We start from the raw sequence: 56,501 nt of genomic DNA, 5'->3' as shown, positions 1-56,501 counted from the left end.
GCGCATGGTCACCGCGTCCAGCAGGGCCTGGGTCGGGTGCTGGTGTTTGCCGTCGCCGGCGTTAATGATGCTGGTCTCCGGCAGCCACTTCGTGAGCAGCTTCGCGGCACCGGATGCGGAGTGTCGCATGATGATGGCATCGGCGCCGACCGACTGCACCGTGAGCGCCGTGTCTTTAAGGGACTCGCCCTTCTTCACCGAGGAGCTGGAAGCGGAAATGTTGATCACGTCCGCGCTCATCCACTTACCCGCGGTCTCGAACGAGGAACGCGTGCGGGTGGAGTTCTCGTAAAACAGGGTGAAGATGGTGCGCCCACGAAGTGTGGGCAACTTCTTGATGTCGCGGCCGTCCAGGGCTTCCTTGAAACGGTCGGCCTCATCCATGATCGCGATGGCGTCGTCGCGGGTGAGATCCGCGATGTCAACGAGGTGTTTCATGCTACTTCGCCTCTCCTTCGGCGGCCGGTGCGATCCGGCTCAGCGTGACCGCGTCGCGGGCATCAATCGGCGTGAGCGTGACGGTCACGTCCTCCGTGAGCGCGGTCGGGATGTTCTTGCCCACGTAGTCGGCGCGGATGGGCAGCTGCCTGTGCCCCCGGTCCACCAGCACCGCGAGCTGGATCGCGGCCGGGCGGCCAATGTCGCGCAGCGAGTCGAGCGCTGCCCGGATGGTGCGACCGGAGTATAGGACGTCGTCCACGAGGATCACCGTCGCGCCGTCAAGCGGCGCGGGGATGCTTGTGGGGCGCAGCGCGCGGTGCGGCTTGTCGCGCAGGTCGTCCCTGTACAGGGTCACGTCGAGACTGCCAACGGGAACCTCTACGCCGGAGAATTCCTCAACGGACGCGGCGATCCGCTGCGCCAACGGCACGCCCCCGGAGGGGATGCCAAGGAGCAATACTGGCGACGCCGGTGCGTCGCCCGCCTCTGACTTCAGCGCCGAATCCAACGCCGTCTTTTCAATGATCTGGTGCGCGATGCGTGCGATTGTGCGCGCGACGTCGTCTGCCGTCAGCAGCTGTACGGTTGCGCGGTTGTCTTCACTCATCATGCCTCCTTCCCCGCCTCACAGTGCGGAATTTAAAGGATGCTTGTCTGGTGCTTGCAATATTCACAATGTGCCGTCTTCTCAAATACCCCTGGGCGCGTCAGCGCCTAGGGTGGAGACTGACACTCAGTCTAGCACCAGATCTGCAAACACAGGCACGGAGCAGCGACCATGGGAATCACCGCAGAGCACACCGTCCCCGCACCCCGCCTCGAGGTGTGGAATTGGCACGCGCGCCCGGGGGCGGTCACCCGGCTCACCCCGCCGTTTCTGCCCATGACAGTGGCGTCCGAGGCCGCATCGCTTCGCTCCGGAACCACCGTCTTTGCCCTCCCCGCAGGCCAGCGGTGGGTGGCACAGCACCAACACTCCGGGTACGAGTTCGCCCACTCGTTTGAGGATGTCGCCGCCAACCAGCCGGTGCGCGCACTGACCAAATGGCGCCACCGTCACACGTTCCGGGACTCAGTCGAGGACGCTGGAAGCACAGTGCTTCTCGACGCCGTGTCTACCCCCACCCCCGCCCCGCTGCTCACCCCGGCGTTTGCCTACCGCCAGCGGCAGCTGGTCGGCGACATCGCCTTCGCGCAATCACTGCCTGCTTCGGCGCCCCTCGTCATCGCCCTCACCGGCTCGAGCGGGCTGGTGGGTACCCACCTCCACACGCAACTGACCACCCTGGGCCACACCGTCATCCCGCTGGTCCGCCACACCGCCGGCCCCGGCGAGCGCCAGTGGGACCCGGACAACCCGCACCCCGACCTGCTCGAGGGGGTCGACGCGGTAATCCACCCGGCAGGCGAATCGATCATGGGCCGCTTCACCGATGCGAAGAAGCGCCGGATCTGGGACTCGCGCGTCGCCCCGACGCGGAAGCTCGCCGCACTCGCCGCGGAGTCGGGCGTGCGCACGTTCATCTCCGCCTCCGCCGTCGGGTACTACGGCACCGAGGCGGGCGGCTCCCCTCACACCGAGGACGCCCCCGTTGGCACCGGCTTCCTCGCCGAGGTCTGCCAGGCGTGGGAAGAGGCGGCCCGCGTAGAGGGGCTGCGCACTGTGCAGATCCGCACCGGTCTCGCACTGTCTGGAGCGGGCGGACTCCTTCCCGTGCTCAAGGCGAGCGTTTCGGCGGGGCTCGGCGCCCGATTTGGCAGCGGCGAGTTCTGGCTGTCCTGGGTGAGCCTCGACGACCTCACGGACACCTACGTTCGCGCGCTCCTGGATCACACGGTGTCTGGACCGGTGAACGCGACGGCCGCGCAGCCCGTCACAAACGCGGAGATGTCCGCCACCCTCGCGGAGGTCCTCCGGCGCCCCGACGTCCTGCCCATCCCGACCTTCGGGCCAAAACTGCTGCTCGGCTCGGAGGGAGCCGACGAGCTTGCGCTCGCGGACCAGCGGGTGGACGCGGCGGTCGCTCGCCAGCGCGGCTGGGTGCAGCGCTACCCCACGCTGCGCTCCGCGCTGGACCACGAGCTGGGACGCGAGGACCTCCTCGAGGCGTAGGCGCTACCAGGTACAGTCGTGCGTGTGACTAACAACGAACACGCACCCGACCAGACCGGCGGAGAGGCGACGATCCCGCCCACGCCGGACGAAGACACCGTTGCCAAGGTCAACGCCGACGCGCAGGCAGACCCCGCCAACCAGCTGCACCCCGTGACCATTGAAGCGGTGGAGGAGATCTTCAAGGCGGAAAACCTGGAGTACCGCGTAGAAAACGGCACCCTGCTGTCCGGATTCGTCAACGCCGCGATCGTCGTGGCGATCGACCAGGATCACCTGGTGTTCGAATCCCTGTGGCGCGGCGAGATCCCCAAGGACATGGCCTCCCACATCCTGCTCGCCACCAACGAGCACAACCAGACCCACTTCGCCCCCACGCTCCGCTTCTTCGAGCAGGGCGAGGACCACATTGCGATCAGCGCGGTGCGCTCGATGGACATTACCCACGGCGCGTCGCACAACCAGCTCGGCGCGTTCATCATGAGCTCCATCGACGTCGTGCTGCAGGCGTTCGATTTCCTGGCCACCTCGTTCCCGACCCTGGTTACATGGGAGGACCCGCACAATGAGCACTAAAGACACACAAACCTACACCTCGCTCGTAACCATTGATCGCATCGCCGATGCGATGAGCGCGCACGGTGTCACGATCGAACCCGACGCCAGCGGCCGCGCCGCGGTGGCCAACCTCAACGGGTTCAACGTCCTCTTCGTCCTGCTGGACTCCGTGGCGATCATCCGCGCGGATGCGTCGACCGAGACCCCGGCGGACAGCCCCGACCCCACGGTTTATCTCGCCGCGAACCAGGTGAACTCGACCTTCCTCGACGCACGCGCGCTCGTGGTCAACAAGGCCGACACGCTCATCGTGCGCACCGAATCGGAGACCCAGGTCGCAGCCGGCATGACCGACGAACAGCTGCAAAGCGCGCTCAAGCTGAGTATCGACGGCGTCTTGCAGGCCCAGGACGCCATGCGCGCGCTTGTCGACGAAATGACGCAGGCCCGCGAGAACCGCGACTAGGACTCGGCGAGGCGCTTGAGTTCCTCGTCCTTGTCAAAGGTGGCTTCCGGCCACGTGAGGTCGAGGGACGCGAGGGCGTCGACAAGCAAGGTTTTGACCACGGCACGGCAATACTTCTTGTTGTCGGAGGGGATGCAGTACCAGGGGGCCTCATCCGTCGAGGTCCTGGTCAGCGCGATTTGGTAGGCGGCCATGTACTGCGACCACAATCTGCGGTCATCAATATCGCCCGGGTTGTACTTCCAGTGCTTGTCCGCCCGCTCGATGCGGTCTTTCAAGTTTTCCGCCTGGAAATCGCGGGAAATGTGCGGCATCACCTTGATGATCTTGGTGCCGCGGGCGGCCGCCTCCCTTTCAAAGTCCACGATCGCGCCGTAGCGGCGCTCGATTTCCTCCGGCGGCGCCATCTGCTTCACGCGCTGCACCAGCACGTCCTCGTAGTGTGAACGGTCGAAAACGCTGACCCCGCCCGGCTCGGGCAGGTGCGGGTAGAAACGCCAGAGGAAGTCGTGCTCTGCCTCCTCCTCGGTCGGCTTGCCAAACGCCTGAATGTGGACGCCCTGGGGATCCATTGTCTGCCCCACCACGTGCCGGATGAGGCCGCCCTTGCCGGACGTGTCCATTCCTTGCAACACCAAGAGGACCGAACCGGCGTCCTCGTTTCCCGCGCGGCCGTTGGCAAAGAGCAGCTTGTGGAGCTCGCTCAGCTCATCGTCGTACGCGTTGAACGCGTCGTCCACGTCGGACACGCCTGGGGTGGCGGCCGAGTCGACATCGTCGAGTTGAAAGTTGGGCCCGACCATGAACGACTTCGCGTCTTCGATCGTCACCTTGGACATGGTTCCTCCTGTGTTGCTCCCCTACGGTGCTGTATCTGTCAACGCAGGATACAGCGAAAGGTGCCCGCCTTTCGGCGAACACCTTTACGTTCTTCCACGTTCTTCCACGTTCTTCTCGTTGCTGCCTAGTTTTCCAGCTTCTCGGCGACAGCGGAGCGCGATTCGGGCGGGACCGCGGCGCCGGCGACGACAGCGGTGACGGCGCGCTGCGCATCATCGGCAGACGTTGCCTCCTGCTCGCCGACACCAGCTTCCTCGGTACCCTCGGCGCCCTCAGCGCCCACAGCACTCTCAGCGTCGTCGGCGAACGGTGCCTCCGGGGCGCCGCGCTGCGCGATACCGTCGAGCACGACGTTGATGTACGGCGACGCCGCCGCACCGGAGTACTCCGCCGCCATCTCCACGCCTTCCTTAATGGAAATCGGCGCGTCAACGTCCTCGTTGTACATGATCTCCCACGCACAGACGCGGAGGATCTGCCGATCCACGGCTGGCAAGCGGAACAGCTCCCAGTCATCCACCAGGTAGCGCTCAATGGCATCGTCCAGGTCGTCGAGCTGCGCGGCGGCTCCGGAGATGATCTGGCGGGTGTAGTCCGCCACCGGCGCCACCGAGTTCTGTGGGTTTCGGGACAGCTCCGCCCGGTCTTCTACAATTTCCACCGGATCCACGTCGCGCGTTTCGGCCTCAAAGAGGATGTCCACCGCGCGGCGGCGGGCGCGGTAGCGCGCCCCGTGGCGTTTGTAGTCAGGCATTAGTTGCTCACGCGAGAGAGGTACTCACCCGTGCGAGTGTCCACCTTGACCACGTTGCCGGTCTCCAGGAACAGCGGAACCTGGATCTCAGCACCGGTCTCCAGCGTCGCCGGCTTGGTGCCGCCGGAGGAGCGGTCACCCTGCAGGCCCGGCTCGGTGTGCTCGACCTTGAGGTCGACGGAGATCGGCAGCTCGGCGAACAGCGCCTCACCCTCGTGGAAAGAAACCTGCACGCGCATGTTCTCCAGCAGGAAGCGTGCCGCGTCGCCGAACTTGTCAGCGGGCAGCTCGAACTGCTCGAAGGTCTTGTCGTCCATGACGACATAGCTCGTGCCGTCGTTGTACAGGTAGGTCATGTCGCGGCGGTCCACCGTCGCGGTCTCGACCTTCACACCGGCATTCCAGGTCTTGTCAACGGTCTTGCCGGTGACAACGTCCTTGAGCTTCGTGCGCACGAATGCGGGGCCCTTACCCGGCTTGACGTGCTGGAACTCAATGATCTGCTGGAGCTTGCCCTCGTTCTTGAGCACGAGGCCGTTCTTGAAATCGGCGGTAGTTGCCACGTGAAACCTTTCTTCTGGCGTGCCACAAAGCGTGGCTCAACGATGTTGAGACAGTGCGTTCAACAGTGTGCAAACACAACAATGCTACAGCACTGTCAAGTCCTTGGGGAACTTCGTGATCACCTTCGGCGCGCCGGAGGTAATGAACAGGGTATCCTCGATCCTCACGCCGCCGCGCCCCGGGACATAAATACCCGGCTCAATGGTCAACGTCATCCCTTCCTGCAGCGTACCCTTACCGGTCTTCGCTGCATACGGTGCCTCGTGGACGTCCAGGCCCACGCCGTGCCCGGTGGAGTGGACAAAGTATTCGCCGTACCCGGCAGCCTCGATCACGTCGCGGCAAGCGGCATCCACGTCGACCAGCTTCGCCCCCGGTACCGCCGCGCGCACGCCGGCGAGCTGGGACTGCAGGGTGACCTCGTAGATCTCCCGCAGGAAATCGTTCGGCTCCCCCAGCGCGAACGTGCGCGTCATGTCGGAGTTGAAGCCGAGTCGGAACATGCCGTAATCAATGGTGACCAGGTCGCCCGTTTCCAGCGTCCGCTCGCCGGCGCCGTGGTGCGGCTTGGCAGAGTTCGGCCCGGAGGCGACGATGGTGTCAAAGCTGGGGCGCTCCGCGCCGAGTTTGCGCATGCGGTACTCCAGGTCCGCGGCGACGTCGCGTTCGGTGCGCCCGGGGGCGAGCTCGCCGGCGTCGATAAGCTGCTCGAGCGCCTGCGTGGCCAAATCGGCCGCCTCCTCGAGTCTGGTCAGCTCGAGCTGGTCCTTGAGCAGGCGGATCTCCTCGACCGCGCCACTGACGGGCACCAGCGTAACGCCCTCCGGGCAGGCCTTGCGCAGCGCTTCCAGCTCGGAGACGCTGACGTAGTCGGCCTCGAAGCCCACGCGGTGGCCGTCCACCACTCCCGCCAGCAGCTCGGTGGCCACCTTGCGGGTGATCGTTGCCGGGACGTCAGGGACCTCTTCCGAAATCTGCGTGGCGTAGCGTCCATCTGTCGCCACCTTCGCGGTACGGTCCTTGGACACCAGCAGGGCGCCGTTGGAGCCGGTAAAGCCGGAGAAGTAGCGCACGTGGATCAGGTGGGTCAGCAACATGTCGTCGATCCGCTGCGCCGCCAGGCTCGAGGCCAGCTTGCGGCGCCGGGTTTCAAAACGAGTATCTGCCAGTGACATTCTTTCCTCCTGACGCGAGTTGTACGTGAAAGTTCTACTCTACGTTGTTGGCAAAATATTCGAGGGCGAGCAGATAGCCCTGCGTGCCAAGCCCTACGATTACACCGCGCGCGATCGGCGACAGGTACGAGTGGTGGCGGAACTCCTCCCTCGCGTGCACGTTGGAAATGTGCAGCTCAATGAACCCGCGATGGTCCGTCAGCTCCACGAGCGCATCGCGCAGCGCCACCGAGGTGTGCGTCCACCCGCCCGGGTTGATGATGACGGGCCAGCGTTTGTCTGCAGCCTCGTGGACCCAGTCCAGCATCTCGCCCTCTTGGTTGGTCTGGCGCACCTCGACCTCCACACCGAGCTCGGCTGCGCGATCGTGCAGCCGCTTCTCGACGTCCCCCAGCGTCTCACTCCCGTACACCTCCGGCTGCCGCTTGCCGAGCCGGTTGAGGTTCGGGCCATTGAGCACAAGAATTTTCACAGTTACGCCTCCTGGGTGGGTTGGGAAATTGCGTCATACGCCGCGCGCATCTCCTCGACGGTTGCATCCTCGAGCCGCGTGCACGAGCCGAGGGCGTTGAGCACCACGAAGCGGATGCGGCCGTCGCGGTTCTTCTTGTCGTGCGTCATCGCCTCGTATAGCTCGTCGAAGGCGCCCGGTTCGTACGTCGTGGGCAGGCCGACAAGGGTGAGGATCTCGCGGTGGAGGTCCAGCAGGGTGGCGTCGATAAGCCCGCGCTCGTGCGCGAGGTGCGCCGCAAACATCATGCCGACACCGACCGCGTTGCCGTGGCGCCAGGTGTATTGCTCGCGACGCTCGAGGGCGTGGCCGAGCGTGTGCCCGTAGTTGAGGATTTCGCGCAGCCCGGATTCGGTGAGGTCGCGGCTAACCACGGCCGCCTTGACGGCGACGGAGCGCCGCACGAGCTCCTCCCAATTCCACTCACCGCGGGCGCTGCCGTCGCGGTAGAGGTCGAGGATCTTCGGGTCCGCGATAAAACCGGTCTTGACCAACTCGGCGGAGCCGGACACGATCTCCTCCTCCGGCAGCGTAAAGATCCGCTCGAGGTCAATGAACACGGAGTCCGGCTCATGGAACGCGCCGACTAGATTCTTCCCTACCTCGGTGTTCATGCCGGTCTTGCCGCCCACAGCGGCGTCCACCATCGCGAGCAGCGTGGTCGGAACCTGGATGACCTTGATGCCTCGCATCCACGTCGCGGCGACGAAACCCGCAATGTCTGTTGCCGCGCCGCCGCCGAGGCCGATCACCGCATCCTGGCGCGAGAAGCCGCTCGTACCCAGGAGGTCCCACAGCGTGCTTGCCGTGTCCAGGGACTTGCCCGCCTCCGCATCCGGGATCTCCGCCATCACCGGCTGAACGCCCACGGCTTCGAGGTCGCCCGCGATGCCACGCGCCACCGCCTTGAGCGCAGCCTGGTGCACGATCGCCACCTTGCGCGCCCCAATCTCTTTGGCGCGAGGCGCGACCTGATCAGTAATGCGGTGCGCGATGTGGATGGTGTACGGCGAAGGCCCGGTGACCTCGACGTGTGCCATAGTGTGCTCCTTTGTGGACGGGTGCGAGTGTGGTCCGATTCTTCCCCAGAATGCCCTCGTGCGCCTGCTCCGGCACGCGCTTGTCCGCGCCTACTCCTCCGAGGACTCGATGATCCCCAGAATCTCCGCGACCACACGCTGCGGGGGGCGCTGGTCCGTGCGAACGTGGTAGTCCGCAACCTCACGGTAGAACGGCTCGCGGGTAGCCAGGAGGTCGCGGTAGTGCTGCGCTGGGTCGTCCGCGTTGAGGACTGGACGCGACGTCTCGTTCGCGGTCCTGCGGATGCCCTCCTCCGCACTCACGTCGATCCACACCACCGTGTGGCGCTGCAGCAGCTGGCGCGTCGAGGCGGTGAGGATTGCCCCTCCGCCCAGGCTCACTACGCCGCCGGTCGCGAGAGCGCGTGCAACGCACCCTGCCTCGATCTCACGGAAGCGCTCCTCACCGACCTCGGAGAAGATTTCCCCGCAGGCTTTGCCCTCGGATTGCTCGATGAGCAGATCAGAGTCCACGATCGGCAGGTTCAGGGCGCTGGCAATCCGGCGCCCGATCGTCGATTTTCCGGCGCCCGGCGGGCCGACCAGCACGATCCTGGGGACGGACGCAACGACGGAGGCCTGCGCAGTGGGCTGGGAATCCGGCGAGGTATCCAGCTCGGGGGTGGTCGCTTCGTCGCGCTCCTGCGCTGACTCAGTGAACGTCATTGGCGTTGCCTTCCTTCTTCTCTCCTGCCGCCTCATGCACCGCGCCGTCTGCAAAATTGAGGCGGCGGCGCACGTCTTCGTTGTACGCGTCGATGTTGCGCTTCGTCTCCTCAAGGCTGTCGCCGCCGAACTTTTCCAGCACCGCGCGCGCAAGCACGAGCGCCACCATAGCCTCGGCGACCACGCCGCCGGCGGGGACGGCGCACACGTCGGAGCGCTGGTGAATGCCCGTCGCGGCCTCGCCCGTAGACATGTCGACCGTCTGCAGGGCTCGGGGGACGGTGGAGATCGGCTTCATCGCCGCACGCACGCGCAGCTGCTCGCCATTGGTCATGCCGCCCTCCAAGCCGCCCGCGCGGTTGGTCAGACGGTGCACGCCGTCCTCGTCGCGCACCATTTCGTCGTGGGCCTCGGAGCCGCGACGACGGGCTTCCTCGAAGCCGTCGCCAATCTCCACGCCCTTGACCGACTGGATCCCCATGAGCGCGGCAGCGAGCTGCGAGTCCAGGCGGTGGTCACCAGAAATGTGGGACCCGAGCCCGATGGGCAGTCCATCCACGATGACCTCGACGATGCCACCTAGGGTGTCGCCGGACTTCTTGGCCGCCTCGATGCAGGACACCATGTCCTCTTCGGCCTCCTTGGAGTACGCGCGCACCGGGGACGCATCAATCGCATCAATGTCCGCGTACGTGGGCGCGGGGCCTGCGTACGGCGCAGACTCGCCGATCGAGATCACGTGCGAGAACACTTCGACGCCCAACGTTTCGCGCAGCAGCGAGCGCGCGACAGTCGCCGCAGCGACGCGTGCCGCGGTCTCGCGGGCGGAGGAGCGCTCCAGGACCGGCCGAGCGGAATCGAACCCATACTTGAGCATGCCGGCAAAGTCTGCGTGGCCCGGGCGCGGGCGAGTCAGGCGCGCCCCGCGCCCGGACGACATCGCCTTTGCCACCTCGTCGTCTTCCATGTCCAGTGGGTGCGGCGACATGATCGTCGTCCACTTCGCCCACTCGGAATTGCCAATTTGAATTGCGATTGGGCTGCCGAGCGTTCTGCCGTGCAAAATGCCTGTGAGCAGCGTCAGCTCGTCCGCTTCAAACTTCATGCGCGCGCCACGGCCGTATCCCAGCCGCCGGCGGGCGAGGTGGTGCCCGATCTCCTCCTGGGTCACCGGCACTCCGGCGGGCATATTTTCAATGAGCGCGATCAGCGCTTGTCCATGGGATTCCCCAGCGGTAGTCCAACGAAGCATGAAGGCATTGTCTCACAACGCCGCCGCGATCGAGCTCTTTAGCCCAACAAATGTTCCAACGGTCCACGCCGCTGCCAGCATCTGGGGGCCGTGCGGCAGTGCCGCTCGCCCTGCCATCCACCCGCGCACAACCGTGAGCAGTCCCGCGAGCCCTACCGCGGCGAGCACCGCGAACGGACCTCCAAGCGCGGCGAGAAGCACTCCGAGCGGGACGGCAAGCTTTACATCACCGCCGCCCATGCCGGGGCCAGCGAGGTAGGCGGCAGGCCACGCAAGGCCCCACGCGAGGTACGGCGAGGCGACGCAGGCTGCCAGGGCAACGAGCGCCGGCGGGACCGTCAGCCCATTGGGCAAACGGGAGTGCCTCGCGTCAATGCGCGCGAGCGCCACGCTCCACCCGACGAACGTGCACAGCGCCAGCCAGGTGACGCCGGCTGGCCCAAATAATGCGAATTCCGCGCTGAAGAGCGCTCCCCCAATCCCCATGGGGTGAAAGTCTAGGCCGCCGCCCCGCGCGCCGCAGAGCGAGCGCTGTGCGGGCGCTGTGCTAGCGCGATGCCCCCGCTTCCCCGGCACCACTGGCCGGCTCGTCCCAGTGGCGCATCAGTGCATCACGCATGGCGTCGCGGGGCGCCGCAACGCCGGTGAACTGTTCGAACTGCGAGTACGACTGCCCGGCGAGCATCGTGAGCCCGCCGACCGTCGGGTACCCGTTCGCGGCGGCTCGCACTGCCAGCGGCGTCGGCCACGGGTTATAGATCACGTCGAGCACCGGCGCGTGGCCAAGCTGCACGTCGTAGGGTGCGACCGCAGCAGCCGGGACGGTGGAGACAATGACGTCGGCGCGAACTGCAAGTGCTTCGAGGTCGCCGGTGTAGCCGTGGAATTGGAAGTCCACGCCTTCCACCAGCGAGGCGATCTCGCCCGATCGGTCGGAGCGGTTCACCACGTCGATGCGCGCTACACCCGCGTGGCGCAGCGCCCACAGCGCCGGGCGCGCCGTGCCGCCGGCGCCGATGACCAAGGCGGTGCGCGGCGTCGCCGCGCCGAGCAGCGCGGAGAGCGCCGCGGCAATTCCCTCGCAATCGGTGTTGTCGGCGTACCAGCCGTCGTCGGTGCGCACGAGCGTGTTCGCGGAGCCGATCGCGGTGGCCCGCTCTGACGCCGTGGTAGCAAACTCCAGGGCCGCAAACTTGGCGGGCATGGTGACGGAGAACCCGCGGTATGTGGGATCGGCCCCACCCACAATCGCCGGCAGCGTCTCCGCGGTGCACTCGATGCGCTCGTACGCCCAGCCGTCGAGGCCCGCGGCCCCGTACCCGGCGGTGTGGAGCACGGGCGACAACGAGTGTTCGATCGGGCTGCCAAGGACCGCCGCGCGGTGCGTGGGTGGCTGCGTCATGCTGGTCCGCCCCTACCGCTGGGAGTCAAGCACGCCGGAGTCGATCGCGCGGCGCGTGTCTTCCTGGTGCTGCTCGAAGGTGTCGTTGAACACGGTCGTGCCGTCCTTGTCCACGGTGACGAAGAACAGCCAGTTGCCATCGGCGGGGTGCTCCATCGCGTCGAGTGCTTCGACGGACGGCGAGGCGATCGGGGTCTGCGGCAGCCCGTCCATGGCGTAGGTGTTCCACGGGGTGACGCGCTGGCGGTCCTCGTCTGTGGTCGCGACCTCGACGTTGGGCAGGCCGTAGTTCACGGTGGAGTCAAACTCCAGGCGCATCGGCTCGTTGAGGCGGTTCAGGATCACTCGGGCAACCTTGTCAAACTCGCCTGCCGGCGCTTCGCGCTCAACCAGCGAGGCGGCAACCAGCAGCTCGTACGGGCTGAGGCCCACGTTTTCTGAACGGGACGCGATGTCGGTGGAGTTGTATACCTCAGCGGAGCGGGTAATCAGGTCCGTGAGGATCTGCTCCGCCGTTGCACCCGGGTCAATGATGTATTCGCCCGGTGCGATCAGGCCCTCCAGGCGCTTCGCGTCGCCCTTCCGCGCGTCCACCGTCTCGACGGCCCACTCCGGCACGCCCAGGCTCGCCGCGTCCGCATCGGACGCCACGTGGTTGAGGCGCTCGACGTCCACGCAGCCCTGCGCCATCTCACTGCCGCACGTCACGTTCTGAATCATGGTGAGGATGCCTTCGCGCTTCTGCCCACCGACCACGTTGATGTCCATGAGCGTCGCGCCGCCGTAGACCTGGAGCGGGGTGACCTTCTTGTTCGGGTCCAGCAGCGCAGACACGGCGCTCTCCGCGCTCATTTCCTTTTCCAGGCGGTAGAAGCCCGGCTGGATGTTGTCGGAGTCTGGGTCGCTCGCAGCCGCGGCCTGGAACGCCTTGTTGGAGCCGACGATGCCGCGCTCCTCAAGCTCGGGGCCGAGCGCGGAGATATTCGAGCCCTCGGGGATCTCCACGACCTGCTCCTCGCCGTTGCCTTCGCCCTTAAAGTCGTCCGGCGAGGCGGTTTGGTGCGCAATGGCGATCCACGCAATGAGGCCGATGATCAGCAGGATTGAGGCGACAAGGACCGCGATCCCTCGCGTCCGCCGCTGGGCGTTGTTTCGGGAAGTCACGATTCGTTCTCCTTGAGGTAGTTGTGCCGGCCATCAAGCCACGTTTGCAAGATCTCCACTGCCGCCGCTTGGTCGATCACGGCACGCTGGTCCCTTTCGCTGCGGCCGGACGCCCGCATCGCGTGCGTCGCCGCGACAGTCGTCAGCCGCTCGTCCGCCATCCGTACGGCCACGTCGCCGTTGCGCCGCCGGATACGGAAGGCGATCTCCTTGGCGTGCTTCACGCTCTTGGAGCCGTTTCCTTTGAGGTCGCGGGGAAGCCCGACAACGACTTCGACGGCCCCGTAGGCGTCGATAAGCTCGAGCAACCGCTCGATGTCCTCGCCGTCCCGGTCCTTAAACCCGGTGACGCGTTTGACAGTCTCCACTGGCATAGCCAGCTTTGCGTCGCGGTCCGACGCCGCGACACCAATGCGGACCGTGCCCACATCGATACCGAGTCTGCGCCCCGGGCCGGGGTCTTCGACGCCCGGTGTGTCAGGCTCAACCTTCAAAAGTTTCTCCGATCTACAGGTCGGGGCTCATGCGTACAAGCAATCGCTAGTCGACGCCAGCGTCAAACCGCGTACGGCGCTCACAGCCAAAATACCGTCTACACACAAAAGGCCAGGACACGCCGACGGCGTGTCCCTTGACCAATTTGTTACATTTGCAGCTTACTTGCCGGCGAGCTCCTCGCGCAGCGCGGCCAGGCCAGCCGTAATGCCGTCCGCATTGCTGCCGGAGCCCTGCGCCAGGTCCGGCTTGCCGCCACCCTTACCGTCAATGTAGCCGCCGACCAGCTTGACCAGGTCCCCAGACTTCACGCCGGCGGCGACGGCCTCCTTGTTTGCGGCCACGGCGAACGGGACCTTGCCGCCGTCGTTGGACGCCAGGGCCACCACGGAAGGCTCGGTGCCGAGCTTGCCTCGGACGTCCTGGGCGATGGTGCGAAGATCGCCGCCGGACACTCCGTCCGGAAGGTGGACGGCGACGAGCTTGAACGCACCGACGTGCTCCGCGTTCTTTGCCAGGCCCGCCGTCTGCGCGAGCAGCTGCTGGCGGTGCAGCGCCTCGATCTCCTTCTCCGCGGCGCGGAGGCGCTCGGTGAGCTGCGCGATGCGGTCGGGCAGCTGGTCGGTCGGGGTCTTCAGCTCCGCGGCAATGCCGGAAGCCAGAGCTGCCTCCTTGGAGAAGTAATCGAAGGAGTGCATGCCCGAATAGGCCTCGATACGGCGCGCGCCGGAGCCGACGGAGGACTCGCCCAGCACGGCGACCGGGCCGATCTGCGAGGAGTGCGCGACGTGCGTGCCGCCGCACAGCTCGATGGAGAACGGGCCGCCGATCTCCACCACGCGCACCTGGTCGCCGTAGTTCTCGCCGAACAGCGCCATCGCGCCCATTTCCTTGGCCTTGTCCAGGGAGGTCTCGATGGTGTTGACGGCAAAGTCCGCGTCGACCGCCTGGTTGGTTACGGTGGCGATCTCTTTGAGCTGGGCGTCGGTGAGCTGGTCGGTGTAGTTGAAGTCGAAGCGCAGGTAGCCCGGCTTGTTCAGCGAGCCGGCCTGGACCGCGGTGGGCCCAAGCACCTGGCGCAGCGCAGCGTGGATCAGGTGCGTTGCAGTGTGCGCCTGGCGCGCGCCGTGGCGCCAGGCCTCGTCCACCTCCGCCGTCACGGTCTGGCCGAGGTCCAGCCCGCCGTGTTCCACGGTGGCCTTGTGCACCCAGAGCTTCTTGCCCACCTTCTGCACGTCGTTGACGTTGAGTACGGTGTCGCCCACTACGATGCGGCCGCGGTCTGCCATCTGGCCGCCGGCCTCGGCGTACATCGGGGTGACATCGAGGATGACCTCGACCTCGTCACCGGCCGTCGCCTCGTGTACCTTCGCGCCGTTGCGCACGAGGCCGAGCACCTTGCCCTCGTGCGACAGCTCGCTGTAGCCCACGAACTGGGTGGGGTGCGCGTCAACCCACTCGCGGTAGAGCGACTCGTCGATGTTGCCCTGCTTCTTCGCCTTATTATCCGCCTTCGCGCGCGCACGCTGCTCCTGCATCGCCGCGTCGAACGCCGCCATGTCCACGTCGAGGCCGGCCTCGCGCGCCATTTCCAGCGTCAGGTCGATCGGGAACCCGTAGGTGTCGTGCAGCTCGAAGGCCTGCTCACCCGGCAGCGTCGTGGCACCGGACTCGCGCAGCGCGGACGCAGCCTCGTCGAAGCGGCTGGTGCCGGAGGCGAGCGTCTTCAGGAAGGCGCGCTCCTCGGCCACAGCGACGCGCAGGATGCGCTCGCGGTTGTCCGCGATCTCCGGGAACGAAGGCGTCATGGTGTCCATGATCGTGTTCATGAAGACCTCGAGCACCTTGCCCTCGGCCCCCAGCAAGCGGGCGGAGCGGACGATGCGGCGCAGCAGGCGGCGCAGGATGTAGCCGCGGCCCTCGTTGGACGGGGTCACGCCGTCCAGGATGATCATCATGCCGGTGCGGGAGTGGTCCGCAATGACGCGGAAGCGCACGTCGTCCTCGTGCTTCCCTGCGTCGTACTGGGTGCCGGTGAGCCTCACGGCCTCGTCGATCACCGGCCGCAGCAGGTCGGTCTCGTACACGTTGTCAACGCCCTGGAGGAGGCACGCGACGCGCTCGATGCCCAGGCCGGTATCGATGTTCTTCTTCGGCAGCTCGCCAAGCAGGTCGAAGCCGCCCTTCTTGTCGCCTTCGCCGCGGATGGATTCCATGAACACCAGGTTCCAGATCTCCATGTAGCGGGAGTCGTCCGCCTCCGGGCCGCCCTCCTTGCCGTACTCAGGGCCACGGTCGTAGTAAATCTCGGAGCACGGACCGCACGGGCCGGGCACGCCCATGGACCAGAAGTTGTCCTCCATCCCCATGCGCTGAATACGCGACTCCGGCACGCCAATCTTGTCGCGCCAGATTTCCAGGGCCTCGTCGTCGTCCAAGTAGACGGTGACCCACAGGCGCTCCGGGTCCAGGCCGAAGCCGCCGTCCTCAACCGAGTTGGTCAACAGCGTCCACGCGTGAGTAATCGCACCTTCCTTGAAGTACTGGCCAAAGGAGAAGTTGCCAGCCATCTGGAAGAAGGTGTTGTGGCGGGTGGTCACGCCCACCTCTTCAATATCCAGCGTGCGCACGCACTTCTGAATCGAGGTGGCAAGGCCGTTTTCAAACGGTGGGTTCTGCTGGCCCAGGAAGTACGGCTTGAAAGGCACCATGCCGGCGTTGACAAAGAGCAGCTGCGGGTCGTCCAGGATCAGCGAAGCGCTCGGCACGGGCGTGTGCCCTGCCTGAACAAAGTGGTTGGTAAACCGCTCACGGATCTCATGTGTCTGCACGAGGTGATGTCCTTTCAAAGCTCGTATTTGTCCCGCACTACTCTACCCCGGCGTGTGAATCCGGAGACAGTGCGCGTCGATAAGCAATGCCCCGCGCTTAGTCCTTTCCCCGAATCACGCGGCGCAGCCGACCGAGGAAATCGCGGATCCGCTTCTCCGCGCCGTGATCGGTCGGCGTGTAGTACTCCGCGCCCAGCAACTCGTCGGGGAGGTACTGCTGCGTCACCACGCCACGGGGGTCATCGTGCGGGTACTTGTAGCCGACGGCATTACCCATCGCCTTCGCGCCCTCATAGTGGCCGTCGCGCAGGTGCGGGGGCACCGCGCCGATGTTGCCGGCGGCGACGTCCTGCTGCGCGCGGGTGATCCCCTGGATGACCGACGGCGACTTCGGCGCGGTGGCTAGGTGAATCGTCGCCTGCGCAAGCGGGAGCCGGCCCTCCGGCATTCCGATGAATTGCACCGCGTTGGCCGCCGCGATCGCCGTCTGCAGCGCGGTCGGATCCGCCATCCCGATGTCCTCGGAGGCGTGGATGACCAGGCGGCGGGCGATGAAGCGGGGGTCCTCGCCCGCCTCGATCATCCGCGCCAGGTAGTGCAGCGCGGCGTCCACGTCGGAGCCGCGGATGGATTTAATGAACGCGGAGACGACGTCGTAGTGCTGGTCGCCGTCTCGGTCGTAGCGCACCACCGCGCGGTTCACGTTGTCGCGCAGCGTATCCACCGTGATCGTCCCGCCGGCGTGCACCGCCTCGGCCGCCGCCTCCAGGTAGGTCAGCGCGCGCCGCGCGTCGCCGCCGGCGAGCGTGATCAGCTGCTCGCGCGCGTCGTCCGCAAGCTCCACCGTGCCGGCGAGCCCGCGCTGTGCCACGACCGCGTTCTCAATCACCTTGCGCAGGTCCTCGCGAGAGAGCGACTCCAGCTTGAGCAGCAACGAACGGGACAGCAGCGGGGCGACGACGCTGAACGAGGGGTTCTCCGTCGTCGCTGCAACCAGCAGGACCGTGCGGTTCTCCACCGCCCCCAGCAGCGCGTCCTGCTGGGTTTTGGAGAAGCGGTGGACCTCGTCAATAAACAGCACCGTCTTCTCGCCCCGGATGAGGTCGCGCCGCGCTTGGTCAATGACCTGGCGCACCTCTTTCACGCCGCTGGACAGGGCAGAAAGGCCGACGAAATTCTGCTCCATCGACTGCGCGATCAGCGACGCGATCGTCGTCTTGCCCGTTCCCGGCGGCCCGTACAGGATGACGGAGGCAGCCCCCGAGCCCTCGACGAGGCGGCGCAACGGCTTCCCCTCGCTGAGCAAATGCGCCTGCCCCGCGATCTCATCAAGCGAGCGCGGGCGCATCCGCGCAGCCAGCGGGGCGGTTTGCCCCGCCTCGAAGAAGCTCGCGCCGCGCAGACCTGCCGCGGGGCCACCGGGGTCACCGGGGTCACCGGGGTCACCGGGGCCGGGAGTTGGCCCGCCGAGCCCGCCGCCAAACAAATCTTCTTGTGCCATTGCCACCCCGCCTACGCAAACCGCTTCGCCACGGTGCGGGCAAAGTCAGCGATCACGAGGTACGCCGTGTCGCGCCCGGTGCCGGCAAACGCGGCGAGCGCCTCGAACGTCTCCTGCAGGTCGCGGCGCACGAGCTGCTCCTCCTCGGTGAACGGTCCCTGGCTCTGCGGGCGGAGGATGTCCGAGCCGCCGTGTAGCGTCTCCGCGCCGCTCGCCGCTTCGCCCTGCGCGGTGAGCCGTTCGCTGTGGGGTGCGACGCCGGCGTCGATAAGCTCTTGCGCGAGCTCGGCATCACTGGCCGCAAGCTCGGCGACGGTGAACTGCCCCATCACGGAGAGGCTGGACAGCGCCCACGCGACCATGGCGCCGGTGATCCGGGCGTGGAGCGTGTCCTCGTGCAGGAATGCGGGCCAGATCCCGCGGACCTCCTGCACCCACGCGCTGATGAACGCCTCGATGGCCACGTCACTGTAGCCCCACGCGGAGACGTAGAGCGGGAACCCGGCGACCACGAACGCCACGTCGAAGGAGACGTCGCGGAAACCCGCCCACTCGTAGTCCAGGAACTGCGTGCGGTCCGCGTAGATGATGTTGTCGGGCGACAGGTCAAAGGGAGTAAACGCCCGCGAGCCCCCTTTGAACAGGCGCTTGCGCACGTTGGCGGCGGTCAGCCGAACCTCCGTCGGCACGTCGAGCCCGCTGCGTTCGAGCATGTCCAGGCCAAAGTCGAAGCGGTGCGCAAGCAGGCGCTCGCGCAGGTGCTGCATCGTATCCGCTCCGCTGCGCTGGCGGGCCGCTTGTGCGAACAGTACGTCGAACGCGTCCTCGCGGCCGGCCGAGCCGACGTGCATCCGCCCCAGCGCAGTGCCGAGGTTGCGCAGCAGCTGCACGTGCTGCTCCTCATCCGCGCTGTCCAGCAGCGTGGCCAGGGTGTCGCCTTCGCCCGAATCGGAAATAATGACGATGCGCTGGTCAATGTCGTAGCCAAGAAGGACCGGGCCTGGCCGGACATCTTCGCTTAACGACGTCGTGAACTGGTAAGCAACTACTTCCCGCAAAAAGGCAGCGTCCTCCAGCACGTTGCCGGTCTCCGGCGAGTACTTCACCACGACGGTCCGGTGCTGCAGGAACGGGTTGTTGGACACGCGGGCACGGAACACGCTGGCAACGCCGGAGCCACCCAGACGCTGTACCTCGCCGAGCGTCTGGGTGCCGCCGTAGCGCCGAGTGAGAATCTCCTCCGCCTCGGCGATGATCTGCTCTTGGTCCATGCTGAACCTCTCCTTGCGGGTTACTCGGTTCTCAGTGTGACATACCAGTGGCCCCGGGCGCGACGTTTCCGCCATTCCCGGGGCCGTGGAACCGAATTGGCTCTTACTCGGCCTTCTCGTCGGCCTTCGGCTTGAAGTCCACGCCGGACTCCTTGCGCTGCTCCTTGGTAATCGGGGCGGGCGCGTCGGTCAGCGGGTCGACGCCGCCGCCGGACTTCGGGAACGCGATGACGTCGCGGATGGAATCGAAGCCGCCGAGCAGGGATACGATGCGGTCCCAGCCGAAGGCGATGCCGCCGTGCGGGGGTGCACCGAACGCGAACGCGTCGAGCAGGAAGCCGAACTTCTCGCGGGCCTCTTCCTCGCTGATGCCCATGACGTCGAAGACGCGCTCCTGCACGTCGCGCTGGTGAATACGGATCGAGCCGCCGCCGATCTCGTTGCCGTTGCAGACGATGTCGTAGGCGTACGCCAGTGCCTCGCCCGGATTCTTATCAAAGTTGTCCAAGTACTCCGGCTTCGGCGAGGTGAACGCGTGGTGGACGGCGGTCCACTTCGAGTGGCCGAGGGCGACGTCGCCGGACGCGGTGGCGTCCGCAGACGGCTCGAACAGCGGCGCGTCGACGACCCAGGTGAACGCCCAGTCGCCGTCCTTGATCAGGTCGAGCTTCTTCGCAATCTCGCCACGGGCAGCGCCGAGGAGCGCGCGGGAGGCCTTGGTTTCGCCCGCAGCGAAGAAGATGCAGTCGCCCGGCTTCGCACCGACGTGATCGGCAATGCCGGCCTTCTCCTCGTCCGTAATGTTCTTGGCCACCGGGCCGCCCAGGGAGCCGTCCTCCTGCACGAGGATGTAGGCCAGGCCCTTGGCGCCGCGCTGCTTGGCCCAGTCCTGCCACGCATCGAGCTGGCGACGCGGCTGGGAGGCGCCGCCGTCCATCACGACTGCGCCGACGTACTCAGCGTTGAAGACGCGGAAGGTGGTGTCCTTGAAAAACTCGGTGCAGTCCTGCAGCTGGATGTCAAAGCGCAGGTCCGGCTTGTCCGAGCCGTACTTCTCCATCGCGTCCTTGTAGGTCATGCGCGGGATCGGGGTGGTGATCTCGTAGCCGATCAGCTTCCACAGTTCCGTGACGATCTGCTCGGCCAGGGCGATGACGTCGTCCTGGTCCACGAAGCTCGCCTCGACGTCCAGCTGGGTGAACTCCGGCTGGCGGTCGGCGCGGAAGTCCTCGTCGCGGTAGCACCGCGCGATCTGGTAGTAGCGCTCCATGCCGGCGACCATGAGCAGCTGCTTGAACAGCTGCGGGGACTGCGGCAGCGCGTACCAGCTGCCCGGGCGGAGGCGGGCCGGGACGAGGAAGTCGCGGGCGCCCTCCGGGGTGGAGCGGGTCAGCGTCGGCGTCTCGATTTCGGTGAAGCCGTTTTCATCCAGCACGCGGCGGGCGGCCTGGTTCGCCTTCGCGCGCAGGCGCAGCGCGTTCGCCTGACGCTCGCGGCGCAGGTCCAGGTAGCGGTACTTCAGACGGGTCTCCTCGCCGACTTCGCTGGAGGAGGCGTCCTCGATCTGGAACGGCAGCGCGGCCGCCTTGTTCAGCACGGTGAGCTCGGAGACGTTGACCTCAATCTCGCCGGAGGCCAGGTTCGGGTTCTGCGAGCCCTCCGGGCGCGGTTCAACCACGCCGGTGACCTGGATGACGTACTCGCTGCGCAGGTCGTGCGCGGCCTCCGCCACCTCGGATTCGCGGAACACAACCTGCGCCAGGCCGGAACGGTCGCGCAGGTCGATGAAGATCACGCCGCCGTGGTCGCGGCGTCGGCCCACCCAACCGGTGAGCGTAACGGTCTGTCCATCGAGTTCTTTGCGGAGATCACCCGCAAGGTGAGTGCGCAGCACGGTCTCTTCCACGTCCTTCCACGTGAGGGCAAAACTTGAACGCCAAAAACTCTACCCGTAGGCGTCGTCAAGCGTTGAAGCGCCCCGTTTCGCTTCTTCTCTGCACGGCACAGGCGCGGGGATGCAGCGCTGCACGCGGTTTTTTGGCAAGATTTGCAGCATGACGTTTAAGAATGATTTTGGTCAGGGCCAAGGCCGCCGCGCGCAGACGAGTTCCGGCAGCGGCCGGGCCGGAGGCGGCGGCATCCCCATCGCGGTGGGCGGCGGCGGTATCGGCACGATCATTCTCCTGGCTATTGTGTTCTTCCTCAACGGCGGCCTGGGCGGGCTCACCGGCGGCTCTTCGGACCCGCAGGGCCAGTCCCAGCAAAGCCCCGGTGCCCAGGGCGACTACGACCTGAGCCACTGCGATGCCCCGGGCGCGGCGAACGAGTACGACGACTGCCGCGCGGAGGCCACCGCCCGCTCGGTCGACCAGGTGTGGGCCGAAGTCCTGCCAGCACAGGCGAACATTGAGTACACCCCCGCTGACATCAACCTGTTCCGCAGCGATGTCAGCACTGGCTGCGGGTACGCAACGGCCGATACCGGCCCGTTCTACTGCCCAAACGACACCACTGCCTACCTCGACGTGTCCTTCTTTGAGCAGCTCGGCCAGCTAGGCGGTTCCGACGGCGCGCTTTCCCAGGAGTACGTCACCGCGCACGAGATGGGCCACCACATTCAGAACCTCGAGGGCACGCTGGGCCTGAGCGACTACAAGAACCCGGGAGAGGACTCCGCTGCCGTGGCGATTGAGCTCCAGGCGGACTGCTACGCCGGTATCTGGGCCAAGCACGCCTCCGAGGGGCCCGACGCGGCGCTCGAGCCGATTACGGACGAGCAGCTCAACCAGGCAATTCAGACCGCGCAGGCGATCGGCGACGACAGCATCCAGCGCAAGTCCGGCGGCGATGTGGATCCGGATTCCTGGACCCACGGCTCCTCCGAGCAGCGCGCCGAGGCCTTCAAGTCCGGCTACACCACCGGCCAGATGTCCGCCTGCGACACGCTCAACCGCGGCGTCTACCAGGACGCCTAGAGCCACATCGCTTATCGACGCCCACGTGCCACCACCGCTACCCTCGTGGGCATGAGCGAAACGTCATCCCCCCAGAACCGCTCCAACCGCGCCGTGCCGTTTATGGCCGCGTTCAACGCCATTGAAGGCTTCCTGCGCGAGGAGTTAGGAGCAAAAAAGTCGGACTCCTTCAAGTGGATGACCAGGCAGGCGGCGAAGAAGGGCGTGGTGAGCCGCGACCAAGCTGACCTGCTTGTGGAGTACGCGGAGCTGCGCAACGCGATCTCGCACGGCGAGTACCGCGACCTGCGCCCCATTGCAGAGCCGCTGCAGGAGACGGTGGAAGAGATTGAGCGTTTGCGCGACGCGCTGCTCACCCCGGCGCTGGCCCTCGAAGTGGTCCAGACGCAAGCCGTGATTACGTTCGCCCCGGACGACGACATCCTGGAGCCACTGCGCGCGCTGCGGGAGACCGGCCACAGGCAGTTCCCCGTCTACGACGCCGGCGCCTGCGTCGGGTTGCTCACCACCAACGCGCTGGCTCGCTGGCTGGCGGGCGAACTGGACGCAAACAACCACCTCACCCCGACCACGGTCAAGCAGGTGCTCGATCTGTCGGGGCGGCACGACCAGCCGGTCTTCCTGCCACGGTCCGTCACCGCCGCAGTAGCCGTTGATGCGCTGACCACGCCGCTGGACAGCGGCGCGCTCCCCCGCCTGGCCATCATCACCGAGTCCGGCTCACCCAGCCAGCGCCCCTTCGCGGTACTGGTGGCCACCGACATTCCTGCCCTACTGGCGGCCCGCTAACCGCGACGATCAACGGAAAGGACACCCACGGATGCAGTTCGGCGTCTTTACCATCGGCGACGTCACCGCGGACCCCACCAACGGCGCGACCCCGACCGAGAAACAGCGGATCGACGCGATGACACAGATCGCGCTGAAGGCCGAGGAGGTCGGGCTCGATGTCTTCGCCACAGGCCAGCACCACAACCCGCCGTTTGTCCCGTCTTCTCCGACGACCCACCTGGCCTACATTGGTGCGAAAACCTCCTCCATCCTGCTTCCACGTCAACCACGCTGATCACCACCACGGACCCTGTCAGGCTCTCGGAGGATTACTCCTTCTTGCAGAACCTGGTGGATGGCCGCATGGACCTCATGCTCGGGCGCGGCAACACCGGTCCCGTCTACCCCTGGTTTGGCAAGGACATCCGCAAGGGCATCCCGCTCGCGGTGGAGCACTACCACCTCCTGCGCAGGCTGTGGCGCGAGCAGAACGTCAACTGGGAGGGCACGTTCCGCACCCCGTTGCACGGGTTCACCACCACGCCCGCGCCGCTTGAGGGCGTGCCGCCATTCGTGTGGCACGGATCCATCCGCTCGCCGCAGATCGCCGAGCAGGCGGCGTACTACGGCGATGGGTTCTTCCACAACAATATTTTTTGGAACAAGGAGCACACCGCGAAGATGGTCGGCATCTACCGTCGGCGCTTCGCCGCGTACGGGCACGGCGCGGCGGATCAGGCCATCGTCGGGCTCGGTGGCCAGGTGTACATCGCGGATTCTGAGGAACAGGCGAAACGCGAGTTCCGCCCCTACTTTGACAACGCGCCCGTCTACGGCCACGGGCCCTCGCTGGAAGAGTTCACCGACATCACCCCGCTGACCGTGGGCACTCCCGAGATGGTCATCGAGCGTACGATGCAGTTCGCGGACTGGGTCGGGGACTATCAGCGCCAGCTGTTCCTTATTGACCACGCCGGACTCCCACTCGAGGTGGTCCTCCACCAGATCGAGCGCCTCGGCACGGAAGTGGTCCCTGAGCTGCGCAGACGGATGGAAGCGCGCCGCCCGGTCCACGTTCCGAGCGACCCGCCCACGTTTGCGTCCCTCGCACGTGCAAAGCGCGATGGGAAGAATCTGGCGCACTTTCGCGTCTCACCCGGAGAAGCACAGGAGCAATCCGAGCAGGAATAGCCGGGCAATGTAGCGAAGGAGCACCCACCACAGCATGAAGCAGCTCATCGTAGTCACCGCAGGTCTGTCGCAGCCGTCCACCACGAGACAGGTGGCGGATGAGATCGCGGCGGCGGTCGGCTCCGCCGTCGGCGGGCGTGGCGAAGACCTCGAGGTCACCACGATCGAGGTCCGCGAGTACGCCACCGAGCTCACGCAGCTCATGCTCACCGGGATGCCCTCCCCCAGGCTTGATCAGGTCAAACGAGACATCTCCGCCGCCGACGCCCTCGTCGCGGTCTCCCCGGTGTTTCAGGGCAGCTACAGCGGCCTGTTCAAGATGTTCTTCGACGCCCTCGACCCCAACGCGTTGACCGACATGCCCACCATCGTCGCCGCGACAGCAGGCTCTGAGCGCCATTCCCTCGTCACCGAATACGCGCTGCGCCCGCTGCTCACGTACCTGCACGCGACGGTGGTCCCCACCTCACTTTTCGCCGCCACTGCTGACTTCGGCGATGCCAACGGCGCCTCGTTCCAGCGGCGGATCAGCCGCGCTGCCAGCGAGCTCGCAGCGCTCATCGTCACCACCAGCGGCGCAGTTGAAGGATTAAGTGGCCCACCGGAGGGCGTCACTCGCCGCACCGGCACGGACCTTGCCGAAGATTTCGTCCCGTTTTCCCAGCTGTTGGAAGGCCACACGGGGACGCGGAGCTAATCCCACGATGCGGTATCATCGCGCGCATGCCCCACAATACTGTTAGCGTCGTTGACCTTTTCAGCATCGGTATCGGTCCGTCGTCTTCGCACACGGTGGGCCCGATGCGCGCATCCCTCGCGTTCGTTGAACAACTCGGCGTGCTGCCCGCATTCGTCCGCGTAGAACTGCGCGGCTCCCTCGCCGCCACTGGTGTGGGCCACGGCACCGACCGCGCAACGCTGCTCGGCCTGGTTGGCTACACCCCCACGACCACGTCGGCCGACATCGCCCCGAAACCCGGCGACCCGGTGCCCGAACGCGGTATGATCTCGGGCCCTGCCGGCGAGGTCGAGTACGAGGTGACGTTTAACCCCACTCCGGTCTCGCAGCACCCGAACTGCCTCATCTTTGACGCCTGGGACGCCGACGGCAACCGCATCGCCACCCGCAAGGAGTACTACTCCGTCGGCGGCGGCTTCATCCTGGACCGCACCGGCATGGAGGAGCACCGCAACGAAGCCGGTGTGGCCACCGTCCGCGACAACGAGCCCGCGCCGTACGAGTTCAACGACGCGAAGACCCTCGTCGCACTCTGTGAAGAAAGCGGCCTGTCCATCGCTGAGCTCGTCCGCGCCAACGAAGAGGCGCTGCATGGCAAAGCGCTTCTCGACGCCCACCTCGACGCCGTCTGGGACGTCATGCAGGAATGCGTCGCCCACGGGTTGAAGACCGAGGGCACCCTGCCTGGCGGCCTCGGCGTGAAGCGCCGCGCCCACCGCCTCCACCGCCTGCTCACCGCGGAGTACGAGGAATCCACTGCCCGCGGCCTCGACGCCATGGAGTGGGTCAACCTCTACGCGCTTGCTGTGAATGAGGAAAACGCCGCCCACGGCCAGGTCGTCACCGCGCCCACGAACGGTGCCGCCGGCATCATCCCCGCGGTGATGCACTACTGCCGCGATTTCACCGACGGCGCGTTCACCCAGGAGCAGGCGCGAAACTTCCTGCTCACCGCTGGTGCGGTGGGCATCATCATCAAGACAAACGCGTCGATCTCCGGAGCCGAGGTCGGCTGTCAGGGCGAGGTCGGCTCAGCCTCCGCGATGGCCGCCGCCGGCATGTGCGCGGTCCTTGGCGGTACGCCGGCGCAGATTGAGAACGCGGCCGAGATTGCGCTCGAGCACAACCTCGGCCTCACGTGCGATCCGGTCGGCGGCCTGGTGCAGGTCCCGTGCATCGAGCGCAACGCCATCGGCGGGGTCAAGGCGATTAACGCAGCCCGGCTGGCCAAGCTTGGCGACGGCACCAACATCGTCACCCTCGACGACGTCGTCGAGACCATGGCGACGACCGGCCGCGACATGATGACCAAGTACAAGGAGACCTCGATGGGCGGCCTGGCAGTCCAGCTCGGGCTGCCAGTCAACATCACTGAGTGCTAGCGCAGCTGCGCGATGACCGCCTCGGCGCTGAGCGCCACGGTCTCCTGGCTGTGCGCGGCAAGGTCCTTGATCGCGATCTCGCCGGCCTCTAGCTCGCGGTCGCCGAGAACGAGCGCGTACTTGGCACCGGCGCGGTCGGCGCCCTTCATGGCGCCCTTGAGCCCGCGGCCGCCGTAGGCCATGTCGGCGGAGACACCGGCGGCGCGGAGGGCGTCGATAAGCACTGCCATGCGCGCCTGCGCGGCCTCGCCGATGCCGACACCGAACACGTCGACGCGGCGATCCACCCCGTCGAGGGTGACGCCCTCCGCCTCGAGGGCGAGCACGGCGCGGTCCACGCCGAGACCGAAGCCGATGCCAGAGAGGTCCTGGCCGCCGATCTGTGCCATGAGCCCGTCGTAGCGGCCGCCGCCACCGATGCCGGACTGCGCGCCGAGGCCGTCGTGGACGAACTCGAAGCAGGTCTTGGTGTAGTAGTCCAAGCCTCGGACCATACGCGGGTTCACCACGTACTCCACGCCCATCTCGTCGAGGGAGGCGCGCACCTGGTCGAAGTGCTTGCGGCAGTCGTCATCGAGGTAGTCGAGCATGAGCGGGGCGTCCGCGGTCATTTCGCGGACCTTCTCGCGCTTGTCGTCAAGCACGCGCAGCGGGTTGATCTCAGCGCGGTGGCGGGTCTCCTCGTCCAGCGGAAGGGAGAACAGGAAGTCCTGTAGCTTCTGGCGGTACTCGGGGCGGCAGTTGCGGTCGCCCAAGCTGGTCAGCTCCAGACGGAACCCGGTCAAACCGATGGACCGGAAGCAGCGGTCCGCGAGCGCGATGACCTCCGCATCCAGCAGGGGGTCGTCCACACCGATCGCCTCCACGCCGACCTGCTGGAGCTGGCGGTAGCGGCCGGCCTGCGGGCGCTCGTAGCGGAAGAACGGGCCGTAGTAGTTCAGCTTGACCGGCAGGTACCCTCGGTCCAGGTTGTGCTCGATGACGGCGCGCATCACACCCGCCGTCCCCTCCGGGCGCAGCGTGACCGAGCGGTCGCCACGGTCCGTAAAGGTGTACATCTCCTTGGACACCACGTCCGTGGACTCGCCAACGCCGCGGGCGAACAGCGTGGTGTCCTCGAAGACAGGCAGCTCAACGTGCTGGTACCCGGCCAGGTGAGCCTGCCGCGCGAACTCGTCGCGGACTCGGTGGAATGTCGCCGACTGCGGCGGCACGTAGTCGGGCAGGCCCTTCGGGGCAGACAGCGGCTGGAACTTCTCGGTCTTCTTCGATTCACTCACGGGTTCAAAGTTTAGCGGTCCGGGTTGGCCTGCAGCAGGAACGGGTTGGTCGCGCGCTCCTGCCCCATCACGGTGGTCGGTCCGTGACCGGGCAGCACGACGCAAGCGTCGTCGAGGTCCCACACGGGGCCGCGGAGCGACGCGCGCATCGCCGCGGGGTCCGAATGTTCGAAGTCGGTGCGGCCGATCGCGCCGCGGAACAGGACGTCGCCGGAGAAGACCAGCGGGCCGGTCTCCCCCGCCGTTCCCGTCTTGTTCTCCCCTGCGTCTTCCACGAGCAGCACACATCCCGGCGAGTGCCCGGGGGCGTGTCGGACGGTAAAGGTGGTGTCGGCGAGGGTGAGCGAGTGGGCGTCGAGAAGCGAGCGCACCTCGCGCGGGGGTTGCATCGACGCTGCGTCGAAGAGCTGGCGGGTCGAGTCCGGTAGGCCGAGGCCACCGTCGAGCATGAACTCGTCGTCTGGGTGGATGTGCACCGGGACGTCGAAACGGGCGGCGTCCCGGGTGTGGTCAAGGTGGCCGTGGGTGCAGACCACGGCGGTGAGCGTCGCCTGCTCGCGGGTGAGAAACTCGGTGACGGGCTCGTAGGCGCCCATTCCGGGGTCGATCACCACCGCTTCGCGTGATTCCTCCGAAAGGAGCACGTAGCAGTTGGTTTGGAACGGGCCTGCGGCAAAACCTGAAAGCTTCATACGGCAATAATAAAGCGGGCGCCCGACCCAGTGGCCGGAAACGCCCGCGTGCGGGGAGCAGACTTGCTTACTTCAGCGCGTCCTCTGCTGCCTGGTAGTCCGGCTCGGTGGTGATCTCGGAGACGAGCTCGGTGTGGATGACCTTGTGGTCAGCGTCCGTCACCACGACGGCGCGAGCGCACAGGCCCTTGAGCGGGGAGCCCTCGAGGGTCAGGCCAAAGTCGTCGGCGAAGGAAGAGCGGAACGCGGACAGCGCCTCGACGCTCTCGATGCCCTCGGCGGCGCAGAAACGCTGCTGCGCGAACGGCAGGTCCTTGGAGATGCACAGGACCTCGGTGTTGTCCAGGGACGCGGCGAGCTCGTTGAACTTGCGCACGGAGTTCGCGCACACGCCGGTGTCCAGGGACGGGAAGATGTTCAGGACGAGGCGCTTGCCCGAGTAGTCCGCCAGGGACTTCTCGCTCAGGTCGCCCGCGACGAGCGTTGCGTTGGGCAGCGCGTCGCCGACCTTGGGCAGCTCGCCGGAAGTAGTGGTCTCATTGCCTTCAAAAGTAACGGTAGCCATGGGCGCGATTCTATGGACGCGAGTCAGGCCTCGCAAGGGTTGATCAAGCGGCGGCCCAAGCACTGCTAGGCTTAAGCCCCGAAATTCACCTGCCGAGCGCACCAGCGCTTAGCGACGCTACGCAACACACAAGTGAGGTATCTCAGGTGGCCGACAACCAAAAACGGGGCGAAGAAGCCCTCACCCACCTCAAGCGCGAGCTTGATTCCCGCGACCGCAAGGAGAAGTCCAAGCCGCTCACCGTGGCGGCGCTGTCCGCAGTGGTGATTGCCGTGGTCGGCGGCGGCATCTACTTCGCCGCGACGCAGAATGACGGAAGCGAGGACGTCACGGCCCAGGACACCACCGCTTCCTCGGAAGCCGCCGAGTCCTCCGAGACCGAGCCCAGCATCGACCCCTCCCAGTTCGAAGCGGTTGCCACCGAGCGCGCGACGGCGCTGCCCGCGACCGTGTCCTGCTCGTACAACGACAGCCCACAGGCTGGCGAAGGTGAGGCAGAGGCTGGCAAGCCGAAGACCGAGGACGTCTCCACGGAGGGCAAGGTCAACGTCGAGCTGGACACCAGCGCAGGCCCGATCGGCATGGAGCTGGACCGCAGCGTCTCGCCCTGTACCGTCAACGCCATCGAGCACCTGGCCTCGGAAAAGTACTTCGACGGCAGCGTGTGCCACCGCCTGACCACCAACGAAGGCCTCAAGGTCCTCCAGTGCGGCGACCCGTCCGGCACCGGCTCGGGCGGACCTGGCTTCCAATTTGCCAACGAGTTCCCCACCGACGAGGCCCTCGAGTCCGTCGACGAGTCCCAGCTCCAGATCCCCGAGGGTGTCTCCGACGAGGAGAAGGAACAGTACAAATCCATGGCCCTGCAGCAGGACCAGAAGCGTTACCCGCGCGGGTCCATTGCGATGGCCAACGCAGGCGTGGGCACGAACGGTTCGCAGTTCTTCCTCAACTACGGCGATTCCATCCTGCCCCCGATGTACACCTACTTTGGCCAGATCAACCAGGAGGGCCTTGACACCCTCGACGCGATCGCCGAGAAGGGTACTCAGGACGGTGGCCAGGACGGCGCGCCCGCCGAAGAGGTTAAGATCAATTCCGCTACTGTCAAGTAGCACGCGCGATACCTTCTGGTATCGTTGCTCGTGCCGCCAGACACTCTTGAGCGCACCCGACATGACACAAAACGCACGTGAGCAGTTCATTTAAAGTTCATCTTGCGTTGCGAGAACATTGAAGAAATGCCGGGAAAACTGTTGCGTACCCTTTGGTGTCTGGCTAAGGTAATCAACGTTCAATCGAAGATCTCCGAAAGATAGGGAATCAGATGCAGTTCCGCAAGGGCCTCCTCGCCGCCGCAACCGCAGCAGCTGTCATGTCCACCGGCGCAGTTGCAGCTACCGCTGACACCACGGTCACCACCCGCACCACCACCCCGACGGCGACCGCCAAGGCTGAGCCGACCGAAACCACCAAGGCCGAGCCGACCAAGACCACCGAGTCGAAGCCGACCACGACCTCCAAGCCGTCCAACGGCCCGAAGGTCAAGACCGGCGACAACAACAAGAAGGACGAGGGTTCCTCCGTCAAGGACATGTCCCCGTCCGAGATCCGCGACTGGATCGCAGTGTTCACCGCCGTCATCGGCGCTCTGGGCACCCTGTTCGCGTTCCTGGACAAGTACCTGCGCGCGTAATTGCGGAGTCACCGCGCACCCTTGGGCGCGTGAGCACAGCCCGGCCCCTGTGGCCGGGCTTTTTGCTTGCGATGCTCTGCCCTGCCCGCCGACTCAACGAGTGCCTCGCTCGGCGTCATGAGCGGGTTTGGCCTACTTGACGAGAATCGGGTGACGAAGACGTCGCGATTTTCTCGCATCTTCGTCAACCCAATCTCGTCAAGTAGGCGCTGATTGGGTGGTAGAGCCTGTTGGAGGCCCAGCGCATCGCTGCTGCCGCCCCAGGATCGAGCGTTCTTCTGGGACTGAGCGTACCATCCTCCGAAAGCGCCGCCCCTCTCAGAACATCGAGAGAAGGACGGCGCCGCTGCGGCAGGTTGGGTCCCCTACGGGGAGGCTGCTAGGAAAGCTTTGCGATCGGGCCAAGCACCTGGTCGATCGGACCAGCGAAGACGACGGCCAGCAGGCCGAGGAGGGCGAGCACACCTGCAACGGCGCCCATGATGGTGCCCAGGTTTGCGGTGCTGCCGTCCTGCGCACCCTGCTCGTCGCCCGGCGTCGGCTCCTCGGACGGCTTGGGCTCCTCGGACGGCGCAGGCTTCTCGCTCGGCGCCGGCTCCTCGGACGGCTTCGGGTCAGCGGCCGCGACGGTAACCGGAACCGTCAGCTCGGTGCCAGCGTCGGTGGTGATGGTCAGCGTCTGCTCGCCTGCGGCCTCGGCCGGGATGGCGATGTCCACAGTCGCGCGGCCCTGCTCACCCAGGCCGTTGTCCGCCTCGGTGGTGGAGGCGTCGATGTCGGCGGTCGCGGTGGCGTCGCCAAGCGTGACGGTGGCCTGCTTTGCCATCGGCTCCCCCTCGGACGAGTAGTTGAGAGAGGAGAGCTTGATGGAGGCGGTGGTGCCTGCCTTCAGCTCCTCCGGCAGGACCACGCCGACGTCCTTCTGGCCCTTGCGCACGCCAACTTCGTCGGACTTCAGGTAGTCAACGAACGCCTGCAGGTCGTTGTAGCCAACGTTGAGCAGGTCGCGGACGTCGTCCGGGTTCACAAAGTTGTCGCCGCCAGAGAACAGGAAGGAGGAACCTGCAATGCGGTAGTCCTTGTCGTCCTCGAGCGGCTGACCGTCAATGGTTACGGAGGTGATGCGCTCACCGGTCTCAGCCTCCGGGTTGTAGGTGTAGGCGACGTTGTTGGACAGGCCCATGTCCAGGCGTGGGCGGCCGGACTTCTCGGCGTCCTCCTTGCTCTGCCACTGACGCTCGAGGGCGTCCTTGATGGCCTTGCCGGACAAGGTTGCCACCGAGATGTCGTTGCCAAACGGCTGGACCTGGAAGGCCTCCTGGTAGGTCACGTCGCCGGCCTCGAGGTCCGCGCGGACGCCGCCAGCGTTCATGATGCCCAGGTCGATGTGCTCGTCGAGCGACTTGTCCATCGCGTAAAGCGCGGACTCAGCGAGCATGTTGTTCGCGGTGGACTCGGTACCACGGTTCGAGCCGGTGTTCTCCCCGGGGTTGGAGCCACGCAGGTAGGTGTCCTGGACGTTGGCCACGACCTCCTCGCCGAGCTTGCCGGCTTCCGCCTTCGCCTCGTCGACGATCTTCTGCACCTCGGCGTCCGGGGTGATGTCCAGGGTGACCAGGGACTCGGCGTCGTACTGCTCGAACGCCGGTGCCTCGATCTCCCCGGTGGTCTTGTTGTAGGTGAAGTCCAGGTCCGTCACGACCTTGCCGTACTCCCAAGACTGTGCGTTCGGCACCGGGGCATCGGCGTTGACCACGTTCACGTGGCTGTCGCCGCCGAACATGAAGTCGACATACTCCGGGTCCAGCTTCGGCGCGCCGGTCTCGACCGGGTCGTGGATGAGGGCGACGACCACGTCGGCCTTCTTCTCATCCTTCAGCTTCTTCGCTTCCTTATTCACCTGCTCGGAGGAGTCGGTGAAGTTCAGGCCGGCGACATTATCCGGGCTGGACTTGCTCTTGGTCAGGTTGGAGGTGGTGCCCACCAGCCCAACCTTCACGCCGTCAATCTCGACGATCTTCGAGGCCTCCAGGTCGCGGGAGCCGTCCTCCTTGAACACGTTCGCGCCGAGCTGGATGTCACCGGTACCCGGGTTGATGCGGTCAATCAGGTCCTTGTAGCCCTTATCAAACTCGTGGTTGCCAGCAGCGGAGCCCGCGGTGCCAACGGCCTTGACAAAGTCCATGGTGTATTTGTCGTCTGAGATCGCGGAGACGAATGCCGAGCCGCCCTGGTTATCGCCCGAGCTGGTGACGATAGTGTTGGCGTTCTTGTCTCGCAGGAAGTTGATGATGCCGGCGATGTTTGCGGCACCCATCTCGTCGCCTTTCTTCGGGGTGACCTCGCCCGTTTCCTTGTCCGTGGACAGGTTCGCCTCGAGGCGGCCGTGGAAGTCGGTGAAGTTAGCGATGCTAATCTGCACCTTCTCATCGTCCGCGGCAAAAGCCGGGACAGCGGTGACCACCAGCGCGGTCGACGTAGTTGCGGCGATCAGCGCGCCGGCGCGACGGAAAGAAAACACTTGGAACTCCTCTGCGTGTGAAATAGGGGTCTCACTGTTTTCTAGCGCGAGATCAGCTCGCTCGCAGCACAACGTACGTACTGTGACAGGTCGGCCTTGAGATTCAAGGCGGACGTCGCCAAGAATTCACCCGCTGTTCAACTTCGGCACGCAGAGCGCGCTTTACGACGTCACCCTGTAGATGTCGTAGACGCCCTCCACGTTCCGCAACTGATTCATCAGCGCGCCCAGCTGCTTCGTGTCGGACACCTCGATGGTGAACCGTACGTTAGCGATCCGGTCGTCCGAAGCCTGGGAAGACAGCGCCAAGATCGGGAGGTTCTGGTCCGTCATGACGCCGGTGAGCTCTGCGAGCAGCCCGTGGCGGTCCAGTGCCTCGACCTGGAGGGTGGCCAGCGAGGCACCGCCTGCCGTGGATTTTGTGGACCACGCGACGTCGATAAGCCGCTCCGGCTCCTCACGCAACTTGGCCGCATTGGTGCAGTCGGTGCGGTGGACCGAGACTCCCCCGCCGCGGGTGACAAAGCCGAAGATCTCATCACCTGGCACCGGTTGACAACACTTGGCCAACTTCGCCATGACGTCTGGGCTCCCCTGCACGAGGATACCGCTGGCGGACTCGCGCGACTCCCGCCGCACCAGTTCCGACATCGGGGCGCGGTCCGCGAGCGCATCGACCGCGTCCTCCTCGTTGCCAAACAGGTCGACGAACATTTTGCCCACGTGCTGCGCGGAGACGTGACCGGCTCCGATCGCGGTATACAGGGCGTCCACATCCGGGTAGTGCAGCTGCTTGGCCACCCTGCGCATCGACTCCGCCGTGAACAGGCGGTACATGGGCAGCCCTCCGCGCTGCACCTCCGCGGCCAGCGCGTCACGCCCGGCCTCCAGGTGCTCCTCGCGGCGCTCCTTGGCAAACCACTGGCGGATCTTCGTCTTCGCTCGCGGCGAGACCACGAAGTCCTGCCAGTCCCGGCTCGGGCCGGCGTTTTGGTCCTTGGAGGTAAAGATCTCCACCCGGTCGCCGGATTCCAGTTTGGTCTCCAAGGCCACGAGTTTGCCGTTGACCTTCGCACCAATGCACCGGTGCCCCACCTCCGTGTGCACGGCGTAGGCGAAGTCGACCGGGGTGGACCCCGCCGGCAGGTTCACCACGTCGCCCTTCGGGGTGAACGCGAAGAGCTGCTGGCTGGTCAGGTCGTAGCGCAGCGAATCAAGGAACTCGTCCGGGTCAGCCGCTTCCTTCTGCCAGTCCAGCAGTTGGCGCATCCACGCCATCTCATCCACTTCGTTCTGGTTACCCTTGTGGGAGCCCTTCGTCTCCTTGTAGCGCCAGTGCGCCGCCACCCCGTACTCGGCGTTGTAGTGCATGTCGTGGGTGCGCACCTGCACCTCGAGCGGGCGGCCCGTGTCCGTCATCACCGTAGTGTGCAGCGACTGGTAGACGCCGAAGCGCGGGTTGGAAATATAGTCCTTGAACCGTCCGGGCATGGCCGAGTACAGGGCGTGGACGACGCCGACCGCGGCATAGCAATCGTGCACCGTATCCACCAGGACGCGGATGCCCACCAGGTCGAAGATCTCGTTGAACTCGTGTCCCCGCACCACCATCTTCTGGTAAATGGACCAGTAGTGCTTCGGGCGCCCCATCACCTCGGCCTCGATACCGTTGGCTTTCAGCTCAGACTGGATCTGTTCCGTGAGCTCTTGAAGCGCCCGGTCACGCGAGGGGGCCCGATCCGCCACGAGGCGTACGATCTCCTCGTACTTCTTCGGGTACAGGATGGCAAAGGCCAGGTCCTCCAGCTCCCACTTCACCGACGCCATGCCGAGGCGGTGTGCCAACGGCGCGATGACGTCGAGCGTCTCCTTCGCCTTCTTCGCCTGCTTCTCGGGTGGGAGGAAGCGCATCGTGCGCATATTGTGCAGGCGGTCCGCCACCTTGATCACCAACACTCGCGGGTCCTTCGCCATGGCGACAATCATCTTCCGGATCGTCTCCGCTTCCGCCGCCTTACCCAGCTCCACTTTGTCCAGCTTGGTCACGCCGTCGACCAAACGGGCCACCTCCGGACCGAAGTCAGCCGTCAGGTCGTCCAGGGTGTAGTCGGTGTCCTCCACCGTATCGTGCAGGAGCGCGGCGACCACGGTGGTGGTGTCCATGCCGATCTCAGAGCAGATCGTCGCTACAGCGAGGGGGTGGGTGATGTAGGGGTCGCCGGATTTGCGGAACACGCCCTCATGCAGGCGCTCGGCGGTCCCGTAGGCGCGGTTGAGCAGCTCAACGCTGGCCTTCGGGTGGTACTTCCGGTGAATCGAAAGCAGCGGGTCCAGGACCGGATTGATCTTCGGGCGCCCGCCGCCCGTGAGCGAGCGCGCCAGCCGCGCGGAGACGCTACGCACCGTTTGACCTGAGCGCTTAGAAGTTTTCTCGTGCGACACCGGGGCCTCCCGCCAGACTTTAAACCAGACTGCACACCGAAACGAAAGTCAGTGTAAGAGTCTGATTCTAGTCGCTTCAGCGCTCGCCGTCGTCCAAAACCACCAACGGGGCGTCGCCGAGGCGCTCGCGGCCGCCGAGCCCGTCGACTTCGAGCACGACCACATAGCCGACGACCTTGCCGCCCGCGCGCTCGATGAGGTTGGTGGCAGCCACGAGCGTGCCACCGGTGGCGAGGACATCGTCGACAAGTACGACGCGCTTCCCCTCAAGCTGCATGCCGTCTTCGGGGATCTCGAGCGCCGCCGTGCTGTACTCGGTCTGGTACTCCTGGGTGATCACCGGCGGCGGCAGCTTGCCCTGCTTGCGGATGGCCAGGATACCAACGCCCATGTCGAAGGCGACAGCGGAGCCGAGGAGGAAGCCGCGGGCATCCAGGCCGCCGATGATGTCGCCGCCGAGCTGCTTGCTGGCCTCCGCCATTTCACGGATGACGGCATTGAGCGCGTCGGCGTCGGCAAGCACCGGGGTGAGATCTTCGAACAACACGCCCTCAGCTGGAAAGTCGGGTACGCGGCGTACCTTGTCAGCGAGCGCTTCCTGCGCGGACGAATATTTGTTGTCTGTCTGAGCCATGGGCCGGGGCATCCTCGTTTTCAGAGTGTTGGTACGGAGTGAATTCTGGCAGCGGGAACTATTGCTGCCCACCAGATGACGATGGTATTGCATCCTGCGGCATCATGCGCCACCGGTCCATGTTCCAGCCGATTCCAGCCAGACCGGTGTACGGCACGACGTTGCCCACGCCGCGGTTCACAGCGAACGTGCGGGGTTGCGCGGCCAGCGGCACCGAAGGCAGCTGCTCCCACAGCGCGTGCTCCTGGGCGCGCAGGTTGCCCACCTGGTTGCCTCGGTTTGCTGCGGCGGGGTACTCCTTCATCGGGTCCACCGGGCGCAGCAGCGCGTCGACCTCGCCGTCGATGACAAACTGCATACCCTGTTCGTTGGTGGCAAGGTGCGGCAGATCCGCCAGCGTTTTGCCCTCCCCCGTCACGTCCACGATGTTCACGCCGGCGGGCTCGCAACTGCGGCGCATCGCCTCGACCATCGCGGCCTGGCGGGCATTCGGGTACGGGTACGCCACGCGCACCTCCATCCCACTCAAAACGCTCGCTGCGTCGATATTGACGTCCATGAACGGCGCCGCCACGTCCTCCACGCGGGAGGTGAGCGGATCGTCTTGCTGCAGCACGTGGACCGGGGCGGGCGGAACCTGCACGCCGGCGTGCTCGCTCGAAACGGCCGCCACGCCGCGAGGGTCAAGGCACCGCGACAGTGCTTGCCGGTTCTCCGGAATGGCCCAGACCCCGGTCTCAGGGAAGGTGAGCATCTCGGAGAGCTGCCCGACCACCGTGGAGATGTCGACCTGGTTGTCCTCGGCGTTCACGTCAAACCACTCCGGGTTCGGGTCGTCCAGGTCTGCGACCTTGAGCCCGCCCCCGCGGTACAGCTCGCCGCTGTCCGCGGTGCCAGGCCAGATAACGAGGTGATCGATCGCCGGCCGGTCGCCGTAGTAGTGCTCGTTGGCAATCAGGTTCACTTCTCCCTGAGCGCCGTAGCTCTCAATCACGTACGGGCCGAAAGAAACCTGAAGTTCCGGGTCGAATTGCGCAAAGTCGAACCCGTGGTGCCAGATCTGCGCAACCGGGGCGAGCTGTGCGGGATCGTCGGATTGCAGCGCAGCGTTGAGCTCCTCAATGCTCTTCCCCGCTTTCCGCGCCACGGCGTGCGCGGGCAGCACGGTGCCGGCACCGAAGAGGTCCTGCCACCGGTCCCCGCGCCCCTCCTTGAACACCACGGTGAAGGTCTTACTGCCCGGGGAGCAGTCGAGGGACTCTGTGTCGTCGAAAAGCGGAAGGTGCGACCCGAAGATCTCAGGGTGCTGTCCCGCCGTAAACGCGAGCAGGTAGTCGGTGCACGTCACCGGCGTTCCGTCGGAGAAGACGGCGTTGTCCGAGATGGTGTAGGTTACGCGGCGCTGCGGGCCTGGAAGGGGCTGCGCACTGATCAGGTCCGTGTTCGGGATCATCTCCCCGCCCGGCCCCGGCACGAACACGCCCGGGTACAGACGGCCAGACAGGCGGTGCGCCTGCGTGGACGTGCCTTCGAGGCTGCCGGCGTTGGTGGTGAGAAGCGGACCGGACACCTGGTACCCGAAATGCTGCTCGTCGAGCTTCCCGTTCAGGTCCTCATCACCGCCGCTACACGCCGTGAGCGTCCCCGCCAACAGGCAAGCTGCGCTCAGCGACGCCACCGCGCCTCGGCCCACCTGATGTCCGCGCCGTGTTCCGTCTGTGTTTCGGTGTGTTCTCCCGTGCTGTGGCACTGCGTGGCTCTCCTTCTGTCTAGCGCCCCGGCCTCCAGGTCGCAGCCCCGCCCGGCGTGTCGCCGAACGAGTCCGCCCCGGTCCCCTTGCCAGCGGCGTCAGCTTCGCCGGAGGTGCGCTGGGAAATAGATCCGACGGTGCGCTTCCCATGCTCCGCCACAGTGCCCTCAAGGCCCTCAGCGCCCTCAGCACCTTCGCCGTGCTCTGCGGTGTCACCGTTGCGGAACGCCTGCACCGCCGCGTTGTGGTCGCGGAACTTCTTCCGGCGCTCGATGAAGGTCACCAGCAGCGAGGTCGCCAGGAACAGCGACGAGAACACGCCTTCAATCACACCGATGAGCTGGATGAGCGCCAGGTCGCGCAGCGTACCCACGCCGAGCATCCACACCGCCACGATCATCAGCGCGATAATCGGCAGTGCGGAAATCACGGTGGTGGAAATAGAACGCATCACAGTCTGGTTGATCGCCAGGTTCGCCTGCTCCGCGTAGGTGGACCTGCGCGAATCCAGGATTCCGGAAGTGTTCTCCTTCACCTTGTCAAACACGATGACTGTGTCATAAAGAGAGAAGGTGAGCACCGTGAGCAGGCCGATGATCATCGCCGGGGTGACCTCGAGCCCGAAGAGCGCGTAGAAGCCCATAATGAGGACGGCGTCCACCACGAGCGCGGCCAGCGCGGCCAGCGCCATCTCGCGCTGCAGGCGCACTGCCACGTACACGGCCGCGGCGAGGACGAACACGAGCATTGCTAGCAGCATGCGCTGAGTAATCGTGTCGCCCCACGATTCGGACACGGTTGAGTCACCGATCGCGTTCGCGGTAACGTCACCTTTCTCGTCCTTCGGCTGGTACTGCTCAAAGATTGCCTGGCGAGCCTGGTCGATCTGCTCCTGGCTCAGGTGCTCGGAATTGATCTCCAGGGTGCGCGCCTCGCCGGCGCCGACGATCTGCGTCAGCTCCGGAGTCACCCCGGTGGCGTCAACGAACGTATCCTCGACTTCTTCGGCGACAAGGTCGCCAGCGGGCATGGACATCTTCGTGCCGCCCTCAAAGTCGATACCCAGGTTGAACCCGCGCGCCAGCATCGCCACGACGGCGACGACCAGCAGGCCGAGGGTGATGGAGTACCAGAGCTTCCGGCGTCCGACGAAGTCGATCGCGCCGTCCTCGGTGTGCAGCCGCTCGCGCCGGTCCAGCTGAGCCGCAGGCGCGGTGTTCGCAATAGAACTCGTCATGGTTACTTCTCCTCAGAGTCGTCGCGAGAGGGGGCCAGTTGCTTATCGACGCTTCCCCCGCCGACCTCAACCACCGTCGACCCTGTCGATTCGGCGGTTGTGGCCTGAGCTGTGTCAATGTCCTTGCCTGTCGCCGTGTTCCTCTTCCTGTTCGCCGTGGCAAATGCCTTGGACATACCGCTGACGGACGGCCTGCCCCAGAACTTACTGCGGGACGCCAGGATGAGCAGCGGCGCGGTGACCAGGAAGGTGACGAGGAGGTCGAACACCGTCGTCAGACCCATGGTGAACGCGAAGCCCTTCACATCGCCCACAGCCAGGAAGTAGATGATCACCGCGCCGATGAGCGTGACCATGTTGCCGGTCACCACGGTCTCCTTCGCGCGGTCCCAGCCGGACGCTGTGGCGGAGCGGAACGTCTTGCCCTTGCGGACCTCATCCTTGATGCGCTCGTAGATCACCACGAAGGAGTCGGCCGTCGTACCGATACCGATGATCAGACCGGCGATGCCGGACAGGTCCAGCGAGTAGCCGATCCAGCGACCGAGCAGCACCAGGGACCCATAGACCAGGACGCCGGAGACCGCCAGGGTGGCCAGCGAAATCAGGCCGTACAGGCGGTAGTACGCAAACACGAACAGGGCGACCAGTGCCAAGCCAACCAGGCCGGCGTACAGGCCCGCCTTGAGCGAGGCCAGGCCGAGTGACGGCGGGACGGTCAGCGCGGTGCCGCCCGGCTCGCCGTTTTCACCGGCAAAGGACAGCGGCAGCGCACCGTAGCGGAGGTTGTTGGCCAGCCCCTCGGCCTCTTCCTGCGTGAAGTCGCCGGTGATGGCGGTGGCGGAGCCGACCGGGGTCGCGCCCTGGATTTGCGGTGCGGAGATGACCTGGGAGTCCAGGGTGATAGCGATCTGCTTGCCAATCATCTCGCTGGTCAATGCAGCCCAGGTGGAAGAACCATTGACGTCGCCGTTCTGGCTAAACGCAAAGCTGATCTCCATCTGCGAGCTCTGCGGGTTGTAGCCGCCGGTAATCGGGCGGGCGGTGTCGATCTGCTCGCCGGTCAGGCGCGGACCGTCTTCCTCGGTCACGCCCTCCAGCAGCGGAACCTCGCCGAGGAGCAGCGGCTGGCGCGTCGAGGAATCGCAGGCGACCAGGGGGCGATCCTCTGCGTCAGTACCCGCGAGCGGGTCGACCTCCTGGGTGGCGCACTTCTGCGACAAGAGGATGAAGGACGCGAACTGCTTCGTCGGGTCGTCGGACTGGCGGGACTCGCGGAGCATCTCCGTCACCTCGGAGCGGCGGTCCGCGGCCTCAACCGGCCCCTCGGGCTCGGGCAGCGGATCGGCTTCGATTTTCGGCGTATTCGGGTTCGGCTGGCCGTCCTGGCCGCCCATCGACTGGTCGAGGAGCCCTTGCGCCTCTTCCTTCGTCATCACGCCGTACTTGACCCACTCGTTTGCCATGTCCAACACTGCCGGGCCAATTGCGGCGGCATCCGGGGAGGGCATCTCCTCCACCGGGCGGAACAGCAGCTGGGACGTCTGGCCGATGTTGCGGACCTCGGAGGTGTCGTCGCCGGCGGCGGTGATGACGATCGTGTTGCCGTCCACCACGACGGTCGCGCCGGAGACGCCCATGCCGTTGACGCGGTTCTCCAGGATACGGCGGGCGTCGTTAAGCTGCTCGCGCGTTGGCTCCTCACCCTGCGGAACGAGGGTGACTCGGGTACCGCCCTGCAGGTCAATGCCGAGCTTCGGCGATGCCGACTTGTCGCCGGTAAAGAAGACTAATGCGTACACGCCGATGACGATGAGCAAAAACAGCGCCAGGGCTTTGCCTGGCCACGTACGTTTTGATCTCAATTCGCCGGAACGCCGAGTGTTTGAGGACACTGAGCTGACTCCTCTGCTGTTCTTTGATCTTTGCTGCCCAGGGCACCCGAGACGGGTGTCCGGCACTTGCACAACGGATTATGCTACGGCATTGGGGCAAAGAATTGGTGCCCGACCCCTCCCCCGGCATCTGGGAGGCGTCGGGCTGGGTGCCAGGTGCGCTGGCTACTCGGTGTCGGTCGGCACGTCGGCCTGGGTGGAACCCTGCGGGTCCACGCGCTTCATCACGCCCGCGGTTTCCATCGTGGCCACGACGTTCGGGGCCAGCTCCACCTGCAGCGTCTCGCCGTTGTTCTCCACCACGGTGCAGTGGAAACCGGCGACGTTGACAATCCGGTCGCCGGGAGCAATCGAGCGTTGCATCTCCTGCATCTGGCGTTGACGCTTCTTCTGGCTGCGCATCATCAGCAGCGACGGGAGCAAGAAGATGGCCAGGACGATGAGGATGTAAACAATTTCCATGCGCCCATTGTTTCATAGGCCGCAGGTGTGCCTACGAGAGGTTGAGTTGGCCCGGCGCTTCCGGAGGCGGCGTGATGCCCAGGTGCTGCCAAGCCGCCGCCGTGGCGACGCGGCCGCGGCCCGTCCGCGCCATCAACCCAGCGCGCACGAGGTAGGGCTCGCAGACCTCCTCGACGGTCGAGGGCTCCTCGCCGACCGCGATGGCCAGGGTGTTCACACCCACCGGCCCACCACCGTGGCCACGGATGAGCGAGTCCAGCACGGCACGGTCGAGGCGGTCAAGGCCGCGCTCGTCCACGTCAAACACCGCCAGCGCCGCCTGCGCGGCCGCGAGGTCCACGTGGCCGTCGCCGTTCACATCGGCCCAGTCCCGCACGCGCCGCAGGAGGCGGTTGGCAATACGCGGCGTGCCGCGCGAGCGCGAGGCAATCTCCACCGCCGCGTCCTCGTCGATGCTCACTCCCAAAATGGAGGACGCGCGGGTGACCACCTTGGTCAGGTCCTCGGCGTCGTAGAACTCCATTTGCGCAGTAAACCCGAAGCGGTCGCGCAGCGGTCCGGTGAGCATACCCGCGCGAGTCGTCGCGCCGACGAGGGTAAACGGCGGGATCTCCAGGGGGATCGACGTGGCGCCGGGGCCCTTACCGACGATCACGTCAATCCGGAAATCCTCCATCGCCATATAGAGCATCTCCTCGGCCGGGCGGGCGATCCGGTGGATCTCGTCAATGAAGAGGACGTCGCCCTCCATGAGGTTGGACAGCATCGCCGCCAGGTCGCCCGCGCGCTCCAGTGCAGGGCCGGAGGTCATGCGCAGCGAGGTCCCCAGTTCCTGCGCGATGATCATGGCCATCGTCGTCTTCCCCAGGCCCGGCGGGCCGGACAGCAGAATGTGGTCCGGGGTGACGTCCCGGCTGCGTGCCCCAGCGAGGACCAGGCCCAGCTGCTCACGGACCTTCGGTTGGCCGATGAACTCGCTGATGGATTTCGGGCGCAACGACTTTTCGGCGTCACGCTCTTCGGGTTGCGAGGTGGCGTCGATAAGCGAATTGCCCGGGCGCGCCATGCCGTCCGGGAGGGAAAATTCAGTCTTTTCTACATCTGACATTGGGGCCTCACTTCTTGCCCAGCTGGGTCAGGGCCGCGCGCAGGAGCGCGGAGCTGGCCGCGTCCGGTTGCTCTGCCGCGACCGCGTCAACGACCGGGCGGGCACTGCGCTCCGGGAAGCCGAGTCCGACGAGCGCCTCAACGACCTGCTCCGTGGCAAACGAGGTTGTGGCGGCGGGGGCGGGTGCTTCTTGCTCGGGAGCAGCCAGGGTGGCAACTTTGTCCTTGAGCTCGAGCACGATGCGGTCCGCCATCTTCTTCCCCACGCCGGGAATCGTTTGGATGCGCTTGGCGTTTTGCTCCGCGATGTGGGTGGCCAACTCAGCGGGGCTGAAGACGGAAAGCGCGGCGAGCGCCAACTTGGGCCCGAGTCCCGTGACGCTTTGCATGCAGTGGAACATCTCTCGCGCGTCGTCGTCAGCGAAGCCGTAGAGCGTCACGCCGTCGTCTTTGACCACCATGGAGGTGAGCACGCGGCGCTGCTCACCGCGGGTCAGCGCGGCCAGCGTGGGTGGGCTTGCCAAGAAGCGGTAGCCGACGCCGGCGCACTCGATGACCGCGTGGTCCAACCCAATCGAGATGACCTCGCCGTTAAGGGAATCAATCATGCCTTCTCCTTCGTCCTTGTACGCTGCGCCTGGGCCAGCCGCTCAGCCTGCGCGCTCCGTGCGAGCAGCGGGGCCCGCCAGCAGTGGCACACCGCGATAGCCAGCGCGTCCGCCGCGTCCGCGGGCTTCGGCGGCTCCGAAAGCCCAAGGATACGGGTAATCATGACCGTCATCTGCTTTTTGTCCGCGCGTCCGTTGCCGGAAATGGCCTTCTTCACCTCGGAAGGGGTGTACATATGCACCGCGATGCCACGCTCCGCCGCTGCCAGGACGAGAACCCCGACCGCGTGGGCAGTGTGCATGACGGTGGAGACGTTGCCGCGCTCAAAAATACGTTCCATGGCGATCACATCCGGGCGGTACTCGTCCATCCACTCCGAGACCGCACGCGACAGGCGCAGCAGGCGCTCGGAGAGGTCCGCGTTGGACGGGGTGCGCACCACTCCTACCGAGATGGGAAGGATCTGGCGGCCTCGCCCGGCCTGCACCACGGAAAGGCCGCACCGGGTCAGGCCTGGGTCAATCCCCATGACGCGGAGCCCCTCGAGCTGCATTCCAACCTCCCACGAGCAATGAACCATCTAACACAAATGTTCTACCACAGGGCGTCGATAAGCGCGAAAGCCCCGCCGGGCACCCGTACGAGTCGGGCGCGCGGCGGGGCGACGCGGCGGAGGCTAGTCGTCCAGCTGGGCGGCGACCTCGTCGGAGATGTTCATGTTGGTGTACACGTTCTGCACGTCGTCCGAATCCTCGAGCGCATCGATGAGGTTGAGGGTCTTCTTCGCGGCGGCGACGTCGGCGTCGACCTCGATGTCTGCGCGGAAGTCCTGATCCGCACCTTCGACCTCGATGCCCTCAGCCTTGAGCGCGTCGCGCACGGCCTGCGTATCGGAGGGTTCGCAGACGACCTCGAACTCCTCGCCCAGGTCGTTGACTTCCTCGGCGCCAGCGTCGAGCACAGCCATGAGCACGTCGTCCTCGGTCAGCTCGCCCTTCTTCATGGTGACGATGCCGGTGCGCTTGAACATGTAAGCAACGGAGCCGGAATCGCCCATGTTGCCGCCGTTCTTGGTCATCGCGGTACGGACCTCAGTAGCCGCGCGGTTGCGGTTGTCGGTCAAGCACTCGATGAGCAGCGCGATGCCGTTCGGGCCGTAGCCCTCGTACATCACAGACTCCCAGTTCGCGCCGCCAGCTTCCTCGCCGGAGCCGCGCTTGCGGGCGCGCTCGATGTTGTCGCCCGGCACCGAGGCCTTCTTGGCCTTCTTGATCATGTCATCGAGCGTTGGGTTGCCTGCAGGATCGCCGCCGCCCGTACGAGCGGCCACCTCGATGTCCTTGATCAACTTCGCCCACAGCTTGGAACGCTTCGCGTCGTTCGCAGCCTTCTTGTGCTTGGTAGTAGCCCACTTTGAGTGGCCCGACATCTGGCACCCCTTTTTCGTCGCGAGTAGATGAACTTGGCTAAGTATACGTGTCCCCCGCTCACCCCGTTCCGGGGGCCTGCTTGGGGCGCTACATTGGTTCCGGGCGAGGATCCCGCTCGGGCACGGCGTGGGCGCCCTCGCGAAGGTTGCGCGTCAGCCCCTCCTGCACCACCACGGCGACCAGGCGCCCCTGCTGGTCGAAGATGCGGCCGTGGGTCAAAGCCCGGCCGGCGTGCGCAGACGGCGAGATTTGGTCGTAGAGCAGCCACTCGTCGGCCCGGAACGGACGCAGGAACCACACCGCGTGGTCCAGCGAGGCCAGCTGGACTTGGTGGCCGGGGTGCGCGGCGAGTGCCGAGTGCAGCAGCGTCATGTCTGACATATAGGTCAGCGTGCACGCGTGGAACGTGTCCTCGTCCGGCAACCTCCTCGTCGATCGGAACCACACCACCTGTTGGCTCGTGGTGTATTGGTTCGGCGAGTACATCTCCGGCGGCACCACGCGGATGTCCCACTCGTTGAGGTCGTGGCGCGACCCTGGCCCAAGGTTGGGCGCTTTCGTCTCGGCGGGCAGCTCGTCCGGCGCGGGAACCGCGCGCATCTCGTCGGAGTGCTCCGGGCCTTCATCGCCGGCGCGGTGGAAGCTGGCTTGCATGGAGAAGAGCACTTCCCCGCCCTGGAGTGCCTCGACGGTGCGGGTGGCAAAACTGCGGCCGTCGCGCGGGCGGCCGACGCGATACTCGGTTTCCGCGTTCGCGTCCCCGGGGCGCAGGAAGTATCCGTGCAGCGAGTGGACCTTTTTACCCTCCACTGTGCGCGTGGCGGCCACGAGCGCTTGACCAGCGACGTGTCCTCCAAACGTGCGGACGAAATGGTCCGAGTGCATTGCCGCACCGCGGAAGGTGTCTGGCTCGTTTCCGTCACATCGCTCAAGATCCAGGATGCGCTGGATGTAGGTCGGGGACTCCGAAAGGTTCGAAAGTGTAGCGCTCATGTGACACGACCTTACGCATTTCGCGCGGGGGCGGGGCCCTCCAGCTCGGTCATCGTTGCGTATTCCGGCAGTGCCGCGGTACCGCCGAGGTGCAGCGCGCGCACAAGTGGACGCAGCCGCAACGCCCGCGTGTCTGACACCGCCTCGTTGTAAAAACGCAGCGCGAGGAAGACGCGGGTCTCCGCGTCACGGAGGGAGTGCGCAACCTCCGGTGCGCTCCCCGCGCACTCTTTCTGCACGCGCGTGAGCGCCACGGACAGCGCGTCCTCCCGCCGGAGACGGTGTGCAATGTCTCGCGGGTCCAGCCGCACTTCCTCCGTTGCCCGCGCCTGATCGCGCAGCGCGGGCAGTGTCGCCGCGACGACAGCGCACCGCCGGTCGAGCGCCGCCTGCAGCGCGTCACGGGTGCGGTCCACCCTCATGTGCAACCGGTCAAGCCGCTGCGCCGTGAAGTACGCCCAGGCAAGGAACGCGGTGACCGCCACCGCAGCGCACACTGCTAGCCAGGTCATCGCACCGACACCTTCTCTGCCGCCCCGGGCCCGACCGGCGCCACCGTCTCGTAGACCGCCATGATCCGATCGGCCACGGTAGCCCAGTCGTACTCGCGGGCTCGCTGCGTGCCGCGCGCAACCAACTGCCTGCGCAGCTGCGGGTTTGCAACGAGCGCGCGAAGGCAGTCTGCGAGCGCGTCCTCGTCGCCGACGGGAAACAGCACCCCTGCGGGGTGCGCAGTATCAGCGCCGCACACGCGCGCGAATGCCTCCAAGTCACTCGCCACCACGGCGCAGCCGGCGGCCATCGCCTCTACCAGCACGATGCCGAAGGACTCCCCGCCCGTGTTTGGCGCGACGAAAATGTCCGCGCGCCCGAGGATCGCCGCCTTTTCCGCGTCGCTCACCGCGCCGACGAACCGCACCCCGGGCACCGGCCGGTGGTGCCCCGCACCCATCACCGTCACCCGTACCGGAAGACCAAGTTTTTCCACACCACCCAAAAAGGTCCCCAACCCCTTCCTCGGTTCATCCAGCCTGCCCAGAAACACGATTTCCACCGCGTCCGTGTCGGCGCTGGCCTTCCACCCGTCCGCCGATTCTCGAGCTCGACGGAACAGCGCCGTATCCACCCCGTTCGGGATGACAATCGGGTCCGTCCCCACCTGCTCCACCTGCCAGCGCCTCGCAAGCTCGCTCACCGCGATCCCGCCGCGGATCTTCTCCAAATTTCCGCGCAGCATGGGCAGCGCGAACCGGAGCGCGTAGGAGCTCCGGGCGGACGCGTGGTAGGTCGCAACAATTGGCCCCCGCGCCAGGCGGGTCGCCACCATGGAGTAGCTGGGAGAGTTCGGTTCGTGCACGTGCAGGACGTCGAAGTTGCCGTTCCGCAGGAATTCTCGGGTCACTCGGCTCACCTGCGGCCCGAAGGCGATGCGCGCCACCGAACCGTTGTAGCGCAGGGGTACCGCAAGCCCGCCGCGCCTCACCCATGTTGGCAGTGGAGTGCTCGCCGACGCCGGCCCCAGCACCCGCACGTCGTGCCCGCGGGCGCGGAAGACGCGCGCGAGATCGAGCACGTGCGACTGCACCCCGCCGGGCTTGTCAAAGGAATACGGGCAAACCATGCCAATGCGCACTTACGCCTCCCCGCCCTGTGCAATAGGCTCCCGCCGCGGGTGTGCCTGCTTGCGCCACGCCGCATCCGCGGGCCAAATGGGCTGCAGCGCATGCCAATCCCGTGGGTGCTGAGCGATGTTCGCGGCGAACACGTCCGCGACCCGCTGCGCGGTGACCGCGAGCCCCTCCTGGCCGGCGCCCGGCGTCGCCTCCGGCACCTCAATACCGGTGACGCTGAACCCCCATCGCGGCAGCGTCAGGTCTCGCTCGAACCACGAGTGGGCGACACACAGCGCTGCCCCCGTCTCCTGAGCGAGCTTCGCCGGCCCCGCAGGGATGGTGGTTTCCTCGCCGAAAAAGTCAACTGCGATCCCCTTCCCGGTAAGGTCGCGCTCGCCCATGAGGCAGACGATCCCGTTCCCGCGGAGGACCTCTTTCAGCCGTGCAAACGGAGGGCGCTGCCCGCCGGTGAGCGGGAGGACCTCAAAGCCGAGCTGCTCCCGAAAGTCCACGAACGCATCAAACAAGGCCTCCGGCTTGACCCGTTCAGCGACAGTCGTGAATCCCCCGTAGCGCTGCGCTAACCACATGCCGGCCATGTCCCAGTTCCCGGCGTGGGGCAGGGTGAGGATCAAGCCGTGCCCCTTGTCCAGAGAAGCGTCGATAAGCGCCCGCCCCTGCACGCCTGCATCGAGCTCGGCGAGCAGCCCGGGCTGTCCGGCGAGCTGCGGCAAGCGGAACGCCCCGTGCCAATAGCGCGCGTAGGAACGCATCGCATCGCGTACGAGCTCGCGTGTCACGCGCTCGGGGCCGACGACGCGGGTGAGGTTGCGGCGGAGCATCTCCGGCCCCGCCCCGTTGCCGGACGCCCAATCGGCGCCCCGCGCGAACACCCGGCCAGTGACGGATTCGGGCAGCCGTCCCACGAGCTTCCAACCGGCGAGGTACCCCGCCGTCACCGGGTCGAGTACTGCCATCTACGCCCCCGCGGGTGGTGCCAGCTTGCCGTCGGACTTGGGGTCGCGCGCCGCGTACAGCAGGCGCTGGCCCACCGTGAATACGGAGCCGACGAGGAGGACCCACAGCGACACCTCGATGGCGTGGTGCACGCCGAAGCCCTCGAGGAAAAGCCCCGCCAGGGCGATGATGAGCCGTTCGGGGCGCTCGATGAGCCCACCGACGATGCGCAGCCCGCCGGCCTCTCCGCGCGCCTTGACGTAACTAATCACCTGCGAGAGCACCAGCACGGCAAGGCAGACGGCCACATTGTACGGCTGCGCGTTGTCCACGTAGATGAGCCACATGGCGATGGCGGCGAAGAGCGCACCGTCCGTGATGCGGTCGCAGCTGGCGTCCAGCGTCGCCCCGAACGCGGTGCCCCCGCCGCGCAGTCGCGCCATCGTGCCGTCGACCATGTCGAACGCGGCGAAGAAGATAGACAGCAACGCAGCCCAAACGAGGTGGCCGGTGGGGATGAGCACAACGGAGGCGAGCACGGTCGCCGCGGTGCCCACAAGCGTGGTGACGTTTGGGGTCATCCCGACCTTGAGCAGCGCCTTGGCAACCGGTTTGACCACCACGGCAGCGGGTTTACGCCCGTGGACGCTCAGCATCGTCGCCTCCTTCCGGCGCCTCGGCGGAGTCGGTGTCGCGCTCGAGCGCCACCCAGGCGTCCGCGAGGACTGCGCGCGTCTCGCGCAGCAGCTGCGGCAGCACCTTCGTCCCGCCGATCACAGTCATAAAGTTCGAGTCTCCCGCCCACCGCGGAACCACGTGCAGGTGCAGGTGATCGCTCACCGATCCGCCCGCCGCCTTGCCCAAGTTCAGGCCCACGTTGATGGACTCCGGGTTGGACACGGACTTGAGCGTGCGGATGGCGCGCTTGGCAAACACCATCAGCTCCGCAGTTTCCGCGTCGGTCAGCGCCTCAAGCGCCGCAACCTTGCGGTACGGCACCACCATCAGGTGGCCCGCGTTATAGGGGTAGAGGTTGAGCAGCGCGTAGACGGTTTCACCACGTGCGATGATCAGCCCGTCCTCGTCGCTCCCCTTCGGGATCTCCACGAAGGGGTCCGCGCTGCGCTCCGGCATCGCTGCAATGTAGTTGGACCGGTACGGGGCCCAAAGTCGCTGCAGCCGGTCCGCGTCGCCGGCTCCCGAGTCCACGTAGTCGCGCGGGCTCGAGCTTGCCGACGCCACGTCGTCCCTACCCTCGGCGCGCTGCAATGGCTTCCTCGCTCGGCTGCGCATTGAGCTTCTCAGCAACCCAGTTGGTAATCAGCTCGACGGCCTCGTCCACCGGCACACCGTTGACCTGGGTGCCGTCCAGGAAGCGGAAGCTGACCGCGCCGGCCTCCACGTCCCGTGCGCCAGCGAGCAGCATGAAGGGCACCTTTCCGGTGGTGTGGGTGCGGATCTTCTTCTGCATGCGGTCGTCGGAGTGGTCGACCTCAGCCCGGATCCCGGACTCGCGCAGCTTGCTCACGATGCCTTCGAGGTGGTCCGCAAACTCGTCGGCCACGGGAATGCCCACCACCTGGTGCGGTGCGAGCCAGGCGGGGAACGCACCGGCGTAGTGCTCGAGCAGCACGCCGAAGAAGCGCTCGATGGAGCCGAAGAGCGCGCGGTGGATCATCACCGGGCGGGTCTTAGCGCCGTCCGGGCCCGTGTACTCCAGGTTGAAGCGCTCCGGCAGGTTGAAGTCCAGCTGCACGGTGGACATCTGCCAGGTGCGGCCGATGGCGTCGCGCGCCTGCACGGAGATCTTCGGGCCGTAGAAGGCCGCGCCCGCCGGGTCCGGAACGAGCTCCAGGCCAGACTTCTCCGCCACGGAGCGCAGGATGTTGGTGGAGCGATCCCAGATGTCGTCGTCGCCGATGTACTTCTCCGGGTCCTTGGTGGACAACTCCAGGTAGAAGTCATCAAGGCCGTAGTCCTTGAGCAGCGAGATAATGAACTCCAGGACGCTGGTCAGCTCCTCTTCCAGCTGGTCCTCGGTGCAGTAGATGTGGGCGTCATCCTGCGTGAAGCCGCGCGCACGGGTCAGGCCGTGGACCACGCCGGACTTCTCGTAGCGGTAGACGGTGCCGAACTCGAACAGGCGCAGCGGCAGCTCGCGGTAGGAACGGCCGCGGGAGTCGAAGATGAGGTTGTGCATCGGGCAGTTCATCGGCTTGACGTAGTAGTCAACGGCCTGCTTGGTCACATTGCCATCCTCGTCGACTTCGCCGTCGAGCTGCATCGGCGGGAACATGCCGTCCGCGTACCAGTCCAGGTGGCCCGACTTCTTAAACAAGTCGCCCTTGGTCACGTGCGGGGTGTTTACAAAGGAATAACCGGCCTTCAGGTGGCGCTGGCGCGAGTGCTCTTCCATTACCATGCGGACGATGCCGCCGTCCGGGTGGAACACCGGCAGGCCGGAGCCGACCTCGTCGGGGAAGGAGAACAGGTCCATCTCGTTGCCCAGGCGGCGGTGATCACGTTTCTCCGCCTCCTCCAGCATGGTCATGTACTCGGCGAGCTTCTCCTTGGACTCCCAGGCGGTACCGTAGACACGCTGCAGGCCAGCGTTCTTCTGGTCGCCGCGCCAGTACGCCGCAGACGAGCGGGTCAGCGCGAAGGCCGGGATGTACTTGGTGGTGGGCACGTGCGGGCCGCGGCAAAGGTCAAACCACTCGACATCGCCCGTGCGCGGGTTGACGTTGTCGTAGTGCGTCAGCTCGCCCGCCCCGACCTCGGTCGCCTCGTCCGAATCGGGGTCAACGTTGCCCTTGTCCTGGATCAGCTCGAGCTTGTAGGGCTCGTTCGCGAGCTTTTCCGACGCCACGTCAGCGGACTCGTACACCCCGCGGACAAACTTCTGGCCCTGCTTGATGATCTTCTTCATCCGCTTTTCCAGCTTCTTCAGGTCCTCCGGCGTAAAGGGCTCGGCAACGTCGAAGTCGTAGTAGAAGCCGTCATTGATCGCCGGACCGATGCCCAGCTTGGTGCCCGGGAACTCCGCCTGTACGGCCTGCGCGAGTACGTGCGCGCACGAGTGGCGGATGACGGAGCGGCCGAGCTCCGTGTTGGCGGGGACCGGCGTGAAGGTGGCGGTTTCGGACGGAACGTGCGAGAGGTCCTTGAGCTCTCCCGCCTCGTCCTGGACAACAACGATGGCGTTGTCGCCCTTGTTGGGCAGGTCTAGCTCGCGCATTGCGGCACCGACCGGGGTCCCAACGGGGACCTCGAAGGGGGCGAACTCTACCTGTACATTCTCATCGGCCTCATCGGCTACGTCGGTTACATCGGTGGCCATTGGCGCTCCTTTGCGCGTCAAAGGGGTCCGCCATACCTGGACGCACCCCACGTGTTCGTTCCGTCCTGCGCCGGGCACAGCGGGCCCGGCACATCGTTGGTAATACTACCCCGCCGGGGTTGGTTGGACTGGGTGGGTGGGGTGCGAGTGGGCGTCGATAAGCAAACTAGCCCTGGAGCAGGCCCTGGCCCCAGTACTCGCCCGCCGCCGTGCCGCGCGGGATGTAGTAGACGGCAGAGCCGATGTGGGTGATCCACTCGTTGAGGCGGTCCGCCTCATTGAGGTGAGTGAGCAGCGGGGTGAAGCTCGCGTCCGGGTCCTGCTGGTAGGCCATGAAGATGAGGCCGACGTTGGAAAGCTCGGTGGCACCCGGCTCCGGCGGCAGGCTGTAATTGTATGGGCGGCGCAGGATTTTGGCGCCGGTGGCGCGGGCGCGGGCCATGTGCGAGTTCGGGTCGATCACCGGCAGCCCGTAGGCGTCTCGGGCCTGAAGGTCGGGCTCAGTGAACTCGTCGCCGCCGGTCAGCGGAGCACCAGTGGCTAAAGTGCGGCCGACGACCTCTTCGCGAGAGCGGCGGTCCAGCAGCTCCCAGGTGTCAAGGTGCATCGCAATCCTGCGCACCACCAGCGAGGTCCCACCCGCCAGCGGGCCTTCGTTGATCCACACCTGCTGCGCGAAATCCTCGTCGGTGCGCGGGTTCACGGTGCCGTCGACCTGGCCGAAGAGGTTGCGCGGGGTCTCGCCTTCCGGCGTCGCCCCGTGCGCGTTGACAAACCCTTGCTGCACCCAGGCGGTACGCACGTAATCTACGCCGGCGCGCGTCATGTGCCGCATCGCCCACGCGCCCATCACCGGGTCGTCGCAGCAGATCTGGAGCACCAGATCAGTCTGCCCCCACTGTGGGTCGAGCTGATCGCGAGACAGCGCGGGGATGCCGTGAAGCCATGCGGGCGCGACATGCGGCGCCGCGACCTGGAAGATCCGCGGACCAAACCCGCAGGTGATGGTGAGGTTCGCCGGCCACGTGGTGAGCTCCGGCTCGAGGCTTCCCAGCGGGTTTTGCCCCGCGGTCAGCCGCCGCGCGTCCTCCGTCCACAGGCGCATGAGCCGCACGATTGCCTTTGCGTCCACGCCTTGGTTCAAGCGGAAACCGATGAGGTTCAGGCTCGCCTGCGCGGGCTGTTGCACGCCTGCCTGGTGCGCGCCGTCGAAGGCGATGGAGGCGCTGCGCAGCGGGGGCTCCTGCGGCGCGGCGCCCGGTTGTTCGGCGCAGGAGGAGAGCATCCCTATCGACGCCACACCGACCCCTCCCGCACCAGCCACCAACAACCCGCGCCGCGAAACCTCCATCGTCGTGCCTGCCCCTTCTTGCCTAGTGACTGTCCGCGTGCTCGTGGGCGGTCATCTCGCCGCCGTCGCCGTACTCCTCGCCACCGGGCAGCATGGAGCGTACGGCCACGCCTTGGACAACGATGCCCTGCTCGCCGCCCTCCGCGTCGGACGTTTCAAAGAACACGTCCACGGTGTCACCTGCAGCGATCTCGGGCGCATACCCCATGATCATGAGGTGATCGCCGCCGGGCGCGAGCTCGTCGGACCCGCCGGCCGGAATGGTGATGCCGCCCTCCTTCTGCTGCATCGTCCCGTCGACGGTCTCATGGATCTGGTAGTCCGCCTCCCCCAGCGAGGTGGAGAACCCGGTGATGGTGATGTCGTGGTCCGAGGTGTTGTGGATGGTGCCGAAGACCGCGGTCATGTCCGAGCCCTCGGCGCTATCGGCCGCCGCCTTCGCGCGCACCGTGGCGTCCTCGAGCTTGATGTCGCCCGCGCCCTGCAGTTGCGCCTCGGCGTCATCCGCCATGCTCGGCTCCGTCGCCGCGCTCAACGCCGCAGTTGTGCTTGGCCGCGTCGACTCCTCCTGGTTTGAGGGGCTGCAGCCCGCAACTCCGAGGGCGGTCGCCGCGACAAGCGCGACTACAGCTGTACGCGTGAACTTCATGGTCTGCTCCTTATCGCTTTTCGCTTGTCGACGCCGCGCCGTCATCATTCAACGCACGGAACTTCCGGGACTTCGCCAGCGCGGCGACGGCGGCACCAGCGCAGACGAGCACGCCGAGCAGGATGCCCAGAATGGTCAGCAGGCCCGAATTGCCGCCCTCTTCGTCGGCGGCTTCGGTGTTGTCGGCGTTGTCTGCGGCGTCGGACGCGCCCGGCTCGAAAGTGAAGCTGGACATCCCCTTCGTCGAGTGACCATCGGAGGAAATGATCTGATAGCCGACCGTGTACTCCCCCGGCTCGGCGTTGGTTTCAACCTCGTCGGGGACGTCGATGGTGACAACGCGACCGTCGATCTCCGGCTCGCCGGTAAAGAGCACCTCGCCGTCCGACGCACGGGAAAGCGCTACGGTGTTGAAGCCCTCCTGCGGCTGCCCCGAGAACTCCAGCGAGATGGTGTCGGGGAAAGCTTGGACGGTGGACTCGTTGTCGGGAGTGCCGCTGATCACCGAGTCATGGGCGTAGGCGGTTGGTGCTGCCAGCGCCAACGTTCCGATGACAGCGGCGGCGGCTGTGATGGTGCGTTGCATAAGCTCTCCTTTTGACGTCACGCGAACGTAACGGGTTGTTTACGTTCATGGGAGAGTAGTCGCGCAGAGCTGCCATAAGGTTCCCGGCACCCCAACTTTCGGTTGATATACCCCAATGCGGGGCTAAGGATCCACAGCGTTGCATCAGGATCGTACCCGGTCTCCCCGTCTCCCTGTCTCCCCGACACTGAGGAGATGAAAAAGCACCGGCACACCTTCCCCTTCAGCGGGGATGGTGCCCCAGTGCTGCACTTCGCGGTATTACCCGCGGTTTACAAGGTTTCCTGCGGGTTCAGGATGCCCAGGTTGCTCTGGATCTGAGAGTTTGCACGCTCCAGATCTGCAGAGACGTTCTCTACAAAGTCGGAAACGCCCGCGATGGACATCTGGGCCACAGTGTGTCATCTCCAAATGGCGCGTATAACGCGCCCAGGTCGGTGTGTGAACGACTGGAACTCTAGGAGGTACACTCATGTCCATTTCACCCACCCAAAGGCTTACAAGCGCTAATAAACCCTAAGTATGGATTGGATGCCTTGCTTGTTACAACGAAGGTCGCCTGGTCGGCGATTGGGTTGACGCGGTTGATGCCGATGAAGTTGACCAAGCCACGGTGCACAAACACCCGGAGCTGGCAGCGTATCGCAACAATGCCAGTCACGACGAGCTGTGGTGCTTCGATCACGACTGCTTACCCATGAGTGGAGAAATCGCACCGCACGACGCTGTCGCATGGGGCGAGCGTTATGAAGAACTCGAAGACAGCCAGTGGGAACCATACCTGCGCTGGTGTACCGACGTACTCCACGAAACCACCACGCCACCAGATGCCGAGGAATTCCGCATTGCATGGCGGGGAGAATGGGTAGACTTCAGCGACTTCGCCTGGCAGCAATTCCAAGAACTCGGAGTCACCGACGGCATGACAGAAGAACAAGCGCGTTACTTCAATTTTGAGCAGTGGGCCAGCGATTACGAGATGGACTTCCATGTCCACCCTGCAGCCCGCAGCGGGCACGTTTGGATCTACAACGCCTACGCATAGGAAAATTCCCGCACCATAACGGTGCGGGAATTTTCCTATGCAACGCGTTCACAACGTCGTGGGGAAGTACGCGCCCGAACCATCGATGGGCTCGAGACGAATGCTAGTAGAGCACGGCAGTCATCGGGGAGTTGTTAATTATGGCTGTCTTGGCTTCTAACTCAGCATGTGAAGGGGAAACCTCGATAGGGGAGCTCTTACATCTAATTTTCGTATCATGGAAAATACGATAACTAAATCCAACCGTAACCGTCCCACCATCCCTCACTAACGCTTTGTCTCTTCCCCAGTGACAATTGCTTACGATCCCATCGCACTCAACGCGCGGGAACGTAAAAATCTTGTGGAACCACCAGCTCACCCAAGTTGGTTTGAAAACCGTACGGATTTCACGGCAGTCCACAAAGTTCTCTACGTTTTTATCGTCTTCCAACTCTAGGTACCTTTTCTCAACAGGAATGGTCGAAGCCCTTGTCTTCTCGGCTTCATTGTAGACACCCGCTGAATAATTGTGGGGTTGCCGCAGATTTTCGTTAGCCATATTTTCTCCTAATTACTCGATTGTCATTCTACAGATCCGGCTACAGATCCGGCTGAAAGCTAGGCCGGACCTGCTGATGTGGCGAAGACTGCTGGCGTTTGCGAATCTTCATACTCACCGACTGGTAACGCTCCCGGAGGCGATCAGAAACCAAGTCGTTACGGAACTCGTCAACGATCTCGTCGACCGCTTGAGAGGCCTGACCAAATCCCCCCTGCCAGCCCTTTTCCAGAGCAGCATCGCGCGCACGCCTCGTCTCGGCACGAATTTGCTGCGCCTCGGCATCGACCTGATCGCGCATCTCTTGTGCCTCTTGAAGCAGTTGTTCACGCTTCAGCTGCGCCTGACTGAGCAGACGCTTCACTCCGAAGCAGAACGTGGCCGCAGCGAAGCGTTTCCTGGCCAAGGCCGTCAGATCCAATGCGTCAGCCGGGTATCCCAGAGTGATCAACACTGATAAAGCACCCTCCCTAGCCAGGGCAATCGCCGAGTTGAAGTCAGAGGGAATCTGCCCGCCAACAGTGGAACACCGGCAGGTGAAATACCTCAACAACATCCTGGAAGGCGACCATGGTCGACTGAAGCGGATCCTCGGTCCGAAAGGCGCGTTTAAGAACCGGACATCTGCATATCGGACGTTGAAAGGGATGGAGGCGATGCACTCATTGCGGAAAGGGCAAGGCGCGATGTTTGCCTGTTCAGACCACTGATTTAGTAACGCCATGGTGAGGATCGAGTAACGCCCGGGTGAGTATCCAGTAACACCCGGGCGTTTGGGGTTGGGTGGGGTTAGTGGGTTAGGCGCATGTTGTCTCCTTCTAGTGTGATGATCTCGGCGCCGACGGCGAGCCGGTTGAGGATCGACTCAGCGATGACAGCGTCGGGGATGGACTTGCACCATTCGATGGGGGCGAACTGGGATGTCACGATGGTCGCTCCTCGGTTTTCTCGTTCCGCAATGATGG

56 protein-coding genes and 2 pseudogenes (1 of these 58 running past the window's edge) are annotated in these 56,501 nt (G+C 65.6%); 12 read left to right on the top strand and 46 right to left on the bottom strand.

Annotation, left to right across the window (positions count from 1 at the left end; all coding sequences use genetic code 11):
• Together EAW56_RS02890 and pyrR are read right to left on the bottom strand one after the other, a co-directional pair.
• Positions 1-438, bottom strand: partial view of an aspartate carbamoyltransferase catalytic subunit gene (locus EAW56_RS02890; protein WP_122084970.1) — the beginning only. 483 nt of this gene lie to the left of the window's left edge; only the first 438 of its 921 coding nucleotides appear in the window; it begins with the start codon at positions 436-438; its stop codon lies off the left edge, out of view.
• 1 nt (position 439) lies between these two features.
• Positions 440-1,048 (bottom strand): bifunctional pyr operon transcriptional regulator/uracil phosphoribosyltransferase PyrR, encoded by a 609-nt coding sequence (gene pyrR, locus EAW56_RS02885; RefSeq protein WP_095554912.1) that lies wholly within the window; start codon positions 1,046-1,048, stop codon positions 440-442.
• A gap of 171 nt (positions 1,049-1,219) precedes the next feature.
• Between pyrR and EAW56_RS02880 the strand changes: the two genes are divergently transcribed.
• Genes EAW56_RS02880 through EAW56_RS02870 form a run of 3 tightly spaced genes read left to right on the top strand, consistent with a single transcriptional unit; the run spans position 1,220 to position 3,578 of the window.
• Entirely contained in the window at positions 1,220-2,554 is a 1,335-nt protein-coding gene (locus EAW56_RS02880) for a TIGR01777 family oxidoreductase (RefSeq protein ID WP_122084968.1), read from the top strand.
• A 24-nt stretch (positions 2,555-2,578) separates the two neighbouring features.
• Entirely contained in the window at positions 2,579-3,130 is a 552-nt protein-coding gene (locus tag EAW56_RS02875; protein ID WP_233125449.1) for a type III secretion system chaperone family protein, read from the top strand.
• Positions 3,120-3,578 (top strand): YbjN domain-containing protein, encoded by a 459-nt coding sequence (locus tag EAW56_RS02870; protein WP_095536635.1) that lies wholly within the window; start codon positions 3,120-3,122, stop codon positions 3,576-3,578. Before EAW56_RS02875 ends, EAW56_RS02870 begins: the two co-directional genes overlap by 11 nt.
• On the opposite strand, the gene EAW56_RS02865 is transcribed toward EAW56_RS02870, so the two are convergent.
• The 16 genes from EAW56_RS02865 to aspS form a co-directional block, all read right to left on the bottom strand.
• Complete coding sequence (locus EAW56_RS02865) at positions 3,575-4,417, bottom strand: PPK2 family polyphosphate kinase (protein WP_122084966.1); 843 nt, start codon at positions 4,415-4,417, stop codon at positions 3,575-3,577. The genes EAW56_RS02870 and EAW56_RS02865 overlap by 4 nt on opposite strands.
• A 125-nt stretch (positions 4,418-4,542) precedes the next feature.
• Entirely contained in the window at positions 4,543-5,172 is a 630-nt protein-coding gene (nusB, locus tag EAW56_RS02860; RefSeq protein WP_122084964.1) for a transcription antitermination factor NusB, read from the bottom strand.
• Positions 5,172-5,735: an elongation factor P gene (gene efp, locus EAW56_RS02855; protein WP_095276375.1), complete on the bottom strand. Its 564-nt coding sequence runs from the start codon at positions 5,733-5,735 to the stop codon at positions 5,172-5,174. Before efp ends, nusB begins: the two co-directional genes overlap by 1 nt.
• 84 nt (positions 5,736-5,819) lie before the next feature.
• On the bottom strand, positions 5,820-6,911 hold the full coding sequence (locus tag EAW56_RS02850) for an aminopeptidase P family protein (protein ID WP_122084962.1): 1,092 nt from the start codon (positions 6,909-6,911) through the stop codon (positions 5,820-5,822).
• Between the two features lie 34 nt (positions 6,912-6,945).
• Positions 6,946-7,383 carry a type II 3-dehydroquinate dehydratase gene (gene aroQ, locus EAW56_RS02845; protein WP_095276369.1) on the bottom strand — a complete coding sequence of 146 codons (438 nt, stop codon included), beginning with the start codon at positions 7,381-7,383 and terminating at the stop codon, positions 6,946-6,948.
• 2 nt (positions 7,384-7,385) lie between these two features.
• Entirely contained in the window at positions 7,386-8,462 is a 1,077-nt protein-coding gene (aroB, locus tag EAW56_RS02840; protein WP_095553743.1) for a 3-dehydroquinate synthase, read from the bottom strand.
• Positions 8,463-8,552: 90 nt separating this feature from the next.
• The gene (locus EAW56_RS02835) at positions 8,553-9,167 is read right to left on the bottom strand and encodes a shikimate kinase (protein WP_122084960.1); all 615 of its coding nucleotides are present in this window, start codon (positions 9,165-9,167) and stop codon (positions 8,553-8,555) included.
• Positions 9,154-10,419, bottom strand: a complete 1,266-nt coding sequence (aroC, locus tag EAW56_RS02830; RefSeq protein WP_095536642.1) for a chorismate synthase — start codon at positions 10,417-10,419, stop codon at positions 9,154-9,156. Before aroC ends, EAW56_RS02835 begins: the two co-directional genes overlap by 14 nt.
• A gap of 12 nt (positions 10,420-10,431) precedes the next feature.
• Positions 10,432-10,905 (bottom strand): prepilin peptidase, encoded by a 474-nt coding sequence (locus EAW56_RS02825; RefSeq protein ID WP_122085087.1) that lies wholly within the window; start codon positions 10,903-10,905, stop codon positions 10,432-10,434.
• 61 nt (positions 10,906-10,966) lie between these two features.
• A complete protein-coding gene (locus EAW56_RS02820) occupies positions 10,967-11,821 on the bottom strand; it encodes a shikimate dehydrogenase (protein WP_095553745.1) in 855 nt (284 codons plus the stop codon).
• A 12-nt stretch (positions 11,822-11,833) separates the two neighbouring features.
• On the bottom strand, positions 11,834-12,985 hold the full coding sequence (gene mltG / locus EAW56_RS02815; RefSeq protein ID WP_122084958.1) for an endolytic transglycosylase MltG: 1,152 nt from the start codon (positions 12,983-12,985) through the stop codon (positions 11,834-11,836).
• The gene (gene ruvX / locus EAW56_RS02810; protein ID WP_095545789.1) at positions 12,982-13,479 is read right to left on the bottom strand and encodes a Holliday junction resolvase RuvX; all 498 of its coding nucleotides are present in this window, start codon (positions 13,477-13,479) and stop codon (positions 12,982-12,984) included. Before ruvX ends, mltG begins: the two co-directional genes overlap by 4 nt.
• A gap of 162 nt (positions 13,480-13,641) precedes the next feature.
• Positions 13,642-16,311 carry an alanine--tRNA ligase gene (alaS, locus tag EAW56_RS02805; RefSeq protein WP_122084956.1) on the bottom strand — a complete coding sequence of 890 codons (2,670 nt, stop codon included), beginning with the start codon at positions 16,309-16,311 and terminating at the stop codon, positions 13,642-13,644.
• A 97-nt stretch (positions 16,312-16,408) separates the two neighbouring features.
• Complete coding sequence (locus EAW56_RS02800; protein WP_122084955.1) at positions 16,409-17,812, bottom strand: replication-associated recombination protein A; 1,404 nt, start codon at positions 17,810-17,812, stop codon at positions 16,409-16,411.
• An 11-nt stretch (positions 17,813-17,823) separates the two neighbouring features.
• Positions 17,824-19,083: a protein kinase family protein gene (locus EAW56_RS02795; protein ID WP_095536647.1), complete on the bottom strand. Its 1,260-nt coding sequence runs from the start codon at positions 19,081-19,083 to the stop codon at positions 17,824-17,826.
• A gap of 103 nt (positions 19,084-19,186) precedes the next feature.
• Positions 19,187-20,977 (bottom strand): aspartate--tRNA ligase, encoded by a 1,791-nt coding sequence (gene aspS / locus EAW56_RS02790; protein ID WP_095276754.1) that lies wholly within the window; start codon positions 20,975-20,977, stop codon positions 19,187-19,189.
• 160 nt (positions 20,978-21,137) lie between these two features.
• Between aspS and ypfJ the strand changes: the two genes are divergently transcribed.
• The 5 genes and pseudogenes from ypfJ (at position 21,138) to EAW56_RS02765 (ending at position 26,141) form a co-directional block, all read left to right on the top strand.
• Complete coding sequence (gene ypfJ, locus EAW56_RS02785) at positions 21,138-22,058, top strand: KPN_02809 family neutral zinc metallopeptidase (protein ID WP_095536838.1); 921 nt, start codon at positions 21,138-21,140, stop codon at positions 22,056-22,058.
• A gap of 51 nt (positions 22,059-22,109) precedes the next feature.
• Entirely contained in the window at positions 22,110-22,847 is a 738-nt protein-coding gene (locus tag EAW56_RS02780) for a CBS domain-containing protein (RefSeq protein WP_095545793.1), read from the top strand.
• Positions 22,848-22,878: 31 nt separating this feature from the next.
• Positions 22,879-24,020: pseudogene (locus EAW56_RS02775) on the top strand (CE1758 family FMN-dependent luciferase-like monooxygenase).
• A 34-nt stretch (positions 24,021-24,054) separates the two neighbouring features.
• The gene (locus EAW56_RS02770; protein WP_095545794.1) at positions 24,055-24,717 is read left to right on the top strand and encodes an FMN reductase; all 663 of its coding nucleotides are present in this window, start codon (positions 24,055-24,057) and stop codon (positions 24,715-24,717) included.
• A gap of 26 nt (positions 24,718-24,743) precedes the next feature.
• Entirely contained in the window at positions 24,744-26,141 is a 1,398-nt protein-coding gene (locus EAW56_RS02765; protein ID WP_095536651.1) for an L-serine ammonia-lyase, read from the top strand.
• On the opposite strand, the gene hisS is transcribed toward EAW56_RS02765, so the two are convergent.
• From hisS to tpx, 3 genes are all read right to left on the bottom strand, one after another.
• Positions 26,138-27,421 (bottom strand): histidine--tRNA ligase, encoded by a 1,284-nt coding sequence (gene hisS, locus EAW56_RS02760; protein WP_122084953.1) that lies wholly within the window; start codon positions 27,419-27,421, stop codon positions 26,138-26,140. The genes EAW56_RS02765 and hisS overlap by 4 nt on opposite strands.
• Before the next feature lie 11 nt (positions 27,422-27,432).
• The gene (locus tag EAW56_RS02755) at positions 27,433-28,113 is read right to left on the bottom strand and encodes an MBL fold metallo-hydrolase (RefSeq protein ID WP_122084951.1); all 681 of its coding nucleotides are present in this window, start codon (positions 28,111-28,113) and stop codon (positions 27,433-27,435) included.
• A gap of 67 nt (positions 28,114-28,180) precedes the next feature.
• Positions 28,181-28,678 (bottom strand): thiol peroxidase, encoded by a 498-nt coding sequence (tpx, locus tag EAW56_RS02750; RefSeq protein ID WP_095276315.1) that lies wholly within the window; start codon positions 28,676-28,678, stop codon positions 28,181-28,183.
• Between the two features lie 146 nt (positions 28,679-28,824).
• On the opposite strand from tpx, the gene EAW56_RS02745 reads away from it, so the two are divergent.
• Together EAW56_RS02745 and EAW56_RS02740 are read left to right on the top strand one after the other, a co-directional pair.
• On the top strand, positions 28,825-29,793 hold the full coding sequence (locus EAW56_RS02745) for a peptidylprolyl isomerase (protein ID WP_095548144.1): 969 nt from the start codon (positions 28,825-28,827) through the stop codon (positions 29,791-29,793).
• 212 nt (positions 29,794-30,005) lie between these two features.
• On the top strand, positions 30,006-30,374 hold the full coding sequence (locus EAW56_RS02740; protein WP_095536656.1) for a hypothetical protein: 369 nt from the start codon (positions 30,006-30,008) through the stop codon (positions 30,372-30,374).
• A gap of 379 nt (positions 30,375-30,753) precedes the next feature.
• Here EAW56_RS02740 and EAW56_RS02735 read toward each other — a convergent pair whose 3' ends face one another.
• The 22 genes from EAW56_RS02735 to EAW56_RS13110 all read right to left on the bottom strand — a co-directional run bounded on the left by EAW56_RS02735 (position 30,754) and on the right by EAW56_RS13110 (position 54,345).
• Complete coding sequence (locus EAW56_RS02735; RefSeq protein ID WP_122084949.1) at positions 30,754-32,895, bottom strand: 5'-nucleotidase C-terminal domain-containing protein; 2,142 nt, start codon at positions 32,893-32,895, stop codon at positions 30,754-30,756.
• Positions 32,896-33,057: 162 nt separating this feature from the next.
• Positions 33,058-35,337 (bottom strand): RelA/SpoT family protein, encoded by a 2,280-nt coding sequence (locus EAW56_RS02730; RefSeq protein ID WP_122084947.1) that lies wholly within the window; start codon positions 35,335-35,337, stop codon positions 33,058-33,060.
• A gap of 76 nt (positions 35,338-35,413) precedes the next feature.
• Positions 35,414-35,971 (bottom strand): adenine phosphoribosyltransferase, encoded by a 558-nt coding sequence (locus tag EAW56_RS02725; RefSeq protein ID WP_122084946.1) that lies wholly within the window; start codon positions 35,969-35,971, stop codon positions 35,414-35,416.
• A gap of 58 nt (positions 35,972-36,029) precedes the next feature.
• The gene (locus EAW56_RS02720; RefSeq protein ID WP_244213332.1) at positions 36,030-37,664 is read right to left on the bottom strand and encodes an ABC transporter substrate-binding protein; all 1,635 of its coding nucleotides are present in this window, start codon (positions 37,662-37,664) and stop codon (positions 36,030-36,032) included.
• 76 nt (positions 37,665-37,740) lie between these two features.
• Positions 37,741-38,958, bottom strand: coding sequence for a protein translocase subunit SecF (secF, locus tag EAW56_RS02715; RefSeq protein WP_122084942.1), 1,218 nt, complete (start codon positions 38,956-38,958; stop codon positions 37,741-37,743).
• Positions 38,959-38,960: 2 nt separating this feature from the next.
• The gene (gene secD, locus EAW56_RS02710; protein WP_244213331.1) at positions 38,961-40,853 is read right to left on the bottom strand and encodes a protein translocase subunit SecD; all 1,893 of its coding nucleotides are present in this window, start codon (positions 40,851-40,853) and stop codon (positions 38,961-38,963) included.
• A gap of 165 nt (positions 40,854-41,018) precedes the next feature.
• Positions 41,019-41,315 carry a preprotein translocase subunit YajC gene (yajC, locus tag EAW56_RS02705; RefSeq protein WP_095276293.1) on the bottom strand — a complete coding sequence of 99 codons (297 nt, stop codon included), beginning with the start codon at positions 41,313-41,315 and terminating at the stop codon, positions 41,019-41,021.
• A 31-nt stretch (positions 41,316-41,346) separates the two neighbouring features.
• Positions 41,347-42,423, bottom strand: a complete 1,077-nt coding sequence (gene ruvB / locus EAW56_RS02700; RefSeq protein ID WP_095276291.1) for a Holliday junction branch migration DNA helicase RuvB — start codon at positions 42,421-42,423, stop codon at positions 41,347-41,349.
• Between the two features lie 7 nt (positions 42,424-42,430).
• A complete protein-coding gene (ruvA, locus tag EAW56_RS02695; RefSeq protein ID WP_122084939.1) occupies positions 42,431-43,030 on the bottom strand; it encodes a Holliday junction branch migration protein RuvA in 600 nt (199 codons plus the stop codon).
• Complete coding sequence (gene ruvC / locus EAW56_RS02690) at positions 43,027-43,584, bottom strand: crossover junction endodeoxyribonuclease RuvC (protein WP_122084937.1); 558 nt, start codon at positions 43,582-43,584, stop codon at positions 43,027-43,029. The genes ruvA and ruvC overlap by 4 nt, the downstream gene beginning before the upstream one ends.
• A 123-nt stretch (positions 43,585-43,707) precedes the next feature.
• Entirely contained in the window at positions 43,708-44,460 is a 753-nt protein-coding gene (locus tag EAW56_RS02685; protein ID WP_095276283.1) for a YebC/PmpR family DNA-binding transcriptional regulator, read from the bottom strand.
• An 88-nt stretch (positions 44,461-44,548) separates the two neighbouring features.
• On the bottom strand, positions 44,549-45,454 hold the full coding sequence (locus EAW56_RS02680) for an acyl-CoA thioesterase (RefSeq protein WP_095536667.1): 906 nt from the start codon (positions 45,452-45,454) through the stop codon (positions 44,549-44,551).
• Between the two features lie 11 nt (positions 45,455-45,465).
• Entirely contained in the window at positions 45,466-45,966 is a 501-nt protein-coding gene (locus tag EAW56_RS02675; protein WP_095276279.1) for a hypothetical protein, read from the bottom strand.
• Positions 45,963-47,075 carry a glycosyltransferase family 4 protein gene (locus EAW56_RS02670; protein WP_279629691.1) on the bottom strand — a complete coding sequence of 371 codons (1,113 nt, stop codon included), beginning with the start codon at positions 47,073-47,075 and terminating at the stop codon, positions 45,963-45,965. The genes EAW56_RS02675 and EAW56_RS02670 overlap by 4 nt, the downstream gene beginning before the upstream one ends.
• 12 nt (positions 47,076-47,087) lie before the next feature.
• Complete coding sequence (locus tag EAW56_RS02665; RefSeq protein WP_095276274.1) at positions 47,088-48,044, bottom strand: phosphatidylinositol mannoside acyltransferase; 957 nt, start codon at positions 48,042-48,044, stop codon at positions 47,088-47,090.
• Positions 48,045-48,680, bottom strand: a complete 636-nt coding sequence (pgsA, locus tag EAW56_RS02660; protein WP_095276271.1) for a phosphatidylinositol phosphate synthase — start codon at positions 48,678-48,680, stop codon at positions 48,045-48,047.
• Positions 48,658-49,293: an ATP adenylyltransferase gene (locus EAW56_RS02655; RefSeq protein WP_240510632.1), complete on the bottom strand. Its 636-nt coding sequence runs from the start codon at positions 49,291-49,293 to the stop codon at positions 48,658-48,660. Before EAW56_RS02655 ends, pgsA begins: the two co-directional genes overlap by 23 nt.
• Complete coding sequence (gene thrS / locus EAW56_RS02650; protein WP_122084935.1) at positions 49,274-51,364, bottom strand: threonine--tRNA ligase; 2,091 nt, start codon at positions 51,362-51,364, stop codon at positions 49,274-49,276. The genes EAW56_RS02655 and thrS overlap by 20 nt, the downstream gene beginning before the upstream one ends.
• A 166-nt stretch (positions 51,365-51,530) precedes the next feature.
• Positions 51,531-52,715, bottom strand: a complete 1,185-nt coding sequence (locus EAW56_RS02645; protein WP_095276266.1) for a Dyp-type peroxidase — start codon at positions 52,713-52,715, stop codon at positions 51,531-51,533.
• A 22-nt stretch (positions 52,716-52,737) separates the two neighbouring features.
• Positions 52,738-53,364 carry a copper chaperone PCu(A)C gene (locus EAW56_RS02640; RefSeq protein ID WP_095276264.1) on the bottom strand — a complete coding sequence of 209 codons (627 nt, stop codon included), beginning with the start codon at positions 53,362-53,364 and terminating at the stop codon, positions 52,738-52,740.
• Between the two features lie 10 nt (positions 53,365-53,374).
• A complete protein-coding gene (locus EAW56_RS02635; protein ID WP_095276262.1) occupies positions 53,375-53,950 on the bottom strand; it encodes a copper resistance CopC family protein in 576 nt (191 codons plus the stop codon).
• 272 nt (positions 53,951-54,222) lie between these two features.
• Positions 54,223-54,345: a hypothetical protein gene (locus EAW56_RS13110; RefSeq protein WP_255396001.1), complete on the bottom strand. Its 123-nt coding sequence runs from the start codon at positions 54,343-54,345 to the stop codon at positions 54,223-54,225.
• A gap of 131 nt (positions 54,346-54,476) precedes the next feature.
• Between EAW56_RS13110 and EAW56_RS02630 the strand changes: the two genes are divergently transcribed.
• Positions 54,477-54,995 carry an antirestriction protein ArdA gene (locus EAW56_RS02630; RefSeq protein ID WP_095276260.1) on the top strand — a complete coding sequence of 173 codons (519 nt, stop codon included), beginning with the start codon at positions 54,477-54,479 and terminating at the stop codon, positions 54,993-54,995.
• Between the two features lie 103 nt (positions 54,996-55,098).
• On the opposite strand, the gene EAW56_RS12515 is transcribed toward EAW56_RS02630, so the two are convergent.
• Both EAW56_RS12515 and EAW56_RS02625 read right to left on the bottom strand, forming a co-directional pair.
• Positions 55,099-55,536, bottom strand: a complete 438-nt coding sequence (locus EAW56_RS12515; protein WP_133064687.1) for a hypothetical protein — start codon at positions 55,534-55,536, stop codon at positions 55,099-55,101.
• A 40-nt stretch (positions 55,537-55,576) separates the two neighbouring features.
• A complete protein-coding gene (locus EAW56_RS02625; protein WP_144716882.1) occupies positions 55,577-55,990 on the bottom strand; it encodes a hypothetical protein in 414 nt (137 codons plus the stop codon).
• Between EAW56_RS02625 and EAW56_RS02620 the strand changes: the two are divergent.
• Positions 55,899-56,246: pseudogene (locus EAW56_RS02620) on the top strand (DDE-type integrase/transposase/recombinase); the annotation flags it as partial. The gene EAW56_RS02625 and the pseudogene EAW56_RS02620 overlap by 92 nt on opposite strands.
• Before the next feature lie 79 nt (positions 56,247-56,325).
• On the opposite strand, the gene EAW56_RS02615 reads toward EAW56_RS02620, so the two are convergent.
• Positions 56,326-56,496: an ATP-binding protein gene (locus EAW56_RS02615; RefSeq protein WP_279629688.1), complete on the bottom strand. Its 171-nt coding sequence runs from the start codon at positions 56,494-56,496 to the stop codon at positions 56,326-56,328.
• Positions 56,497-56,501 lie beyond the last annotated feature (5 nt).

Origin of the sequence: Corynebacterium gottingense (assembly GCF_003693265.1) — a bacterium.
GTDB classification, from domain to species: Bacteria; Actinomycetota; Actinomycetes; order Mycobacteriales; family Mycobacteriaceae; genus Corynebacterium; species Corynebacterium gottingense.
The sequence above is the reverse complement of the archived record's forward strand: the minus strand, read 5'-3'. Positions and strand labels throughout refer to the sequence as shown.

What these genes read in the sequence shown, in the direction of transcription:
- pyrR (WP_095554912.1), bottom strand. Translation starts at nt 1,048, where the DNA reads ATGAGTGAAGACAACCGCGCAACCGTACAGCTGCTGACGGCAGACGAC.
- EAW56_RS02880 (WP_122084968.1), top strand. Translation starts at nt 1,220, where the DNA reads ATGGGAATCACCGCAGAGCACACCGTCCCCGCACCCCGCCTCGAGGTG.
- EAW56_RS02870 (WP_095536635.1), top strand. Translation starts at nt 3,120, where the DNA reads ATGAGCACTAAAGACACACAAACCTACACCTCGCTCGTAACCATTGAT.
- EAW56_RS02865 (WP_122084966.1), bottom strand. Translation starts at nt 4,417, where the DNA reads ATGTCCAAGGTGACGATCGAAGACGCGAAGTCGTTCATGGTCGGGCCC.
- nusB (WP_122084964.1), bottom strand. Translation starts at nt 5,172, where the DNA reads ATGCCTGACTACAAACGCCACGGGGCGCGCTACCGCGCCCGCCGCCGC.
- EAW56_RS02850 (WP_122084962.1), bottom strand. Translation starts at nt 6,911, where the DNA reads ATGTCACTGGCAGATACTCGTTTTGAAACCCGGCGCCGCAAGCTGGCC.
- aroB (WP_095553743.1), bottom strand. Translation starts at nt 8,462, where the DNA reads ATGGCACACGTCGAGGTCACCGGGCCTTCGCCGTACACCATCCACATC.
- EAW56_RS02835 (WP_122084960.1), bottom strand. Translation starts at nt 9,167, where the DNA reads ATGACGTTCACTGAGTCAGCGCAGGAGCGCGACGAAGCGACCACCCCC.
- aroC (WP_095536642.1), bottom strand. Translation starts at nt 10,419, where the DNA reads ATGCTTCGTTGGACTACCGCTGGGGAATCCCATGGACAAGCGCTGATC.
- EAW56_RS02825 (WP_122085087.1), bottom strand. Translation starts at nt 10,905, where the DNA reads ATGGGGATTGGGGGAGCGCTCTTCAGCGCGGAATTCGCATTATTTGGG.
- EAW56_RS02820 (WP_095553745.1), bottom strand. Translation starts at nt 11,821, where the DNA reads ATGACGCAGCCACCCACGCACCGCGCGGCGGTCCTTGGCAGCCCGATC.
- EAW56_RS02800 (WP_122084955.1), bottom strand. Translation starts at nt 17,812, where the DNA reads ATGGCACAAGAAGATTTGTTTGGCGGCGGGCTCGGCGGGCCAACTCCC.
- EAW56_RS02795 (WP_095536647.1), bottom strand. Translation starts at nt 19,083, where the DNA reads ATGGACCAAGAGCAGATCATCGCCGAGGCGGAGGAGATTCTCACTCGG.
- ypfJ (WP_095536838.1), top strand. Translation starts at nt 21,138, where the DNA reads ATGACGTTTAAGAATGATTTTGGTCAGGGCCAAGGCCGCCGCGCGCAG.
- EAW56_RS02780 (WP_095545793.1), top strand. Translation starts at nt 22,110, where the DNA reads ATGAGCGAAACGTCATCCCCCCAGAACCGCTCCAACCGCGCCGTGCCG.
- EAW56_RS02770 (WP_095545794.1), top strand. Translation starts at nt 24,055, where the DNA reads ATGAAGCAGCTCATCGTAGTCACCGCAGGTCTGTCGCAGCCGTCCACC.
- EAW56_RS02765 (WP_095536651.1), top strand. Translation starts at nt 24,744, where the DNA reads ATGCCCCACAATACTGTTAGCGTCGTTGACCTTTTCAGCATCGGTATC.
- EAW56_RS02755 (WP_122084951.1), bottom strand. Translation starts at nt 28,113, where the DNA reads ATGAAGCTTTCAGGTTTTGCCGCAGGCCCGTTCCAAACCAACTGCTAC.
- tpx (WP_095276315.1), bottom strand. Translation starts at nt 28,678, where the DNA reads ATGGCTACCGTTACTTTTGAAGGCAATGAGACCACTACTTCCGGCGAG.
- EAW56_RS02740 (WP_095536656.1), top strand. Translation starts at nt 30,006, where the DNA reads ATGCAGTTCCGCAAGGGCCTCCTCGCCGCCGCAACCGCAGCAGCTGTC.
- EAW56_RS02725 (WP_122084946.1), bottom strand. Translation starts at nt 35,971, where the DNA reads ATGGCTCAGACAGACAACAAATATTCGTCCGCGCAGGAAGCGCTCGCT.
- secF (WP_122084942.1), bottom strand. Translation starts at nt 38,958, where the DNA reads ATGACGAGTTCTATTGCGAACACCGCGCCTGCGGCTCAGCTGGACCGG.
- yajC (WP_095276293.1), bottom strand. Translation starts at nt 41,315, where the DNA reads ATGGAAATTGTTTACATCCTCATCGTCCTGGCCATCTTCTTGCTCCCG.
- ruvB (WP_095276291.1), bottom strand. Translation starts at nt 42,423, where the DNA reads ATGTCAGATGTAGAAAAGACTGAATTTTCCCTCCCGGACGGCATGGCG.
- ruvA (WP_122084939.1), bottom strand. Translation starts at nt 43,030, where the DNA reads ATGATTGATTCCCTTAACGGCGAGGTCATCTCGATTGGGTTGGACCAC.
- ruvC (WP_122084937.1), bottom strand. Translation starts at nt 43,584, where the DNA reads ATGCAGCTCGAGGGGCTCCGCGTCATGGGGATTGACCCAGGCCTGACC.
- EAW56_RS02685 (WP_095276283.1), bottom strand. Translation starts at nt 44,460, where the DNA reads ATGTCGGGCCACTCAAAGTGGGCTACTACCAAGCACAAGAAGGCTGCG.
- EAW56_RS02680 (WP_095536667.1), bottom strand. Translation starts at nt 45,454, where the DNA reads ATGAGCGCTACACTTTCGAACCTTTCGGAGTCCCCGACCTACATCCAG.
- EAW56_RS02675 (WP_095276279.1), bottom strand. Translation starts at nt 45,966, where the DNA reads ATGACCTGGCTAGCAGTGTGCGCTGCGGTGGCGGTCACCGCGTTCCTT.
- EAW56_RS02670 (WP_279629691.1), bottom strand. Translation starts at nt 47,075, where the DNA reads ATGGTTTGCCCGTATTCCTTTGACAAGCCCGGCGGGGTGCAGTCGCAC.
- EAW56_RS02665 (WP_095276274.1), bottom strand. Translation starts at nt 48,044, where the DNA reads ATGGCAGTACTCGACCCGGTGACGGCGGGGTACCTCGCCGGTTGGAAG.
- pgsA (WP_095276271.1), bottom strand. Translation starts at nt 48,680, where the DNA reads ATGCTGAGCGTCCACGGGCGTAAACCCGCTGCCGTGGTGGTCAAACCG.
- thrS (WP_122084935.1), bottom strand. Translation starts at nt 51,364, where the DNA reads ATGGCCACCGATGTAACCGACGTAGCCGATGAGGCCGATGAGAATGTA.
- EAW56_RS02645 (WP_095276266.1), bottom strand. Translation starts at nt 52,715, where the DNA reads ATGGAGGTTTCGCGGCGCGGGTTGTTGGTGGCTGGTGCGGGAGGGGTC.
- EAW56_RS02640 (WP_095276264.1), bottom strand. Translation starts at nt 53,364, where the DNA reads ATGAAGTTCACGCGTACAGCTGTAGTCGCGCTTGTCGCGGCGACCGCC.
- EAW56_RS02635 (WP_095276262.1), bottom strand. Translation starts at nt 53,950, where the DNA reads ATGCAACGCACCATCACAGCCGCCGCCGCTGTCATCGGAACGTTGGCG.
- EAW56_RS12515 (WP_133064687.1), bottom strand. Translation starts at nt 55,536, where the DNA reads ATGGCTAACGAAAATCTGCGGCAACCCCACAATTATTCAGCGGGTGTC.